The organism is Streptomyces sp. NPDC093109 (assembly GCF_040701725.1).
Classification (GTDB): Bacteria; Actinomycetota; Actinomycetes; order Streptomycetales; family Streptomycetaceae; genus Streptomyces.
On record NZ_JBFBEZ010000003.1, the window covers coordinates 169,543 to 226,054 of the forward strand.

Sequence of the window (56,512 nt, forward strand, 5' to 3'; positions counted from 1 at the left end):
CGGGTCTCCGGCTTCGGCGACGAGGGCGTGGCGCTGGGCGCGCTCCGGCTGGCGCTGGACCATGTCGAGCGCGGTCTGCACCACTCGGGCGAAATCGCCGCCCCGGAAAGCTTTCTGACGGGTGGTCACCTGAAGGGCCGCTGACCGTTCCGTAACCCAATCGAGTCTTGACTTACTTTCCCTGGTCTCCATGATTAGTACAACTTTTCGCCTCGCGGTACATGAGGAGGTCCGGGCATGGGGAAGTCGGCACGGTTCTGTACGGCTCTGCTGGGGGTGGTCCTGTCGCTCTCCGTCTCGGCCTGTGCGGGCGGGGGCGGGTCCGGCGGCAGCGCCGGCGACGGGGAGATCACCCTCTCGTACGCGGTCTGGGACAAGAACCAGAAGGCCGTGATGGAGAAGCTGGGCAAGGAGTTCAGCGCGAGCCACCCGGGGGTGACGGTCAAGGTCCAGCTCACGCCCTGGCTCGACTACTGGTCCAAGCTCAAGACGGTGGTCACCGGCGGCAGCGCGCCGGACGTCTTCTGGATGAACGGCCCCAACTTCCAGCTCTACGCCTCCAACGGGGTGATCCGGCCGCTGGACAAGGAGATCGCCGAGGCCGAGGTCGACCTCAACGTCTATCCGAAGGCCCTGGTCGATCTGTACACCTACGAGAACAAGGTGTACGGGCTGCCGAAGGACATGGACACGATCGGCGTCTGGTACAACAAGAAGCTCTTCGACGCCGCCGGGGTCAAGGCGCCCGCCGACGACTGGACCTGGGACGACTTCCGCACCGCGTCCGCCGCGCTGACGGATCCGGCGAAGGGCGTGTACGGGACCGCCGCCCAGCTGACCAGCTTCCAGGAGTACCAGTACAACACCATTGCCCAGGCGGGCGGTTACGTCATCTCCCCCGACGGCAAGAAGTCCGGGTACGACGACCCGAAGACCATCGAGGGCCTGCGCTTCTGGACCGATCTGATCAAGAAGAAACAGTCGCCCGACCTGAAGACCATGAGCGACACGGCGCCCCTCCAGCTCTTCGAGGCCGGCAAGGTCGCCATGTACTGGGGCGGCTCCTGGAACGCGGGCGAGTTCTCGGCGAACGACTACACGAAGGACAAGGTCGACGTGGCGCCGCTGCCCAAGGGCGAGAAGCGCGCCACGATCATCCACGGCGTGGCCAACGTCGTGTCGGCGAAGACCGCCCACCCCAAGGAGGCCTGGCAGTTCGTCGAGTTCCTCGGCTCCAGGAAGGCCGCCCTCGACCTCGGGAAGAGCGGCCCGCTCCCCGCGCGTGACGGTACGCGGCAGGCGTGGCTGGACACGTATCCGCAGTACCGTCTCCAGACCTTCCTGGACGCGCTCGACTACGCGGTGCCCTTCCCGGTGTCGAAGAACACCGCCGCCTGGAACGAGGCGGAGCTCACCCACCTCACCAAGGCGTGGACGGGCGAACAGCCCGTCGGCGAGGCGTCCGAGGACCTCGCCGCGGCGATGAACGACCTGCTCGCCAAGGAGTAGCCGTGACGCTCACCAGCCGCCCCGGGCCCCCGGTCAGGGACGCCGTCAGCCGCCCCGAGCACGCACCCCGGCCCCGCCCCCGTCCCTCGCGTCTCCGTATCCGCCCCCCGGGCCGTCTGCGCCGGGACCGGGTGACCGAGGCCCTGTGGGGGTACGCGTTCATCGCGCCCGCCGGGCTCGGCCTCGCGGTCTTCTACCTCTGGCCCGTCGTCAGGACCGGCTACTTCTCGCTCACCGAGTGGGGCGCGTTCGGCGGCCACACCTGGACCGGGCTCGACAACTACCGCCGGCTCCTGAGCGATCCCGAGGTCGGCCGGTCGCTGCTCAACACGGTGGAGTACACCGTGCTGGGGCTGGTCTCGATCCCGCTCGCCATCGTCTTCGCCGCGCTCCTCAACCGGGACGGGCTGCGCGGGGCCGGGATCTACCGCACCCTGTTCTTCCTGCCGGTGGTCACCATGCCGGTGGCCGTCGCGATGGTCTGGCGGTGGCTGTACAACGGCGACTACGGGCTGATCAACCACCTCCTGGCGCAGGTCGGCATCGACGGCCCGAACTGGGTCGCCGACCCGGACACGGCGCTCTTCGCCCTGGTCGTGGTGGGGATCTGGAGCAGCCTCGGCTACAACCTGGTGATCTTCCTGGCGGGGATGCAGGCGATCCCGCAGGATTACTACGACGCCGCCGCCATCGACGGCGCGGGCCCGGTCAGGCAGTTCTTCCGGATCACGATCCCGCTGCTGTCGCCCACCGCGTTCTTCGTCTCGGTCATCTCGGTGATCGGCTCGCTCCAGCTCTTCGACCTGGTGTACGTGCTGGCCGGCTCGGGCCAGACCGCCCGGGCCAACCCCGCCTTCCCCCGGCTGGAGACGGTCGTCCAGCTCTTCCACGACCGGGCGTTCGTGACCAATGACCGGGGCTACGGGGCCGCGATCGTGATGATGCTGCTCGTGCTCATCGTCGCCCTGACGGCCCTTCAGTTCAGGCTCCAGAAGAGATGGGTGCACTATGGCTGAGGCCCTTTCGAGCGCCGGGCGGTCCCAGCCTCGGTCCCGTCCCCGTCCCGGCCCCCGTCCCCGCTCCCGGTCGCACCTCGGCGTGCACGCCGTACTGGTCCCCGCCTCCCTGCTGATGGTCGCGCCGTTCGTCTGGCAGCTCATCACCTCGCTGAAGACCCTCTCCAGCGCCACGGCGGTGCCGCCGTCCCTGCTGCCCGAGGGCCGCTGGGAGAACTACCGTCAGGTGTTCCAACTGCTGCCGTTCGGCGACCAGTTCCTCAACACCGCGCTGATGGCGGCGGGCCGTACGGCCGGACAGGTCCTGCTCTGCCCGCTGGCCGCCTACGCCTTCGCCCGGCTCCGATTCCCGGGCCGCGAGGTGCTGTTCGGGCTGTTCCTGTCCGTCATGATGGTGCCGCCGCAGCTCTTCGTCATCCCGCAGTACCAGATCATGGCGTCCCTCGGCTGGCTCAACACCCTCCAGGCGCTGATCGTCCCGGGGATGTTCAGCGCGTTCGGGGTCTTCCTGCTGCGGCAGTTCTTCCTCGGTCTGCCTCCCGAACTGGAGGAGGCGGCCCGTCTCGACGGCGCGGGGCCGCTGCGGATCTACTGGTTCATCATGCTGCCCCTGGCCAGGCCCGGGGTGATCGCGCTCTCCGTCCTCGCACTGCTCTGGTCCTGGAACGATCTTTTCTGGCCACTGGTGGTCAACACCGATCCGGAACAGATGACACTATCGGCGGGCCTGTCTGCCCTCCAGGGGCAGTTCCAGACCGACTACCCGGTGCTGATGGCGGGCTCCCTGCTCGCGTCACTGCCCGTGATCGCCGTCTTCGCGCTCCTCCAGCGCCAGTTCATCCAGGGGATCGCGCACACCGGCGTCAAGGGCTGACCGACGTCTCCGGCGTCCCCCACGTCTCTCCGACGTCCCGACGTTCCCTCCACCGTCAGAAAGGAACCACCGCGATGACCAGACCCACCCGTCGCTCCGCTCTCCTCAAGGGCCTCGCCCTGATGGGGCTGTTGGGCACCCTGCTCGTCGGCGCCCCGCCCGTCTCGGCGCAGGACGCCCAGGACGCCCAGAGTGCGCAGGACACGGGCGCGAGCGCGAACGCCGTCGCCGCGACCGTCACGTACCCGCAGACCACCGACAGCTTCGCCAACCCCGAGCGCGGCTTCTACCGCCACACCAGCAGCTGCGACCAGAGCGACTTCAGCGCGAGCACCCTCCAGGGCTACCGCGTCAACGAGGGCGTCACCGTCGTGATGTGCATCTTCTACCTCTCCGACTTCAAGACCAGCGCCATCAGCCAGACCGCGCTCAGCCGCCTCCAGCGCCAGTTCGACGCCGTACGGACCGCCGGCCTCAAGACCATCGTCCGGTTCGCCTACACGGATTCGACCGACGGCGCCGACGCCACCAAGGACCGGGTCGTCTCCCACCTCGACCAGCTCGCGCCGTATCTGAGCGCCAACAGCGATGTGATCTACCTGGTGCAGGCGGGCTTCGTCGGCGCCTGGGGCGAGGGCTACTACACCCAGAACTTCGGCAACGCGGGCAGCGTCACCACCGCCGACTGGGCCAACCGCAAGGCCGTCGTCGACAAGACCCTCGACGTCCTGCCGTCGACGCGCATGGTGCAGCTGCGCACCCCCAAGTACAAGCGGACGATGTACGGCACGACCGCGCTGCCCGCCTCCCAGGCGTACAACGGCACCGCCGTCGCCCGCGTCGGCCACCACAACGACTGCTTCCTCGCCAGCGCCGACGACTTCGGCACGTACGAGAACCCCGCCGTCGAATACCCCTACCTCGCCACCGAGACCGCCTCGCTCCCCATGGGCGGCGAGACCTGCGCCGTCAACACCCCCCGCACCAGCTGCCCGACCACGCTCTCCGAGCTGAAGATGTTCCACTGGTCGTACATGAACACCGACTACGAGGCGAACGTCGTCAACGGCTGGCGCACCGGCGGCTGTCTGCCCGAGATCACCCGGAACCTCGGCTACCGCTTCGCCCTCCAGAGCGGAACCTTCCCCACCACGGCGAGTCCGGGCGGCCCGCTCGCGGTGAACCTCACCGTCAGGAACGACGGGTACGCGGCGCCGTTCAATCCGCGCGGTCTGGAACTGGTGCTGCGCAACAACGCCACCTCCCAGGTGTACCGGCTGCCGCTGACCGGTGACCCGCGCACCTGGGCCGCCGGCACCACCACCACGATCGACCGGAGTGTGACCCTGCCGGCCGGCCTGCCCACGGGCAGCTACAGCCTGCTGCTGAACCTCCCCGACCCGCAGCTGTCGTCCCGGCCCGAGTACTCCGTCCGGCTGGCCAACCAGGGCACGTGGGAGGCGGCCACCGGCTACAACAACCTCCTCCAGACGGTCACGGTGAGCTGACCCCGGAGCACCGCGGACACCTCCGTCCGGCCCCTCACCTCCGTCCGGCCCCTCACCTCCGTCCGGCCCCTCAGGCCACCGCGTCCAGCCGCAGGTTCCAGCGGCCCGGCGTACCCGTCAGGGTGACGGTCGAGAGGGGCCGGACATCCACGTACCAGTAGGTACGGGGCGGCGCCTTCAGCGCGTAGACCAGGGCCGCCCGGACGACCGCCGGCTCGGCGACCGCGGCGATGGCGGCGATGCCCTCGGCGGGCCGGGTGTCGAGCCAGCCCCCTATCCGGGAGATGAAGGCCAGCAGGGGTTCGCCGCCGTACGGTGCGGCGCGCGGGTCCGCGAGCCACGCGTCGACGGCGGCCGGCTCGCGGGCCGCCACCTCGGCCAGGGTGTGCCCGCGCCAACGGCCCATGTCGCAGTCGCGCAGGGCGGGTTGGAGGAGCGGCGCGAAGCCGAGGGCCTCACCGGTGGCGCGGCTGCGGGGGCTCGGCGAGCAGTAGCGGAGATCGGCGGCGCAGAGCGGGAGCAGCGCGTGCGCGACGAGCTGTGTCTCGTACCAGCCGGCCCGGTCGAGGGGACGGTCGTCCTCGAAGCGTTCGTCGTACAGGTCCGACCCGCGCGCCGCGGCGACCAGAGTGAGCCGAACAGTCATGGCCGCGATCGTGGGGCCGAAAGCACCCCCGGTCAAGGGCCCGCCCCCTGCCCGGAAGTCAGCCGAGCGACCCGAGGGCCTCGTCGCACGCCGTACGCAGCCGCCGTACGCCCTCGGTGATCTCCCCGGCGCCCGCCACCGCCGCGAAGCTCAGCCGCAGATGGGCGGCGGGCGGTTCGGCGCTGAAGTACGGGCGGCCGGGCGCGACGGCGACGCCCGCGCGCAGGGCGGCGGAGACGACCGCCTGCTCGTCGGCGCCGTCCGGCAGCCGCAGCCACAGGTGGTAGCCGCCCACCGGGATGTGCGGCAGGGCCAGCTCGGGCAGCGCGATGCGCAGCGCCGCCGTCATGGCGGTACGGCGGGACCCCAACTCGGCCGACACGGACCGCAGATGGCGGTTCCACGCGGCCGAGCCGACGAGTTCGAGCGCGGCTTCCTGGAACGGGCGCGGCACGAAGAACGTGTCGACGACATGGATGGCGCGCAGCCGCTCCAGCACCGGCCCGCGCGCGGCGAGCGCGCCGACCCGCAGGCTCGGGGAGGTCGCCTTGGTGAGCGAGCAGACGTGAACCACGACGCCGTCCGGGTCGTCGGCGGCCAGCGTCCGGGGCAGCGGGCCCGCGTCCTCGTGCGCCAGGCGCCGTACGAAGTCGTCCTCCACGACGAACGCCCCGGCCTCCCGGGCGATCCGCAGCACCTCGGGCCTGCGGGCCGCCGAGAGCACCGCGCCGGTGGGGTTCTGGAAGAGCGGCTGGCAGACGAACACCTTGGCGCCGGAGGCCCGGAACGCGGCGGCGAGCAGTTCGGGCCTCACCCCGTCGGCGTCCACCGGTACGGGTACGGGCCGCAGCCCGGCGGCGCGGGCGATGGCCAGCATCCCGGGGTACGTGGGCGATTCGACGAGGACGGGCGCGCCGGGCGGGGCGAGCGCGCGCAGCGCGGTGGTCAGCGCGCTCTGGCCGCCCGCCGTGACGAGCACCTCGGCGGCCGTGCAGGTGTCGGCGATCCCCCGGGCGAACCAGTCGCGCAGCTCGGGCAGGCCGTCGATGGGCGGTCTGCCCCAGGCGCCGGGCCGCCGGCCCGCGCGGGCGAGGGCGGCGGCCATCGCCTGTTCCGGCTGGAGGGAGGGGTGCAGATAGCCGCCGTTGAACTCGATGACGCCCGGCGGTGGCGCGGCGAGCGTGATGAGGACGCCGGAGGCGTCCACGGCGCGCGGGACGAGTTCGGCGGCGGTGTCGGCGCTGAGGGTGACCTCCTGCCAGGAGGTGTCGCCGGGCGCGGGCTGGCCGGTCCTGGCGGGCGCGCGGAAGGCTCCGGCCCCGGGCCTGGTGGTGACGAGCCCTTCGGCGGTGAGCCGGGCGAGGGCGCGGGAGACGGTGACCGGGGAGACGCGGTACCGCTCGACGAGGGCCCGGCTGGACGGCAGCTTTCCACCGGGTGAGTAGCGGTTCAGCTCGGCCCGCAGGGATTTCGCCAGATCTGCCACACTGCTACGCTCATGCATGACAGCACAGAATAGCGCTACTACCGCCGATGCGATAGCGGTCACCGCCTCAGGAAGTACCACCGGCAGTACCACCGCAAGCGCCTCCGGCGCTCCCTCCCCCACCGGCTTCTCCCGTGGCACCCTGCTCGCCGCGCTCGGTGTCGTCGCCTTCTCCCTCACCTTCCCGTCCACCGTGTGGGGCCTGGAGAGCTTCGGCCCCTGGTCGTTCGTCGCGGTCCGCAGCGTGCTCGCCGCGCTGATCGCGGGCGGCTTCCTGCTGGCGCTGCGCGTGCCGCTCCCCCACCGCCGCCATCTGGGCGGGCTCCTCGTGGTCGCCGGCGGGGTCGTGGTGGGGTTCCCGCTGCTGACCACGCTGGCGCTGGAGACGTCCACCACCTCGCACGCGGCGGTGGTGGTCGGGCTGCTGCCGCTCACCACGGCCGCGTTCGCCGCCGTCCGTACGGGCCGGCGGCCGTCGCGTACGTTCTGGGTGGCGGCGGGCGCCGGCGCGGCCGTGGTGCTCGCCTTCGCCGTCCAGCAGAGCGGCGGCGCCCTGTCCGCCGGCGATCTGTATCTCTTCGGCGCGCTGCTGGTCTGCGCGGCCGGCTATACGGAGGGCGGCAGGCTGGCCCGGGAGATGCCGGGCTGGCAGGTGATCGGCTGGGCGCTGATCGGCTGTCTGCCGCTCTCCCTGACGGGCGCGGCGGTGGCGCTGTCCTTCGAGCCGGTGCGGCTGACGGCGCACGGGGTGATCGGGCTGCTCTGGGTGGCCGCGGGCTCGACGTTCTTCGGACTGTACGTCTGGTACCGGGGCATGGCCGCGATCGGGATCCCCCGGGCCAGCCAGCTCCAGCTCGCCCAGCCGGTGCTGACCCTGGTCTGGTCCGTACTCCTGCTGGGCGAACACCTCACGCCCGCCGCGCCGCTGGCCGCCGTGGCGGTGCTGGTCTGTATCGCGGTGACCCAGCGGTCGGCGGCCTGAGGCGGCGCACACGGCCGGCCGGGAGTCAGACGCGGCCGGCCGGGATTCAGACGCCCGGCCGCGCCCGCTTCCCGTAGTGGTCCGCCACCACCCGGGTCATGGCACCGATCGGATCGGCGCCGACCTCCTTCGCCGAGAAGAAGCAGTGGCCGCGCACCCCCGCGTACTCCCGGGCGAGGGTGAGGTGCCGGGACAGCTCGGCCGGGTCCTGCCAGGCGGCGGGCTGCGCCGGATCGCCCGCCTTGTAGAGGGCCTCGCCGATGTACAGGTCGACGCCCGTGCCCCGTACGGTCCCGTCCCACCAGCGCAGCAGCTTCGCGTAGTCGCAGGCGGCATAACCGATATTCCAGTACAACTGCGGCACGATGTAGTCGATCCAGCGGTTCCTGATCCATTTCCGGGTGTCGGCGTACAGGTCGTCGTACGTCTGGACGCCGCCCCGGGTGTCCGAGCCGAGCGGGTCGGTGGCGGCGTTGCGCCAGACACCGAACGGGCTGATGCCGAACCGTACGCCCGGCTTGATCTCCTTGATCCGCGCGCCCGTCTCCCGTACCAGCAGATCGATGTTGCCGCGCCGCCAGGCCGCCTTGGAGGCGGAGCCGCCGTGGCGCCGGTACGCGTCGGCGTCGTCGAAGCTCTCCCCGGCGACCGGGTACGGATAGAAGTAGTCGTCCCAGTGCACGGCGTCGATGTCGTACCGCGCGACCGCGTCGAGCATCGCGTCCTGGACGAACTTCCTGACCTCGGGCAGGCCCGGGTTGTAGTACAGCTTCCCGCCGTACGGGACGGTCCACTCCGGGTGGACCCGCGCCGGGTGCGTCGCGATCAGCCGCGTGCGGTCGGTGTGGTTGGCGACGCGGTACGGGTTGAACCAGGCGTGCAGTTCGAGCCCGCGCGCGTGCGCCTCCCGTACGGCCGTGCCCAGCGGGTCCCAGCCGGGGTCCTTGCCCTGGGTGCCGGTGAGGTACTGCGCCCACGGCTCGTACGGCGAGGGCCACAGCGCGTCGGCGGTCGGCCTGACCTGGAGGACGACGGCGTTGAGGCCGCGCTTGACGGCGGTGTCCAGATGCCTGATCAGCTCGGTGCGCTGGGCGGCGGCCGTCAGCCCCGCTCTGGACGGCCAGTCGCGGTTGGTGACGGTCGCGATCCACATGCCGCGCAGCGCGGGCCGCGCGGGTACGGGGCGCGGCCCGCCCGGAGCGCCGGTGGCCGTGGCCTCTGCCGCTGCCGCCGCGAAGGCCGAGTCCCCGGCCGTGAGCAGCGCCGCGACCATCGCGGCCCCGGCCCCGACGAACTCCCTCCTGCCCAGCGGGCTCGCGCCCCCGTGTGTGCCCCGGCTCGTACCGTGTTCCATGTACCTGTCCCTGCCCTTGCCCGGTGGTCGGTCGTCGGTCGGTCGGTCGCTCGCTCGGTCGGCCGCTCAGTCCGAAGAGTTGATGCCCGCCCCGGCGCACCGGCCACACCCGCCGTCGGAGTAACGTCCTGTCCCTGGCGGGCGCCGGAATCACACGGGGGACCTGCCGGGACACGGACCAGCGAAAGGCACGATGTGACCGACACCCTGACCGATATCGCCCGCGTCGGAGTGGTGGGCTGCGGCCAGATGGGCGCAGGCATCGCGGAGGTCGCCGCCCGCAGCGGCCTGGAGGTCAAGGTCGCCGAGACCACCGGCGAGGCACTGGAGATCGGCCGGACCCGGCTGACGAACTCGCTCGCCAAGGCCGCCGAGCGCGGCAAGATCACCGAGGCGGAGCGGGACGCGGCACTCGGCAGGCTCAGCTTCACCACGGACCTCGGGGAGTTCGCCGACCGCGATCTCGTCATCGAGGCCGTGGTCGAGAACGAGCAGATCAAGACGGAGATCTTCCAGGTACTCGATCAGGTGGTGACACGTCCCGACGCGATCCTCGCCTCCAACACCTCCTCGATCCCGCTGGTCAAGCTCGCCGTCGCGACGTCCCGCCCCGACCAGGTCATCGGCATCCACTTCTTCAACCCGGCCCCCGTGCAGCAGCTCGTCGAGCTGATCCCCGCGCTGACCACCTCGGAGGAGACGGTCGAGCGCGCCGCGGCCGTCGTCGAGAAGGTGCTGGGCAAACACGCCATCCGCGCCCAGGACCGCTCGGGCTTCGTGGTGAACGCGCTGCTCATCCCGTATCTGCTGGCCGCGATCCGGATGTACGAGTCGGGCATCGCGAGCCGCGAGGACATCGACAACGGGATGGAGATGGGCTGCGCCCACCCGATGGGCCCGCTGAAACTGGCGGATCTGATCGGTCTTGACACGGTCGCGTCGGTCGCCGACTCGATGTACGCCGAGTACAAGGAGCCGCTGTACGCCGCGTCCCCGCTGCTCCAGCGGATGGTGGACGCGGGCCGGCTCGGCCGCAAGACGGGCGCGGGCTTCTACCCGTACCACTGACCGCTGTTCACACGCCTGCCATGACGAAGGGCCGTCTCCGCCACCGCGGAGCACGGCCCTTCTCGTGTCCGCCCGAACCCGCCGGGGTCACCGTCGGCACTTCCAGCAGGCCCAGGCGAAGCAGGCGAGCAGCGCGGTGACCGCCAGATCACCGATGCCGATCGGCGCGCCGGCCTCCTTGGAGGCGACGCTGCCGACGGCGAGCGCCGCGAAGAGGATGGCGAGCGCGGTCCAGACGCGGGTCACGTCCGCCCCCGCCCGGAGCGGCGTGGGGCGCGCTCGGGGAATTCGTACAGGCCCCGGGCGACCAGCCGGCGCTGCCGCAGGCGCTCCGCGAACGCGGTGCCTCCGAAGATCGCGCCGAGGGCGACGGCGAACCCCACGAAGACGAGCGCCTCCGCGAAGCCGTCGTCCGGCAGCACGGTCACGAGCGAGACGAGAAGGAGTGGGGCCGCGACGGCGAACCCCACGGCCACCGGATGGCGGGCGGCGAAGAGCTGGAACCGGGTAGGGGGCTCCTGGCCCCCCATGAGCCGGTCCACCGTCACCAGGGCTTCTTTCGCCTTGCGTCCGATCGATGCCATGGGGGCGAGAATACCGGCCCCGCGCACCGGAAACACCCTCGGGGCTACCCTCCGTAACACCTCTTCGCACGAGGTGTGCGCGGGGTGCGCGCATATGCCATTCGCACACCTTGATGCCGTGCGCCCAGGGGGAGTTGACTCCCTGGGAAGAGGACACTCCCACCTCGACAGGAGCGGAAACGTGACCCCCGACCCCGACCACTCCCTGCTCGCCGGCAAGTCCGGCCAGGCCGACGCGGCCCACAAGGCCCACACCTACGCCGACTTGCGCCACGGCCTCGATGTCGGCCTGGCGAGGGCCGACGGCAGACTGGCGCTGCTCGCCCAGCGCGGCGACCAGACCGACAAGGATGTGCACGATCTGGCCGCGCGCGTCGCGGCGCTGGAACACGCCCGGTGGCCGCTGCCCGCCGTGGCGTCGCTCTGCGCTCTCGGAGCGCTGGCCACGACGGTCTGGCAGGCCGTCGGCCGCTGACCGCGTCCCGGCCGTGCGGACTTCACCGACCGGCGCCACCGGCCACGGACGCCTACGCCTACGCCTACCCCAGCCGCAGATGATGGAGCATCAGCAGCCCGGCCGTCATATTGGCGGCCGGGATCTCCCCCCGGGCGATCATGTCCGGGATCAGCTTCAGCGGCACCCACTCCCGGCGCGAGGACTCGAAGTCGTCCTCGGGATGGCCGATGTAGGTCGCCTCATCGGTCCAGTAGAGATGGTGCCGGGCATCGCTCAGACCGTTGGACGGCTCGACCGTCAGCAGATGGCGCAGCGGGCCGGGGCGCCACCCGGTCTCCTCCTCCATCTCCCGCGCCGCCGCGGTCTCGATGTCCTCGCCGTCCTCGACGACGCCGGCGGCCAGCTCCCAGCCCCAGCTGTCGGTGATGAAGCGGTGCCGCCAGAGCATCAGCACCTCGTTGGCGGAGTTGACCGCGGTCGCCACGGCGACCGGGCGGAGCCGGATGAGGAAGTGGTCCAGATGGCGGCCGTCGGGGAGTTCGACATCGGCCAGATTGACGCTGAACCAGCGGTTCTCATAGACGGTTTGCTCACTTAGTTTCGTCCACTGCACGTTTCTGCCACCTTCCGACAAGTTGATGGCAATATCGCAGCAGCGAACAGCAGAGACAGGAACGCACGGGGGGCTCACAGAGGGACTCACAGGGCGGCGCGGGCAGCGCGGACGTGGCACGGAGGTGGCGCGGGAGTGGCCCCGCGGCGGGGCCCGGCAGCGGTCTACAGCGGAACGCGCAGCGCCCCCTCGATCAGCTCCGCCGTCTCCTCCGCCACCGCGGAACCGCTGGCCACCAGCTGCTCCCGTACGGCGCGCAGCCGGTCCCGCAGCCGCTGCGACTCCATGCCCCTGGCCCGCTCCGCCATCTCCGCCGCCGTCCGCGCCGCCCGGTCGGGCTCGCCCTGCCGCAGCTCGATATGGCTGAGCATCGCGAGCCGGTGGACCCGCCCCCGGTCGTGCGCCGGGCTGTCCACGGCCGCCGTGGCGTGCGCGCGCGCCGCGGGCAGATCGCCGAGGCTGAGCAGCGCCTCGGCCACCTGCACGTTCACCAGCCCGGGCTGTACGTAACCGGTCTCGTCGGGCTCGCGGCCCGGCCGGATGCGCTCCGCCTCCGACTCCGCGCGCCGGATACAGCCGAGCGCCCCGCCCGCGTCGCCGAGATGCGCGTACGACTTGGCCTGCATCGCGTGCAGATCGGCGGCGAGCGCGGGCGTGATCCGGCTGCCCGCCGTACGCAGCGCGGCCTCCGCGAAGGCGACCGCCTGCCGGTACTCCCCCATGTGCAGCGACTGGTTGACCAGCAGCGCGATGGCGTACGCGCCGAGCCCCCGGTCCCCGCTGGCCTTGGCCAGCCGCAGCGCCTGGTGGAAGTAGCGCTGGGCGAGCCCGTGCGCGTCGGAGTCGTACGCGCAGATGCCGGCCACCGCGACCAGCCCGCCGGTGGCCCGGTGCAGCTGACGGCCCATCGCGTCGGTGTACCCGCCGCGCAGCAGCGGGGCGGCCTCGGCGTTGAGGAAGCGGACGATCCGGGTCCTGGTCGCCACGCCGCCCGCCCGGCGGTACATCAGCTCGTAGTGCGCGCGGGCGGAGCGCAGCAGCTCGATGTCGGCGGGGCCGACCCGGTTGCCGCCGGTGCGGGAGACGTCCGAGTCCTCGGGCGGGTTCTCCCACTCCCAGACGGGCATGACGGCGGGCGTGCCGGTGACCGTGGGGGCGGCCACTATGTGCGGTCGCTGCTGCTCGTCGCTGCGCCACAGCGCGGTGGCCCGCTCCACGAACCCGGCGAGCGGGGTGCCGCCCGGTACGGGCGCCTCGCCGGGCACACCGAGCCCGATGTCGTCGAGGGAGAGCGGCCGGCGCAGCCGGTCGCCGAGCACCGCGCAGATCAGGTCGGGCACCTGGCCGCGGGGCCGCTGGCCCTTCAGCCAGCGCGATACGGCGGTGTGTTCGTACCGCAGGGCGAGGCCTCTGGTACGGCCCGCCTGGTTGACCCGGGCGGCGAGACCGGCATGGGAGATGCCCGCCTCGTCCAGCAGGGAATCGAGCAGTGAATTGGGCTGCATGTGCCCCTCCGATGGCTCGGCCGCACCAGCGTAGTGGAACGGGAAACGCACGGGGTGTGAACGTAATGCCCGGTCCCGTGGCGCGTGCGCCCTGCCGCGGGACGTCCCTGGACGGTTGACTGGCAGCGCCTCACCGAAGAGGAGGAGGCGGGCCGGGCCGTGGCTCCCCCCTCGTACTGTGCGGCGGCCCGCACCCCGCACCGTCCGCCCCGCCGCGACCTGCCCGACACCCCGCCGGCGGGGCGGACGACGCCTCGCTCACGGGCCCGTCCGGCGGTCATTCGTCCAGCGGAAGGAGAAGACCGGCCGGATGGGTCGGTCCGCGGGCCGGTTCGCCGGACTGCGCCGGGACCCGCTCGTGCTCCTCCACCGGGACGCGGTCGTTGCGCAGGGCCAGCAGCGCCGTGTCGTCCCTGACCCGTCCGCCGGTGTGGCGCAGCAGCGCGGAGTGGATCCGGCCCACCACCGCGGCGGGCGGCAGCGGCGGGCGCGCGCCCGACGGCACGATGCGCGCGAGCTCCTCCGCGAGGCGGAAGAAGCGGCCCTCCGTGTCACGCGCGTCCTCCGCGCCGTCGGTGTGCAGGAGGAGTGTCTCGCCGGGCAGCAGCCGCCCGCAGCGCTGCGGCGGAAGGTCGGCGGGCAGCGGCGCGGCGCCCATCGGCGGCAGCGGCTCGCCGGCGGCCAGCCGGGTGACGCACCGGCCGAGCAGATACGGCCACGGGTGGCCGCAGTTGAGCACCCGCACCTCGGCGTCCGGGCCGATCTCCAGCAGCAGTACGGTCACGAACTCCTCGGCCGACAGGCACTCCTGCTCGTGCGCGTCGGCACCGCCGCCGGCCCCGGCCCCCGAGTCGCGCGCCTGGTCGCTGACATGGCGCTGGTGCGCCCGGTCCAGCCGGCGCAGCACCCCGTCGAGCCCGCTCTCGTCGTACGCGGCCTCCCGGAAGCTGCCGAGGACCGCGGCCACCGTGCCGATGACCGGCAGCCCGTGGCCGCGCACATCGCCGATAACGACGCGGACGCCGTACGGGGTGGCCAGGGCCTCGTACAGATCGCCGCCGACATCGGCGCTCCGGGAGACGGAGAGCTGCCGGGCGGCGAGCGCGAACCCGTCCAGCCGGGGCGGCAGCGGCCGGATCAGCGTCTCCTGGGCGGCGCGCGCCACCGCCCGTACCTCGCCCAGCTCACGCGCAGCCCGGCGCCGTACCCGCACCAGGATGTAGGCCATCAGCAGCACGAACGCCACGCAGGTCACGATCCGCGGGAGCAGGTTCTCCCGGGGTGTGGTCGGGCGGGTCAGCTCCCAGGTGATGATCAGTGCGAGCAGCCCGCCGGGCACCGCGCACTCCATGAAGCCCCAGGAGGCGGAGGCCTCTTCGAGCGCCGCCAGCTCCGCCAGCGCTTCCCGTGACTCCCGCTCGTCCTGCTCCTGCCGCTGGTCCCCGGACGTGGTGTCGTCCATGGACGTTCCGTCCGCTGCCCTGGTCCGATACATCCGCCGGCCCCCGCTCCCTGATCCGGCCTGATCCGAGCGGAAGACCCCGAGCCTCTGGGCGTACTCGACCGTCGTGGCCGGATCGATTGTGTCGATCACTGGGGCCCGAACGCGAACCACGCCCGGCTTCCTCACTCGAACGAGTGAGGGGCGCGTCCAGAATCCGGACGCGCCCCTCAAAAACCGCTCAAAAACCGCCGGTCAGGCGCCCCGCAGAACCGCCCCGGTCCGCTCCCCGGCCAGCGCCACCGCCGCGTCGCGCGCGGCCGTGGCCTCGTCGACCGTCAGGGTGCGGTCCGCGGCGCGGAAGCGCAGGGCGTACGCGAGGGACTTGCGGCCCTCGCCGATCTGTTCGCCGGCGAAGACGTCGAACAGCCGCAGGGACTCCAGGAGTTCCCCCGCGCCCTCGTACAGCGCCCGCTCCACCTCGGCGGCCGGCACGTCGGCCGCGACGACCAGCGCGACGTCCTGGGTGGCGACCGGGTAGGTGGAGATACGCGGCGCCTGGAGCGCGCCCGTGGACGCCCGCTCCAGCAGGTCGAGATCGACCTCCATGGCGCAGGTGCGCTCCGGCAGCCCGAGCGCCTTCACGGTGCGCGGGTGCAGCTCCCCGGCGTGGCCGACGAGCGTCTCCTCGCCGTCGGTCACGGCGAAGAGCCCGGCGCAGCGGCCCGGGTGCCACGGCTCGTACCGCGCGGCCCGTACGGTCAGCTCGACCCCGGCCTCGCGGGCGACGGTGCGGGCCGCCTCGACGGCGTCCGCCCAGACCGCCTGACCGCCCTTGCCCCACCAGCCGGCCTGCTCGCGCGCCCCGGCCAGCACGACCGCCGCGTGACGCGGCTGGCGCGGCAGGGCCGCGTCGAGAGCGGCGATCTCCTCGACGGTCGGCCGCCGGTCGACGGGCAGCCGTACGGGGACGGTCTCCTCGCCGGTGGGCCGGAAGACCGAGCCGGTCTCGAAGAGCGCCAGATCGTGCGAGCCGCGGCCGTCGTTGCGGCGCAGCGCGGCGAGCAGGCCGGGCAGCAGCGTGGTGCGCAGCGCCGGCTCCTCGTCGGAGAGCGGGTTGACGAGCGTGACCGTACGGCGGCGCTCGTCGTCGGCGGCGAGACCGAAGGCGTCGAGCACGGCCTCGCCGGTGAACGGGTAGTTCAGCGCCTCGACATAGCCGGCCCCGGCCAGCGCGCGGCCGACCCTGCGGTGCAGCCGCTGACGCTCGGTGAGCCCGCGGCCCGAGGGCGGGGTGGGCAGCGTGGAGGGCAGGTTCTCGTACCCCTCCAGCCGGATGACCTCCTCGGCGAGGTCGTTGGGCGCGCCGAGGTCGGGGCGCCAGGACGGCACGGTGACGACCAGGTCGTCCTGCCCGTACACGTCGCAGCCGATCTGCTGGAGCCGGCGTACGACGGTCTCGCGGCCGTACGCGACCCCGGCGACGCGGTCGGGGTGGTCGGCGGGCATGGCGATGGTGTGCGGCGCGGGCGGCGCGATGACCTCGGTGACGCCGGCCTCGGCGGAGCCGCCCGCGAGCAGCACCAGCAGGTCGACGGTCCGCTGCGCGGCGGCGGCCGTGGCACCGGGGTCGGTGCCGCGCTCGAAGCGCTTGGACGCCTCGGAGGCCAGCTTGTGGCGGCGCGCGGTGCGGGCGATGGAGATCGCGTCGAAGTGCGCGGCCTCGATGACGACCTCGGTGGTGCCGCTGACGGCGCCGGTCTCCGGGTCGGTCGTGGTGTCGGCGATCTCGGTGTGGGCGCCGCCCATCACGCCCGCGAGACCGATCGGCCCGCGGTTGTCGGTGATGACCAGGTCGGCCGCGTCCAGGACGCGCTTGGTGCCGTCGAGCGTGGTGATCTTCTCGCCGTGCTCGGCACGGCGGACCCCGATGGGCCCGTCGAGCCGGGTGCGGTCGTACGCGTGCAGGGGCTGGCCCAGCTCCAGCATCACGTAGTTGGTGATGTCGACGGCGAGCGAGATCGGCCGCATGCCGGCCTTCTGGAGCCGGCGCCGCAGCCAGATCGGGCTGCGGGCCTCGGGGTCGAGGCCGGTGACCGTGCGGGCGGTGAAGCGGTCGCAGCCGCGCGGGTCGGCGATCTTCACCGGGTGGCCGTACGAGTTCGGCGCGGGGACGTCGAGCAGCGCCGGGTCGCTCAGCGGCAGCCCGTACGCGATGGCCGTCTCGCGGGCGACCCCGCGCAGCGACAGGCAGTAGCCGCGGTCGGGGGTGACGGCGATGTCGAGGACCTCGTCGACCAGCTCCAGCAGGGCGATGGCGTCGGTGCCGGCCTCGCACTCGGGCGGCAGCACGATGATGCCGCCGGTGCCGTCGTCGCCCATGCCCAGCTCGTCGCCGGAGCAGATCATGCCGTGGGACGTTCTGCCGTACGTCTTGCGCGCGGCGATCGCGAAGTCGCCGGGCAGCACGGCGCCGGGCAGTACGACGACGACCTTGTCGCCGACGGCGAAGTTGCGCGCGCCGCAGACGATCTCCTGCGGCTCGCCGGTGCCGTTGGCCGTGCCGACGTCGACGGTGCAGAAGCGGATGGGCTTCTTGAAGCCCTCCAGCTCCTCGATGGTGAGGACCTTGCCCACGACGAGCGGGCCCTTGAGGCCGGCGCCGAGCTGCTCGACCGTCTCGACCTCAAGGCCGGCGGAGACGAGCTTGGCCTGCACGTCACGGCCGGTCTCGGTCGCCGGCAGGTCGACGTACTCCCGCAGCCAGGAAAGCGGGACCCGCATCAGATCTCCATCCCGAACGGCCGGGTGAACCGGACGTCACCCTCGACCATGTCTCGCATGTCTTCGACGTTGTGGCGGAACATCAGCATCCGTTCGATGCCGAACCCGAAGGCGAATCCGCTGTACTTCTTGGGGTCGACCCCGCAGGCGGTGAGCACCTTGGGGTTGACCATGCCGCAGCCGCCCAGCTCGATCCAGCCCTCGCTGCCGCAGGTGCGGCAGGGCCGGTCGGGGTTGCCGACGGACTCGCCGCGGCAGACGTAGCAGACCATGTCCATCTCGGCGGACGGCTCGGTGAACGGGAAGAAGTTCGGCCGCAGCCGGGTCTTCATGTCCGGGCCGAAGAGCGCCTGGACCATGTGGTCCAGGGTGCCCTTGAGGTCGGCCATGGTGAGGCCCTCGTCGACCGCGATCAGCTCGATCTGGTGGAAGACCGGGGTGTGGGTCGCGTCCAGCTCGTCGGTGCGGTAGACCCGCCCGGGGCAGACGACGTAGACGGGCAGCTCGCGCGAGAGCAGCGAGCGGGCCTGGACCGGCGAGGTGTGCGTACGGAGCACCACACCGGACTCGTCGCCCGTGGTGCCGTCGGGCCCCTGGACGAAGAAGGTGTCCTGCATCTGCCGGGCCGGGTGGTCAGGGACGAAGTTGAGCGCGTCGAAGTTGAACCACTCGGCCTCGGCCTCGGGGCCCTCGGCGACCTCGTAGCCCATGGCCACGAAGACGTCCGTGACCCGCTCCATGAAGGTGGTCAGCGGGTGGCGGGCGCCGGCCGGGGTCCGGTCGTACGGCAGCGTGACATCCACCGCCTCCTCGACCAGGACCCGGGCGTCGCGCTCGGCCTCCAGCTCGGCCTGGCGGGCGGCGAGCGCCTTGCTGACGGCGCCGCGCGCCTGGCCGACGCGCTTGCCTGCCTCGGCCTTGGCCTGCGGCGGCAGCGCGCCGATCTCCCGGTTGGCGAGGGCGAGCGGCGACGTGCCTCCGGTGTGCGCGGTCTTCGCGTGGGCGAGCGCGTCGAGGTCACCGGCGGCGGCGAAGGCGGCGAGCGCCTCGTCCCGCATGCGCTCGATCTCTTCCGGTTTCAGTGCCTCGACCTCGACCGGGTCGTACGACTTGTTCGGTGCGGACATCTCTTCCCGTACTTCCGATTGGCTGGCGAAACGACCCTGCTCGATCACTGGGGGCGCGAAGGTGCCAAAGGTCGAGTCTAAAGGCCGTACGAAGGTGACGGAGCCCGTGGTGCCCGCCCGGGCCGCTATATGAGATGGGCGGGGGTGCCGACGGGCAGGACAAAGCGGAACTCGGCACCGCCGCCGGGCGCGCGCCCGACCGTGATCGTCCCGTTGTGCGCCTCGACGATGCCTTTGACGATGTACAGCCCCAGCCCGGTGCCGCCGCGCTTGCTGCCCCGCCAGAAGCGGGTGAAGACGCGGTTCATGGACTCCTCCGGAATACCGGGCCCCTCGTCGCACACGGTGACGGCCGTCCCCTTCTCTGTCCCGGCCGCGTGCTGGACCTCCGCGGCCGCCACATCGATAGTGACGGTTCCCTCGCCGTGGCGCACCGCGTTTTCCAGCAGGTTGCCCAGCACCTGGTCGATCTTGTCGGGGTCGGCCCACAGATCGGGCAGCGGCTGCTGGATACGGACGAGGAACCGGTCGGGCGACTGGCCTGAGGCGGTGTGCGACTGGACGTGGCGGGCGACGGCCTGGCCGATGTCGACGGGCTGCCGGCGCAGCTCAAGCCGTCCGGAGTCGATGCGGGAGATGTCGAGCAGCTCGGTGATCAGCCGGGTGACCCGGTTCGCGTCGGCGTCGACCGTCTCCAGCATCAGCCGCTTCTGGTCGTCGGTGAACCGCTCCCACTTGGCGAGCAGGGTGGCGGTGAACCCCTTGACGGAGGTCAGCGGGGAGCGCAGTTCGTGGGCGACGGTCGCGATCAGCTCGGCGTGGCTGAGTTCGGTACGGCGGCGCGCCTCGGTGCCCCGTACGCAGATGACCAGCCGGCGCACGGGCCCGGTGGGGCGCTCGCGCACGTACCGGGCGGAGACGAGCACCTCACGGCCGCCGGGCAGCAGCAGATTGCGCTCGGGCTGGCCGACCCGGGTGGCGAGACCGCCGTACGGGTCGGTCAGCGTCCACCAGCGGCGGCCCTTGAGGTCCTCCAGCGGCAGCGCGTGCTCCAGCGGGTGGCCGAGGGCGTCGGAGGGCGGTATGGCGGTGATCCGGGCGGCGGCGGTGTTGAAGCAGACGACCCGGCCGGTCTCGTCGGCGATGATCAGCCCGTCGGGGAGGTCGTCGGGGTCGATACCGCACGGGGCGGCCCCCGGTCCGCCGTCCTCCGGTCCACGGAGTAAGGCGCTCCGGGCCGCGGCGGATCCGCTCGCACCGACAGTCATGCCCGCACCCCACCTCTTCCGCATCGCTCAGTGGGTCCCCGAAAGCGCAACATTACTCGTCGCCCTGGCCGGAACGGACCCCCTCAGCACGTACCGCGGACGCGCTGGGCGCGTGCTGAGGCGTAGAGACATACGGCCGCGGCGGTCGCCAGGTTCAGGCTCTCGGCCTTTCCGTGGATCGGCACCCGTACGACGGCGTCCGCGAGGGCGCGCGTCTCGGCGGGCAGGCCCCACGCCTCGTTGCCGAAGACCCAGGCGGTGGGCCCGCCCATGGTGTCCGCGTCCAGCTCGTCGTCCAGGTCGTGGTCGCCCGCGCCGTCGGCGGCCAGGATCCGTACGCCCGCCTCCCGCAGCCCCCGGACGGCCTGCTCGACGGGGACGCCGACGACCACCGGCAGATGGAAGAGCGAACCGGCCGACGCCCGTACGGACTTCGGGTTGTACAGGTCGACGGAGGCGTCGGTGAGGACGACGGCGTCGGCGCCCGCAGCGTCGGCACAGCGCAGGACCGTTCCCGCGTTCCCGGGGTCGCGTACGTGCGCGAGGACGGCGACGAGCCGGGGCCGGGCCCGCAGGACGGACTCGAACGGCGAGTCGAGGAAGCGGCAGACGCCCAGCAGCCCCTGCGGGGTGACGGTCCCGGAGAGGTCGGCGAGCACCTCGTCGGGCGCGAGCTGTACCCGGGCGCCGATGGCCCGCGCCGCGTCGATCAGCTCCGCGTACCGCTCGGCGGCCTCGGCGGTGGTGAACAGCTCGGTGAGGGTGGGCGCCCCGTCCTCGCCGCGGTGGGCCACCGCCTCCCGTACGGCCTGGGGGCCCTCGGCGATGAACCGGCGCTCCTTGACGCGGAAGGCGCGCTTGGCGAGCCGCCGGGCGGCCGTGACACGCGCGGAGCGCGGGGAGATCAGCTCGGGGGTGCCCATCGGCGGCGTACTCACTTCTCGTGGCGGGGTACGGGTGGAACGCGCCGGACCCGCAGGCGCGATGCCTACGGGTCCGGCGGAAGAGCAGGTGCTGCCCGAAAGGGGATCAGGCGGCGGCCTTCGGAGCGTTGACGTCGCTCGGAAGGGCCTTCTGGGCGACCTCGACCAGCGCGGCGAACGCGTTGGCGTCGTTGACGGCCAGCTCGGCGAGGATCTTGCGGTCGACCTCGACGTTGGCGGCCTTCAGACCCTGGATGAAGCGGTTGTAGGTGATGCCGTTGGCGCGGGCGGCGGCGTTGATCCGCTGGATCCACAGCTGACGGAAGTCGCCCTTGCGCTTCTTGCGGTCGTTGTAGTTGTAAACGAGGGAGTGGGTGACCTGCTCCTTCGCCTTCCGGTACAGGCGCGAACGCTGGCCGCGGTAACCGCTGGCCGCTTCGAGGATTGCCCGGCGCTTCTTGTGGGCGTTGACTGCCCGCTTGACGCGTGCCACGTGTTGACTCCTTGTAGCGGGGTCGTGGGTGGACTCACACGACCCGAAAACGAATAGGTCCCGGTGCTGACAGCCGTCGCCCCCGGTCACCCGGGGGCAGCGGCGTCACTTGCCGAGAAGCTTCTTGATCTTCTTGGCGTCGCCGGGGGCCATCTCGGCGTTGCCGGTGAGACGGCGCGTCACCCGTGACGACTTGTGCTCAAGCAGGTGGCGCTTGCCGGCCCGCTCGCGCAGCACCTTGCCCGAGCCGGTGATCTTGAAGCGCTTGCTGGCACCGCTGTGCGTCTTGTTCTTCGGCATGGCGCCGCTCTCTCCTCGTCAGTGGCGCTCCCTGCCGGCCGGTTTCCCGACCGGCGCACGGGAGCGTCAGATCTTCTGGTATGTGGTTCCCGACGGAACCGGGGACTGCCTGGACGGCACCCTCGCGGCTCACGCCTCGGACGAAGCCTCGGCGGGGGCCGCCTGGGTGTCGTCCGCCGCGTCCGCCGACTCCTCGGTCGCGTAACCCTGACGCTCGGCCTTGCGGGCGGCCTGCGCCTCGCGGGCCTCGGCCATGGCCTCGGTCTTCTTCTTGTGCGGGCCCAGAACCATGATCATGTTCCGGCCGTCCTGCTTCGGGTTCGACTCGATGAAGCCGAGTTCCTCGACGTCCGAAGCGAGCCGCTGGAGCAGTCGGAAGCCCAGCTCGGGGCGGGACTGCTCACGACCACGGAACATGATCGTGATCTTGACCTTGTCACCCTGCTTGAGGAACCGGACGACGTGACCCTTCTTGGTGTCATAGTCGTGCGGGTCGATCTTCGGCCGGAGCTTCATTTCCTTGATGACCGTGTGCGCCTGGTTCTTGCGCGCCTCACGAGCCTTCATGGCCGACTCGTACTTGAACTTCCCGTAGTCCATGAGCTTGCACACGGGCGGACGGGCTGTCGCCGCGACCTCGACCAGGTCCAGGTCGTACTCCTGTGCGAGCTCCAGGGCCTTGGCGAGCGGGACAATGCCCACCTGCTCGCCACTGGGACCGACAAGTCGCACTTCGGGAACGCGAATCCGGTCGTTGATGCGGGGCTCGGCGCTGATGGATCCTCCTCGGTAGCACCACACGACTGTCTGGCAGACAGCCGCGTAACGTCTTGTGTACAGACCAACCGCGGCGGAACATCAAAAATGCCCCGGACGGCACACAGGCAGCAGCTCCTTGAATACCGGAGCACCGCCGTGCATGAGCCACGGGGCGCGCATCGGGCAGTTCCATCGTCCGTACGGAACGATGGGCACCACCTGACCGGTGACCCGCCGCCCGGTAAGGGCAGCCAGGTGGGAGATCGGAGCCTCCACTTGTGGGCCGGGCACACACGTGTCCGGCCGGTCGTCACTCCAGGTTAGCAGCTCCCCGGGGCACGCGCTAACCGGCTGTGCGCCTATCGTGTGACCCATGAGCGACACGACGACACCCGAAGCAACCCCCGGCTATGACGCCATGGCCCGCGACATCGCGGAGGTCCCCGCCGTCGAGGTGATCGTCACCGTCGCGGTGAACCTGATGAGCGCGGCGGCCGTGAAGCTCGGCCTGACCGACGAGGGCGACGTACACAAGGACCTCGACGAGGCGCGCAAGCTGATCCACGCGCTGGCCGGCCTCATGGACGGCAGCACCACGGAGATCAGCTCCTTCCACGCCGCGCCGCTGCGCGACGGCCTCAAGTCCCTCCAGCTGGCGTTCCGCGAGGCGTCCGTGGTCCCCGACGAGCCGGGCCAGGGCCCGGGCGAGAAGTACACGGGCCCGGTCTACGGCTGACGTACGAACAGGGGCTCGCCCGGCGGCGTGGCCTCGGCCGGCAGCAGCGCCAGGTCGAGCCCGCGCACCAGGCGGGCCCTCAGCACGTCGTCCGCCGCGAGCGCCCGCGCGACCCGCCGGGCCGCCTCCGCCGGCGGCTCGGCCGGGTCCAGTACGAGCGCGAGGATGCCGTCCGCGCTCCCGGGCCCGAGATACGCCCGCCGCACCGCACCCTCACCGGCCACCACCGCCCGCACCGCCTCCGTCACGGCGGGATCCGCCAGCGGCGCGGCACTGGTCCGCCCCTCGGCGAGCGCCAGCAGCGCGGCCCCGGTGAGCTGATACGTCACGGGCCCGGCCAGATCCAGCACCACGGTGTCCGCCTTCTCGTGCGCGGCGGCCTGCAACGCCTGCCCCAGCGGTACGGCGACGGGCCTGGCCGCCGGATCCCAGCGCTTCAGCGCGTCGACCGACGTAAACGCCGGCAACGCCCGCCGGTCCCCCGCGCGCAGCGTGGGCACGGCCATGTCGCTCGTCTTCTCCCGCCGCAGCCCGTTCGCGTCCTCCTCCACCTCCCCGAGCACGGCAACGATGGGCACCAACAGCCGCGCCCCCGTCAACGCCACCAGCACCCGCTCCTCCGCCCCCCGGTCCACGGCCCAGGCGGCGAGCGCCTCGGCGAGAGCGGGATCGGCGGTGCCGTCATCATCGGAGAATCCGGATTCCGGAATGTTCTTCAGCACGGTTTGACCCTACCGGGCGGGGATGTTGTCCTCGGGCTGAGCCCAGTGGGCGTGTGCGGGTGGCGGCCGGGGGCCGAGGAGGTCTTGGGCGGGCCCGGGTGGTGCGGTGCGGGTTGTCGCCGGGTTCCCCTCCGGGGGCGGGTCGCCTCCCGGCGAGGGGCCGTGGTCCGTCCTGGGCTCGGCCCCGTTCGTACGTGCGGGTGCTGGCCGGGTGCGGGTCTGTTCGGGCTGGGCCCGGTGGGTACGTGCGGGTTGTTGCCGGGTGCCCCTCCGGGGGCACGCGCCCGGACTGCACGGGCCGCCTCCCGGCGGGGGGCCGTGGTCCGTCTTGGGCGGGGCCCGGTGGTGAGGTGCGGGTTGTTGCCGGGGTCCCCTCCGGGGGCACGCGCCCGGACTGCACGATTTACGCCGCGTGCGGGCCGGACCGTATGCGCGGGTCTCGCTCAGCGGCACAAATCGCGCTTTACGTCCGGACACATACCCCCTGCGGTGCCCCCTTCCCCGCCCGCACAGACCCACCCGCCCCAGCCCGGGACGGTTTGTTTGCGCGCGAGCCGACCACCGACCGGAGGGGGCCGGGGTCGCAGGAGGTGACGTCCCCGGATGTAGAGCGTGATTTGTGCCGCTGAACGCACCCGCAGTCGACCGATATGCCGCACGCGGCGTAAATCATGCATCCGGGGATGCGCCTCCGGAGTGCCCCGGCCCCCGGCACCGGAACCAACCAGCCGCACCCCGCACCGCACCGCCAAGCCCACGGTCCCTCGCCGGGAGGTGACCCCGTCCCGGCACCCGGCACGGACACCACCGGCCGCACCGCACCCGCCCGCCCCACGGCCCCTAGCCGGGAGGCAAAACGCGACGGGCGCCGCCGCGCCACAGCAGCACCGCCCCCGCCAGCAGCACCGCCCCCACCCCACCCGCCGTAGGCGCCAGCCAAGCCGCAGGCTCCGGGTCGGGGCGGGCCACGTCGGGGCCGGCGCCGAAGTACCGCTTGCGGTAAGTCGCGGAACCGGCCGCACCGGCGGCACCGGTCTCCGCACCCGCGGCGGCAGCCGAAGCAAGCGCGGACGCAGGGTCCACAAACCCGTACCCGCGAGAATCATCGCGCCCCTCCTTCGGCGCGTCCCGTGCCGTGTCGGCCAGGAGCTGCTTGATCTGGGCCGGCGTCAGGTCGGGGTGGGCCGAGCGGATGAGCGCCACCGCGCCCGAGACGAACGCGGCGGCCGCGCTCGTCCCCCAGCCCTCGTAGTAGCGATGGTCGGGGTCGGCGATGACGACGTCGACGCCGGGCGCGCTGACCGTGGCGTACCAGCGGCGGGTGGAGAACGCCGCGTGGGTGCCGTAGCGGTCGACGGCCGTGACGGCGATCACGCCGGGGTAGGCCGCCGGGTACGAGATGTGGTCGCCCTTCTCGCCGCCGTTGCCGGCGGAGGCGACGACGACGGCGCCCTTGGCGAGGGCGTACTGGACGGCTTCGTCCTCGCCGGCCTCGGGGTGGGCGGACTCGCTGTCGTCGCCGAGGGAGAGGTTGATGACGTCGGCGCCGTGGTCGGCGGCCCAGCGGATGCCCTCGGCGAGCGCTCCGCCCTTGGAGGAGCGGGCCTTGGCCCGTTCGGGGTCGGTGCCTTCGAGGATGACCCGTACGGGCAGGATCTTGGCCTCGGGCGCGATGCCGAGAACCCCGTCGGACCGGTCGAAGCCGTGGCCGTGGCCCGCGATGATCCCGGCCATGGCGGTGCCGTGCCGGGCCCAGGACCGGTCGCCGCGTACCGCGCCGAAGCCGATGAGGTCCTTGCCGGGCAGTACCTGGCCTTCGAGGTCGGGGTGGTTGTCGTCGACTCCGGTGTCGAGGACCGCGACGGTGACGCCGGTGCCCTGCGCGCTGCGCCACGCCTCGTCGGTGTGCATGGCGTCCAGCGCCCACTGCCGGTCCCGGATCGCGTCGGCGTGCGCCGGGACTGCGGGGACGAGGACGAAGGCCGCGGCGGCGAGGACGGCGGCGGCGCGCCGGTACCGGCGGCCGGTGGTGGGGGTCACTGTGGCCTCCGGGGTTCCGTCGCGCGGGCGCTGACGGCCTCGCGCAGTCCTCGTTCGATGCGGTCGGCGATGCCCTTGGCCTCGTGGCCGAGGCCGGACTGCGCGGGCGCGGTGGTGGCGCCGGGGACCATCGCCGCAGCCGCGGGCTGGGGCGTGGTGACCTTCCGGCCGTCGGTGAAGCCGGAGACGCCGTACACGACGACGGGGGCGTCGGTGAGGACGTTCACGGTCCAGCTGGCGCGCTGCGCGTCGCCGAACTTGGCGGCGGTGGTGCCTTTGACGGCGAAGGCGCGGGGTATCAGGTCGGCGCGGTCGCCGAGTTTCTCCTCGCGGAAGCGGGCCCGCAGGGCGCTCATCGCGGCGGCGTCGGCCTGGGTGAAGACGAGCCCGACGGTGGTGACGCTGCTGGCGGTGGCGTCCACGTAGGTGGCGCGGAGCACCCGTTCGCAGCCGACCGGGCCGACCGCCTTGACGAGCAGCGGGTCGAGGGCGGCGGCGCAGCCGCTGTCGGGGGCGACGCCGACCCTGGTCCAGTCGCGGGCGGCGTTGCCGGGGCCCGCGCCGTCGCCCTTGAGAGTGCGGGGGAAGAGGGTGTCGACGGGGACGCTGTGCCAGAGGGCGCGGGCCGTGGTGAAGCTGTCCTCGTCGGCGGGTTCCGCGGCGGAGTCGCCGGTGAGCCAGCTGCCGGTGACGGCGCCGCCGATCAGTCCGAGCCCGAGCACCCCGCAGACGAGCGCGGCGGCGGTACGGCCGGGGTGGCGCGCGGGGACGGGCACGAGCCGCGCGTGCTCGTCGAGGGGCGGCGCGGGCGCCGGCGCGGGCCAGGCGCACCCGGGAGGCGGCGGCGCGAGCGGCGGGGCGAGCGGCGGTGCGAACGTCGGTACGGGCGGCACGGCGGGCGCCACGCCCGGAGCCTCCACCGCGCCGGTCCGCGCCGCCGGGGCCGCCGGAGCCTGGGGCGGGACGGACGGCGCGGCGGGTGGCGGGACGGACGGCGGCGCGGGTGGCGCGTACGGCGGCGCCGGAGGCATGGCGGCGGTGGCGCCCTCCTGGCCGCCGCGGCGTTCCCCGGCAGGCGGCGGCCCGTACGCGGGTCTGCGGCCCGTGGTGACGGGCGGCGGGCCGAACGCGGTGCGCGGACGCGGCGGGACAGTGGCGCTGCGGGGGCCGGCCGGCGGCTGCGGGGCCGCGGCGGCCGGTTTGCGCGCGGGCGCGGACGCGGGCGCGGGTACGACGGGTGAGGCGGGCGCGGGGGGCTGCGCGGGGAGCGTCGCGCGTGGGCCGGTGGCCGGGGGGTTCGCGGGCCGGGGAGGTACGGCGGCGCGTGGTGCTTCGGTACTCATCCGCCCCCCTGTGCCGCTGCCTTGACCGGTCGGTCCACCGCATGACCGATCACCTTACGGAGCAGGCCCGTTCGACGCGGCGTGTGCGTCACTCTACGGGCTGGAGAGGGCCCGGCGGGAACGACCGCGAAGGCCGGGGTGATCTGCCCAGATCATCCCCTACCCGTGCGGCGGTCATGTCTGGCAAGCTGCGGGCCATGAATCCGCGTGCCAGTGACCGGGCCCGGTACGACCGGGCCACCGCCCATCTCGACGCGCCGGTCGCGATCGTCGATCTCGACGCGTTCGACGCCAACGCCGACGACCTGGTGCGGCGGGCGGGGGGCAAGCCGATCCGGGTGGCGAGCAAGTCCGTGCGCTGTCTGACGCTGCTGGAGCGCGTGCTGGCCAGGGACGGGTTCGCGGGGATCATGTCCTTCACGCTGGCCGAGTCGCTGTGGCTGGCCCGCGCCGGGTTCGGCGATGTGCTGCTGGCCTATCCGTCGGCCGACCGGGCGGCGTACGCGGAGCTGACGGCGGATCCCAAGCTCGCCGCCGCCGTGACGGTGATGGTCGACGATCCGGCGCAGCTCGACCTGATCGACGCGGCGCGCGACGGTGGCCGGGAGGAGGTCAGGGTCTGTCTGGAACTGGACACGTCCTTGCGACTGCTCGGCGGGCGGATCAGGTTCGGCGCGCTGCGCTCCCCGCTGCGCGAGCCGGCCCAACTGGCCGACCTGGCCAGGTCGGTCGCCCGCCGCCCGGGGTTCCGGCTGGTCGGGCTGATGGCGTACGAGGGTCATATCGCCGGGGTCGGGGACACCCTGGTGGGGCGCCCGCTGCGGTCGCGGGCGATCCGGCTCATGCAGTCCACCGCCCGGCGGGAGCTGGCGGAGCGGCGTGCGGCGGTGGTCCGCGCGGTGCGGGCCGTCACGCCGGATCTCGAGTTCGTCAACGGGGGCGGGACGGGCAGCGTCCAGCACACGGCGGCGGAGGACGCGGTGACGGAGATCGCCGCGGGCTCGGGGCTGTACGTACCGCGGCTCTTCGACAACTACACGTCGTTCACGGGCCGTCCGGCGGCGCTCTTCGCCCAGCCCGTGGTGCGCCGGCCGGGGGTCGGGGTGGTGACGGTGCTCGGCGGCGGCTATCCGGCGTCGGGGGCGGCCGGCTGCGACCGGCTGCCCGTGCCGTATCTGCCGCAGGGGCTGTGCTACGACGCGCAGGAGGGCCCCGGCGAGGTGCAGACCCCGCTGCTGGGCTCGCCGGCGGACGATCTGCTGATCGGTGACAAGGTGTGGTTCCGGCACGCGAAGGCCGGTGAGCTGTGCGAGCGGTTCGACACGCTCCAGCTGGTCGAGGGCGACCGGGTGGTGGCGTCCGTGCCGACGTACCGGGGCGAGGGCCGTACGTTCCTCTGAGGCCCTGCCCCGGTCGCGGTCGGGCTATGCCTATACGGGGGTGACGTACGCGCCCGCGATGCCGCCGTCGACGAGGAAGTCGGTGGCGTTCACGAACGACGAGTCGTCGCTCGCGAGGAACGCGACGGCCGCCGCGATCTCCTCGGCGGCGGCGAAGCGGCCCACCGGGATGTGCACCAGACGGCGCGCGGCGCGCTCCGGGTCCTTGGCGAACAGCTCCTGGAGCAGCGGGGTGTTGACGGGGCCCGGGCAGAGCGCGTTGACGCGGATGCCCTCGCGGGCGAACTGCACGCCCAGCTCACGGGACATCGCGAGGACGCCGCCCTTGGAGGCGGTGTAGGAGATCTGCGAGGTCGCCGCGCCCATGCGGGCCACGAAGGAGGCGGTGTTGATGATGGAGCCCCGGCCCTGGCGCCGCATGTAGGGGATCGCGGCCTTGCAGCAGAGGTAGACGGAGGTGAGGTTGACCTCCTGGACCCGCCGCCAGGCGTCGAGTCCGGTGGTGAGGATCGAGTCGTCGTCGGGGGGCGAGATGCCGGCGTTGTTGAAGGCGATGTCGACGCTGCCGTAGGTCTCGAACGCGGTCTTGAACAGCGCGTCGACCTGGTCGGCGTCGGTGACGTCGACCTTGACGAAGGTCCCGCCGACCTCGTCGGCGGCGGCCTTGCCCGCGGTCTCGTCGATGTCGCCGCAGACGATGTGCGCGCCCTCGGAGGCGAGCCGGCGCGCGGTGGCGAGGCCGATGCCGCTGCCGGCACCGGTGATGACCGCCGTACGGCCCACGAGCCGGCGGCAGACGATGTCGTTCTCAGGAGCGGTCATGGGTTTCAGGCCTCCGTGCTGATGAAGACGTTCTTGGTTTCGGTGAAAGCGGTGAGGGCGTCCGGGCCGAGTTCGCGGCCGAGTCCGGACTGTTTGTAGCCGCCGAACGGGGTGCCGTAGCGGACGGCGCTGTGCGAGTTGACGGAGAGGTTCCCGGCGGCGACGGCGCGCGAGACGCGCAGCGCGCGGCCCACGTCCCGGGTCCACAGGGAGCCGGCGAGGCCGTACGGGGTGGCGTTGGCCAGCCGGACGGCGTCCTCCTCGTCGTCGAAGGGCAGGACGACGGCTACGGGCCCGAAGACCTCCTCGGTGGCGACCGGGGAGTCGGCCGCCGCGTCGGTGAGGACGGTCGGGGGGAACCAGAAGCCGGGTCCGTCGGGCGCGGTGCCCCGGATGGCCGGCGCCGAGCCGGGGACGTAGGACCGTACGCGGTCGAGCTGGAGCGCCGAGATGAGCGGGCCCATCTGGGTCTTCTCGTCGGCGGGGTCGCCGACGACGACGGACTCCACGGCGGTGGCGAGCAGTTCCAGGAACCGGTCGTGGACCTCGCGCTGGACGAGGATGCGGGTACGGGCGCAGCAGTCCTGGCCGGCGTTGTCGAGGAAGGCCATCGGGGCCCCGGCGGCGGCCTGTTCGAGGTCGGAGTCGGCGAAGACGATGTTGGGGCTCTTGCCGCCGAGTTCGAGGGTCACGCGCTTGAGGAGGGCGCTGCTCTTGGCCATGATCTGTTTGCCGACGCGGGTGGAGCCGGTGAAGACGATCTTGGCGACGCCGGGGTGTTCGACGAGGGCGTCGCCCGCGACGGCGCCGGCGCCCGGCAGGACCTGGAAGAGGTGCTCGGGGAGCCCGGCGTCGAGGGCGAGTTCGGCGAGCCGGAGCGCGGTGAGCGGGGTGGTCTCGGCGGGCTTGAGGAGGACGGCGTTGCCGGCCGCGAGCGCGGGCGCGGTGGCCCAGGCGGCGACCGGCATGGGGAAGTTCCAGGGGGCGATCACCCCGATGACGCCGAGCGGTTCGAGGAGGGTGATGTCGAGTCCGCCGGCGACCGGGATCTGCCGGCCGGTGAGCCGTTCCACTCCGCCGGCGGCGTAGTCCAGGAGGTCGCGTACGTTGCCCGCCTCCCAGCGGGCGTTGCCGATGGTGTGGCCGGCCTCGGTGACCTCCGTCCTGGCCAGTTCCTCGATGTGCTCGTCGACGACGACGGCGAACCGGCGCAGTGTCCTGGCCCGGTCGGCGGGGGCGAGGGCGGCCCACCGGCGCTGGGCAGCGGCGGCCCGCCGTACCGCGGTGTCGACCTCGGCGCGGGTGGTCGCCGGGACGGTGGCGACGGTCTCCCCCGTGGCCGGGTTGAGCACCAGGTGTTCGGCGGCGTGTTGTTCCTGCACGTCGTTCCTCACAGACGTTCGAAGGAGCGGCGGAGCTCCCAGTCGGTCACCGCGGCGTCGAATGCCTCCACCTCGACGCGCGCCATGTTGCGGTAGTGCGCCACCACCTCGTCGCCGAAGGCGGCGCGGGCGATGGGGCTGTTCTCCCAGAGCGCGGCGGCCTCGTGGAGGGTGGTGGGGACCTGCTCGTAGCCGGCGCTGTAGGCGTTGCCGGCGCACTCCTCGGGGAGTTCGAGCTGGTGCTCGATGCCGTACAGCCCGGCGGCGATCAGGCCGGCGACGGCGAGGTGCGGGTTGACGTCCCCGCCGGGCAGCCGGTTCTCGAAGCGCATGGACCGGCCGTGGCCGACGACCCGCAGCGAGCAGGTGCGGTTGTCGTAGCCCCAGGCGACGGCGGTGGGGGCGAAGGAGCCCGGCTGGAAGCGTTTGTACGAGTTGATGGTGGGCGCGTAGAGCAGGGAGAAGTCACGGAGGGCGGCGAGCTGGCCGGCGAGGAAGTGGCGCATCACGGTTGACATGCCGCCGGGCCCGTCACCGGCCATGACGTTGGTGCCGGTCGCGTCCTGGAGCGAGAGGTGGATATGACAGGAGTTGCCCTCGCGCTCGTTGAACTTGGCCATGAAGGTGAGCGAGACGCCCTCCTGCGAGGCGATCTCCTTGGCGCCCGTCTTGTAGATGGCGTGCTGGTCGCAGGTGACGAGGGCCTCGTCGTACTTGAAGGCGATCTCGTGCTGGCCGGGGTTGCACTCGCCCTTGGCGGACTCGACGGTCAGTCCTGCGGTGGCCATCTCGTTGCGGATCCGGCGCAGCAGGGGTTCGACGCGTCCGGTGCCTAGGACGGAGTAGTCGACGTTGTACTGGTTGGCGGGGGTCAGACCGCGGTAGTGGCTGTCCCAGGCCTGCTCGTAGGTGTCCTTGAAGACGATGAACTCCAGCTCCGTGCCGACGTGCGCGGTGAAGCCGTGTTCGGCGAGGCGGGCCAGCTGGCGGCGGAGGATCTGCCGGGGCGCGGCGACCACGGGCGAGCCGTCGTGCCAGGCGAGGTCGGCGACGAGCATCGCCGTGCCCTCGTTCCAGGGGACGCGGCGCAGGGTGGAGAGGTCGGGGCGCATCGCGAAGTCGCCGTAGCCGCGGTCCCAGGAGGACATCTCGTAGCCGTCGACGGTGTTCATGTCGGTGTCGACGGCGAGCAGGTAGTTGCAGCCCTCGGTGCCGTTCTCCAGGACGTCGTCGAGGAAGAACGGTGCGGCGAACCGCTTGCCCTGGAGCCGGCCCTGCATGTCGGGGAAGGCGAGGACGACGGTGTCGATCTCGCCGCTCTCGACGAGGACACGTAGCTCCTCGACGCTGAGCGGGGGTGTGCGGTCTGCCACGGGGTTGCTCCTCCTTCGGTCAGCCGGAAGCCATAAGGTATGCCCGTAGACCATTGATTGGGAAGGGGAAACGGCGACGTGGCGAAGAAGAGCGAGCCGGCGGACCCGGCACAAGCGGATCGTCTGACTCCGGTCCTGCGGCCCGTCCGGGCGGGCAACGGCTTCGAGGAGGCGCTGGAGCAGATCCTCCGGATCGTCCGGCTCGGGCTGGTCGCGAGCGGCGAACGTCTCCCCGCCGAGCGGGAGTTGGCGGACCGGCTGCGGATCAGCCGGGTGACCCTGCGCGAGGTGCTCAAGGTCCTCCAGGACCAGGGGCTGCTGGAGAGCCGGCGCGGCAGATACGGCGGGACGTTCGTCCGGCCGCGGCCGGACGCGGCGGCCCCGGGCGCCGAGGAGGAGCTGCGGCGCCGGGGGGCGCGCGTGGACATCGAGGACGTACTGCGCTTCCGCGAGGTGCTGGAGGTCGGCGCCGCGGGGCTGTGCGCGGCGGAGGGGCTGTCCGGGGAGCGGGCACGGCGGCTGCGCTCGGCACTGGCCGCGACGCGCGACGCGCCGCTGGCGGAGTACCGGCGGCTGGACACGCTGCTGCATCTCACCCTCGCCGAGCTGGCCGGCTCCGCGACCCTGACCGAGCAGTACGCGGCCGTCCGGGCGTCGGTGAACGACCTGCTGGACTGCATCCCGCTGCTCGTACGGAATCTGGAGCACTCGCAGCAGCAGCACACGGCACTGGTCGAGGCGGTGCTGGACGGCGACGCGGACGGCGCGCGCGAGATCGCCCGCGAGCACTGCGGCGGTACGGCGGCGCTGCTGCGCGGCTTCCTCACCTGAGCGGCGCGGGGCCGGCCGGCGGAGCCGCTCCCGGCCTTTCCCGATCCGTAACAACCGTTTAACGCGCGGGCCTTGCGCGCGGCCATCGGGAAGGTAAAGGTATGGCCTCACACCTTTACCCCGAGTACCCCGAGGCAGGAGCTGCTCATGTCCGACGGCACCGACGCGCTCACCCCACCGGCCCCCGCGGCCGACGGCGCCGAGCAGCGCGACACCGACTACCTGAAACGCCGGGCACTGCGGCGCGGCAGCGCGGGCTGGCTGCTGCTCACCGGCCTCGGTGTCGCCTATGTCGTCTCCGGGGACTTCTCGGGCTGGAACATCGGCCTCTCCGAGGGCGGTTTCGGCGGTCTCGCGATCGCCATGGTGCTGATGGGGGTGATGTACGCCTGTCTGGTCTTCTCGCTCGCCGAACTCTCCGCCATCCTGCCCACGGCGGGCGGCGGTTACGGCTTCGCCCGGCGAGCGCTCGGCACCTGGGGCGGATTTCTCACCGGCACGGCGATCCTCATCGAGTACATCCTGGCGCCGGCCGCGATCTCCATCTTCATCGGCGAGTACGTCGAGTCCCTCCATCTCTTCGGGCTGACCGCCGGCTGGCCGGTCTACCTGGCCTGCTTCGTGATCTTCATCGGCATCCATCTCTGGGGTGTCGGCGAGGCGCTGCGCTTCAGCCTGGTGGTGACGGCCGTCGCGGTGGCGGCGCTGCTGATCTTCGCGGCCGGCGCGTTCACCGAGTTCGACGCGAGCGGGCTCAACGACATCCCGGCCGACCCGGACGCGTTCGGCTCGAACTCCTGGCTGCCGTTCGGGGTGCTGGGCATCTGGGCGGCCTTCCCCTTCGGTATGTGGTTCTTCCTCGGCGTGGAAGGCGTACCGCTGGCGGCCGAGGAGGCCAAGGACCCGGTGCGCTCCATGCCGAAGGCGCTCTCCATCTCCATGGGCGTACTCGTCCTGCTCGCGCTGATCACCTTCTTCGCGGCGACGGGGGCGCGCGGCTCGGCAGCCGTTCAGGAGGCGGGGAACCCGCTGGTGGTGGCGCTCCAGGGGGACGGTGAGCCGACCCCGCTGAGCCGGTTCGTGAACTACGCCGGGCTGGCCGGTCTGGTCGCATCGTTCTTCTCCCTCATCTACGCCGGCTCCCGGCAGCTGTTCGCGCTCTCCCGCGCGGGCTATCTCCCCCGGTTCCTCTCCCTCACCAGCTCCCGCAAAGCCCCCTATCTGGGTCTGCTCATCCCCGGCGCGATCGGTTTCGCGCTGGCGGCGGCCACCGGGGACGGCGGCCGGATGCTGAACGTCGCGGTGTTCGGCGCGACCATCTCGTACTCCCTGATGGCCCTCTCGCACCTCGTCCTGCGCCGCCGCGAACCGGACCTCCCCCGCCCGTACCGCACCCCCGGCGGAAAGCTCACCTCCGGCGTGGCCTTCGTCCTGGCGCTGTCCGCGCTGGTAGCGACGTTCCTCGTCGACAAGGAAGCCGCGTTCATCGCGCTGGGGGTCTACGCCGTCGCCCTCGCCTACTTCACCTTCTACAGTCGGCACCGGCTGGTGGCCGCCGCGCCCGAGGAGGAGTTCGCGGCCCTGGCCGCGGCGGAGGCCGAACTCGAACGGGACCGCTGAGCGCGGTCCTGGTTCCACACGCACGAAGGAGTACGAGATCCATGAAGCCGCTCATCGGCGTCAGCACGTATCTGGAGGCTTCCGCCGCCTGGGGCACCTGGGAGCTGCCCGCGGCGCTCCTGCCCGCCGGCTACCACCGGCTCGTCCAGCGGGCCGGCGGCCTGGCCGCGCTGCTCCCGCCGGACGGCGACCCTGACGCCGCCGCGGCGGTGGTGGCGCGGCTCGACGGGCTGGTCATCGCGGGCGGCCCCGACGTCGATCCCGTACGGTACGGAGCCACCCGCGACCCCCGCACCGGCCCACCGGCCCACGAGCGGGACGCCTGGGAACTGGCCCTGATCCACGCGGCCCTCGCCTCCGGGACCCCACTGCTGGGAATCTGCCGCGGCATGCAGCTGCTCAACGTCGCGCTGGGCGGAACGCTGGTCCAGCACATCGACGGCCACACCTCCGGCACCGCCGGCCGCTTCGGCGAGCACCCCGTGAAACCGGTACCCGGCACGCTCTACGGCGACCTGATCCCCACGGAGCTCACCGTCCCCACCCACCACCACCAGCACGTGGACCGCCTCGGCACGGGCCTGACGGCCTCGGCGTACGCGGCGGACGGCACGGTCGAGGCGGTGGAACTGCCGGGACCGGGCTTTGTGCTGGGGGTGCAGTGGCACCCGGAAATGGGCGAGGACCTGCGGGTGATGTCGGCGCTTGTCGCCTCCCGGCGAGGGGCCGTGGGCTAACCGGTGTCACCTCCCGGCCAGGGCGGGCCCGGCGGGGGCCGGGGTCCGTCACAGGCTCAGCCCGGCGGGTGGCGGCCGGGGGCCGGGGTCCGTCCTGGGCTGGGCCCGGTGGGTACCTGCGGGTTGTTGCCGGGGTCCCCTCCGGGGGCACATGCCCGGACTGCACGATTTACGCCGCGTGACGGGCCGGACCACACCCGCGGGTCTCGCTCAGCGGCACAAATCGCGCTTTACGTCCGGACACATACCCCCTGCGGTGCCCCCTTCACCACCCGTCACAGACCCACCGGGCTCGGCCCGGAACGTTTGCGCGCGAGCCGACCACGACCGGAGGGGGCCGGGGTCGCAGGAGGTGACGTCCCCGGATGTAGAGCGTGATTTGTGCCGCTGCACGCGCCCGCAGTCGACCGACGAAGCCGCACGCGGCGTTGGGGGTCCGGGGGTGTCCCCCGGGAAAACACAGCATGCATCCGGGGATGCGCCTCCGGAGTGCCCCGGCCCCCGGCACTTGGCCACACCGGCCGCACCCCGCACCCGCACCCGCACCCGCACCGCCAAGCCCACGGCCCCTCGCCGGGAGGCAACCCCGCCCCGGCCCCCGGCACGGGACCAACCGGCCGTACCCGGGTACCACCGCAGCCCCACGGCCCCCTAGCCGGGAGGCGACACCGTAAGGGACAGCAAGTCGCGCGCCGGCCCCGCCGGCCGGCTCCCCGTCGGCCAGACCGCGCGCAAGTCGCGGCGGAGCCGCATGCCCGCCACCGGCACGCTGACCAGGCGGTGCGCGGCGAGTTCGTCGACCACCGCCAGTTCGCTCAGCACGCACGGACCGGCTCCGCTCACCGCCGCCGCCTTCAGCGCGGTCGTGGAGGCCAGTTCGAGCAGGGGTTCGGCGAGGCCGCCGTACGGGGTGAGCCCTGCGTCCAGTACCTGCCGGGTGCCGGAGCCGGGTTCGCGCAGGATGAGGGGCGTACGGGCCAGCTCCGCCGGGTCGAGAGGGGTGCGGCGGCGGGCCCAGGGGTGGCTTGGCGCGGTGACCACGAGCAGCCGGTCGTGGCCGATGACGGCCGAGTCGAGGCCCTCGGGCGTGGCCAGGCCCTCCACGAAGCCGAGGTCCGCCTCGTGGGCGAGGAGGCGCTCGGCGACCGCGACGGAGTTGCCCGCGTGCAGCGAGACGGCGGTGTCGGGCCGCTCCCGGCGCAGGGCTATCAGCCAGCGCGGCAGCAGGTACTCGGCGATCGTCATGCTGGCGGCGACCCGCAGCCGGGAGTCGCGGCGGCCCCGCAGCGCCTGCGCTCCCGCGTCGAACGCCTCGGCGGCCTCCACGACCCGCCGGGCCCAGTCGGTGACCAGCGTCCCGGCGTCGGTGAGCCGGGATCCGCGCGGCGACCGGTCCACCAGCGCCACCCCGAGCTGCCGTTCCATGGAGCGGATCCGGCTGCTCGCGGCGGGCTGGCTGATGCCGGTCTCGCGGGCGGCCCGGCCGAGGCTGCCGAGCCGGGCGACGGCGAGGAGCAGTTCGAGCGCGCCGAGGTCGGGCACCCGGTGGGAGAGCGGAACGGCGGGCACGGGATCTGTCATAACCCCAGCTTATGACCCCATCGGCAGAAAGGGGCTGGTAGGGGCCCTGCGGCACCCGCAGGGTGGGGGGCATGCTCACGACTCCCGCGCTGCGGCACTTCGGGCCCCACTGGTACGCGCCGGTGATGGGTACGGCCGTCGTCGCGACCGCGGGTGCCGCGCTGGGGTCGGGGCCGCGTCCGGTGTACGTCGCGATGTGGGCGCTGTCGGCGGTGCTGCTCGCGCTCGTCCTGACCGCCCGGGCCGGTCACTGGCGCCACCACCGCGACCAGGCCCGCGCCCATCTCCTCGATCCGGCGGTGGCGCCGTTCTACGGGTGCCTGGCGATGGCGCTGCTCGCCGTCGGCACGGCCACGATCACCGTGGGCCGGGATGCGCTGGGCGAGCGGGCGGCGGTCGCCGTGGACGCGGTGCTCTTCGGCGCGGGGACGCTGCTGGGGCTCGTGGTGGCGGTGACGGTCCCGTATCTGATGGCCGTACGCCACCGGCCGGCGGTGGCGGACGTGTCGCCGGTCTGGCTGCTGCCGCTGGTGGCGCCCATGGTCTCCGCGGCGGCGGCGCCGCTCCTGGTGCCGTATCTGCCGGCCGGCCAGTGGCGGGCGGCGCTGCTGTTCGGCGGGTACGGGATGTTCGGGCTGAGTCTGTTCGCCACGCTGGCGCTGCTGCCGCTGATCCTGGCCCGGCTGCTGCTGCACGGTCCGCCGCCGCTCGCGCTGACTCCGGCGCTCTTTCTGGTGCTCGGCCCGCTGGGGCAGTCGGCGACGGCGCTCCATCAACTGGCGGGCGCCGCCGTGGGCGCGCCGTACGCGGATGCGCTCGCCGCGCTCGCCGTGGCGTACGGGGTGCCGGTGCTGGGGTTCGCGCTGTTCTGGCTGGCGCTGGCGGCGGCGCTGGTGGTCGGGGCCGTCCGGCGCGGGATGCGGTTCTCGATGACGTGGTGGGCGTTCACGTTCCCGGTGGGTACGTGTGTGACGGGCGCGGCGGGGCTGGGGCGGCGGACGGGGCTGGTGGCGCTGGAGTGGCTGGCGGTGGCGCTCTTCGCGGTGCTGGTGGCGACCTGGGCGGTGGCGGCGTGGGGCACCCTGCGCGGGCTGCTCCACGGCGCGCTCCCGGCGGCGACCGGAGGCGGGGCGGAAGCCGGGGCCGGGGCCGGGGTCAAGGCGCCGCCCCGGCCGGCCTCGGCCCGTACCGCCTGAGGGACCTACTGGCGGCGGGGGTCGACCGTCGCGTCGATGTGTTCGGCGACGGCGACGACCAGGATGCGGGTGCCCGGCTCGGTGGCGCGCCAGCGGTGCCGTACCCCGCCGGAGAGGTAGAGCGTGTCGCCGCGCTCCAGCCGGTACGCGCGGCCCTCGGCCTCGACCTCGGCGGCGCCGTCGGCGATGTACATGATCTCGTCGTTGCGGTGCTGGTACTCCCGGCCGGTGTCCTGCTCGCCGGTGAACTCCTTGGCGTGGAGCTGGTGCCCGCCGCGTACCACCCGGCGCACTCCCGGTCCCGCGGGGGCGTCCTGGGCCCGTACGACATCGACCGTACGCGCCGAGTCGGCGGCGGCGTGCAGCTGGGCGGGGGTCGTCTCCAGGGCGTCCGCGACCCGCTCCAGGGACCGGGTGCTCGGCCTGGCGCGTTCGTTCTCGATCTGGCTGAGGAAGGGCACGGAAAGGCCGCTGCGGGCGGCGACCACCGCCAGCGTCATCCCCAGGGACCTGCGCCGCCTGCGGACGGCCGCGCCCACCCTGAGCGCTTCCTTGTCGTCCATGACTGGCTCCCTCCCGACCGGATCGTCATCCTCTCAGAGTTGACGCCCGCACAAGAGCTGTCCTCCATGATGCGCGCGGCCACGGCGGAAGGGAAACACGCCGAAGGGGCGGGCTTCGCCAGCTCGGGCGAGGCCCGCCCCCGGGATCGGGCGGAAGCTCCCTTTACAGCGGGGCCATCGTGTCCACCATGCCGGGGTTCTCCCCCATCCAGGTCTTGACGGCGGCTTCCTCGTGCCCGGCGCCGGCCTTCTGGATCGCGTTCTCCAGGCTGCCGAGCTGCTGCTCGGTGAGCTTGAAGTCCTTGAACCACTCGGTCAGCCGCGGGTAGTTCGCCGGGAAGTCCTTGTGCGCGACCGTGGTGAGCCGGTCCCCGTCGCCGAAGGCCTTCCGCGGGTCCTCCAGCTTGGTCAGCTCGTACTCGCTGTAGGCCCAGTGCGGGGTCCAGAGCGCGACCGCGATCGGCTCCTTCTTGGCGTACGCGCGCTTCAGCTCGGCGAGCATGGCCGGTGTGGAGCTGTCCACGATCTTGAACTCGCCGCCGAGTCCGTAGCCGGGCAGGATGTCCTCCTTGAGGACGTCCATCATCGCGGCGCCGGGCTCGATCCCGACGATCCGGCCGTTGAACTCGTCGCCGCGCCCCTTGAGGTCGGCGAGCGACTTCACCCCTTTGACGTACGAGGGGACGGCCACCTCACGGGTGGTCGGCCCGTACCAGGAGCCGAGCTGCGTCAGGTCGTTCTTGTACTTGTCCCAGTAGGCCTTCTGGGCGTTGGGCAGCCAGCCGTCGAACTGGACATCGACCTGGCCGCGTGCCATCGCGGTGTACATCGGGCCGAGTTCGAACTGCTTGAGGTTGACCTTGTAGCCGCGCTCCTCCAGGACGGCCTTCCACAGATAGGTGGCGGCGATGTCCTCCTCCCAGGGGAACCAGCCGATCTCCACCGCGCGCTGCCGCTCGTCCTTGCCGCCGGCGGCCGTGCCGGACGACGCGGACTTGGCGGAGGCGCCGTCACCGACCGGGGTCCACCGGTCGGCGACGCCGGGGTTCTCCTTGAGCCAGGCGCGCACGGCGCTCTGCTCCTCGCCCTTCCCGGCCGCCTGGATGCCGGCTTCGAGGCTGGTGAGCTGCTTCTCGGTCATCTTGAAGTTCTTGATCCACTCGGCGACCCGGGGGTTGTCCTTGGTGAAGCCCTTGCGCGCCAGGGTGTGGACGCCGTCGCTCTCCGCGCCGAACGCCTTCTTCGGGTCGGCGAGCTTGGTCAGGTCGTACGTGTCGTACGCCCAGTGCGGCGACCAGAGCACGACCGCGACGGGCTCCTTCTTGGCGTACGCGCGCTTCAGCTCGGCGAGCATGCCGGTGGTGGAGCCGTCGACGAGCTTGTACTCGCTGTCGAGGCCGTACGCCTTGAGGACCTTGTCCTTGAGGAGGCCCATCTCGCCGGCGCTGGGCTCGATGCCGATGATGCGGCCCTTGAAGGTGGAGCTCTTGCCCTTGAGGTCGGCGAGGGAGGTGATGCCCTTCACGTACGAAGGGACGGCGATCTCCAGGGAGGTCTCGTCGTACCAGGACCCCATGTCCTCCAGGTCGTCCTTGTACTTGGCCCAGTAGGAGGCGTGCGTGACCGGCAGCCAGGAGTCGGTCTGGAGGTCGATCTGCCCGCCGGCCTGGCCGGTGTAGAGCGCGCCTGCCTCGTACTGCTTGGCGTCGACCTCGTACCCGCGCCGCTCCAGCAACTCCTTCCAGAGGAAGGTGGAGGCGATGCCCTCGTCCCAGGGGATGTACCCCATGCTGATCTTCTGGCCCTTGCCGACGTTGTCGGCGTCGGCGGTGGTGTCCGAGGAGGAGGAGCCGCCGAAGAGGCCGATGCCGCCCGCGACGAGCGCGAGGACGAGCACCCCGGCGAGCGCGACGACGGGCTGCGGACGGTGGTTCCAGAGCTTCGCGCCGCCCGCCAGTTCCCGGGCCTTGGCCAGGGCGCGGCGGCCGACCGGGGAGACCTGGAGGCTGAGCGCGCCGGTGACACGGTCCAGGTACACGGCCAGGATGACGACGGAGAGTCCCGCCTCGAAGCCGAGGCCGATGTCGATGTTGCCCAGCGCGCGGTAGACGGCGCCGCCGAGGCCGCCGCCGCCGACCATGCCGGCGATGACCACCATGGACAGGCCCAGCATGATGACCTGGTTGATCCCGGCCATGATCGTCTGGAGGGCCAGCGGCAGCTGGACGCGGAGCAGGGTGTTGCGGGGTGTGGTGCCGAACGCCTCCGCGGCCTCGACCAGTTCGCCGTCGACCTGCCGGATGCCAAGCTCGGTCATCCGGACACCGGGCGGCAGGGCGAAGATGATCGTGGCGATGATGCCGGGCACCACGCCGACGCCGAAGAAGACGACGCCGGGGATCAGATAGACCATGGCGGGCATGGTCTGCATCAGGTCGAGCACCGGCCTGATCACGGAGCTGACGGTCTTGGAGCGCGCCGCCCAGATGCCCAAGGGCAGCGCGACGGCCAGCACGATGATCGTCGCGACGAGCACCAGCGAGAGCGTCTCCATCGCCTCGTCCCACAGCTCGACGGAGTCGATGAGGGCGAAGCCGACGAAGGCGAGCGCGCCGGCGGACAGGCTCCGCAGCCACCAGGCGAGTACGGCGAGGATGCCCGCGAGGAGCAGCGGCTGCGGGGCGGAGAGCACGGCGTTGATGCCGTCGTACATGCCGGAGACGATCGAGCCGACGGCGTCGAAGAGCCAGGAGAGATGGTTCTGGAGGAAGTCGACGACGTTGTTGACCCAGTCGCCGAGGGGGAGCCTAGGCACGAGCGACCGCCTTGTCCTGCTTGCCCTGCGCGGCCGGCGCGGCGGCCGGGGCGTCGGCGGGTTTCATCGGTTCGCCGAGGACGGCGAGGAGCCGGGCGCGCGGGACGACGCCGAGGAGTCCGCCCTCGTCGTCGACGACGGCGACCGCGACCCCGCTGGTGGAGCAGGGCGTGAAGAGGTCGATGATCGGCGTGGACTCGGGTACGGCGGCGGGCGCGGCGTCGATGACGTCCTGGGCGGTACGGAGTTCCTTGCCGCCCTCCGTACGGGTGCCGATGACGGTGTCGGGGTCGGCCATGATCGCGCCGGCGGTGAGCACCCGGGAGCGGTCGACGTCCTGGGTGAAGGAGGCGACGTAGTCGTTGGCCGGGGTGACGAGGATGTCCTCGGCGGTGCCCAGCTGGACGATCGCGCCGTCGCGCATGACCGCGATCCGGTCGCCGAGGCGCATGGCCTCGTTGAGGTCGTGGGTGATGAACACGATGGTCTTCTTGAGCCGCTTCTGGAGCTGGAGCAGCTGGTCCTGCATGTCGCGGCGGATCAGCGGGTCGAGCGCGCTGAAGGACTCGTCCATCAGCAGCAGGTCGGCGTCGGTGGCGAGCGCGCGGGCGAGCCCGACGCGCTGCTGCATGCCGCCGGACAGCTCGTCCGGCCAGGATGCCTCCCAGCCGCCCAGGCCGGTGAGCTCCAGGGCCTCGGCGGCGCGCCGGTCGCGCTCCTCGCGGGGCACTCCCTGTACTTCGAGTCCGTATCCGGCGTTCTCCAGCACACTGCGGTGCGGGAAGAGCGCGAAGTGCTGGAAGACCATGCTGATCTTGGTGGAACGGACATGGCGCAGGTCCTGCGGGCTCAGGGCCGTGAGGTCCTGGCCGTCGAAGAGGACCTGGCCGGCGGTCGGCTCCAGCAGTCCGTTGAGCATGCGCAGCAACGTGGACTTGCCGGACCCGGAGAGGCCCATCACCACGAAGATCTGGCCGGGCTCGACCGTGAACGAGGCGTCGATCACCGCGGCGGTCGTACCGTCGGCGCGCAGCTCGTCACGGTTGGTGCCGTTCTTGAGCTTCGTCACTGCTTCGTCGGGTCGTCTGCCGAATACCTTGTACAGGTGTTCGGCTTGCAGCCTGGACACATACACCTCACGCGTTGAACGGATACGGCCCGCAACCCCCGCGGGCGGGCCGTGGGGTGGACGGATTCGGCCCGCTGACCGGCGGCATGCTCGAAACGCAACCGGGTTCACCCCGAGGCCGCGCCTGCCCCCGCTTACCCGGACCAAACAATTGAGTGACCTGGATCACGGGCTTGCGCGGTCAAATGGCTCAGAAGTGCCTTTCCGCCACGGACCGGTGACTGTGCGTGACGATGGCGGCGGTCGGCGGCTGTCAGTGGCACGGGGCATCATCGGGGGTGTGACGCCACGCCTGATGCTCCTCGACAGCGCTTCCCTCTACTACCGGGCCTACTTCGGGGTCCCCGACTCCGTCAGGGCCCCGGACGGCACCCCGGTCAACGCGGTGCGCGGTCTGCTCGACTTCATCGCCCGACTGGTCCAGGACCACCGCCCCGACGAGCTGGTCGCCTGCATGGACGCCGACTGGCGCCCGGCCTGGCGGGTGGAGCTGATCCCCTCGTACAAGGCCCATCGCGTGGCGCTGGAGCACGCGGAGGGGCCGGACGAGGAGGAGACCCCGGACACCCTGGCGCCGCAGGTCCCGGTCATCGAGGCCGTGCTCGACGCGCTGGGCATCGCCCGGATCGGCGTCGCGGGGTACGAGGCGGACGATGTGATCGGCACGCTCGCCGGGCGCGCGAAGGGCCCGGTGGACATCGTCACCGGCGACCGCGACCTCTACCAGCTGATCGACGACGCCCGGGGGGTGCGCGTGCTGTACCCGCTCAAGGGTGTCGGCACGCTCCAGATCACGGACGAGGCGGTGCTGCGCGAGAAGTACGCGGTCGACGGCGCCGGTTACGTCGATCTGGCCCTGCTCCGCGGCGACCCGAGCGACGGCCTGCCGGGCGTGCCGGGCGTCGGCGAGAAGACCGCGGCCAAGCTGCTCGACGCCCATGGCGATCTGGCCGGGATCATGGCGGCGGTGGACGATCCGCGCTCCAAGCTGACCCCGGCGCTGCGGGGGCGGCTCGACGGCGCCCGGGAGTATCTGGCGGTCGCCCCCACGGTGGTCCGGGTGGCCACGGACGTACCGCTGCCGGAGTTCGATCCCGTCCTGCCCGCCGCGCCGCGCGACCCGGCCATGGTCGACGCGCTCGCCACCCGCTGGGGGCTGGGCGGCGCCGTCCGTCGTTTGCTCGCCGTCCTCCAGCACTGAGTGTTAACTTAGGCATACCTAAGCTCTATGCCAGTCAAGGGAGACCGCCATGGCGGAACAGCCGGCCCGCACGTCACCGACCGTCCACGAGGGGCAGGTCCTGCGCACCGAGTGGATCACCCCGCACATGGTCCGCGTCGTCCTGGGCGGCGCCGGGCTGGCCAGTGTCGACGCCGGTGAGTTCAGCGACCCCTACGTGAAGGTCCTCTTCAACGCCGAGGGCGTGACCTACCCGGAGCCGTTCGACATCGACCGGATCCGCGCCGAGTTCCCGCGCGAGCAGTGGCCCGCCAACCGCACGTACACGGTGCGCGGCTGGGACCCGGCCGCGCTGGAGCTGGCCATCGACTTCGTGGTGCACGGTGACGAGGGACTGGCGGGCCCCTGGGCGGCGCGCGCCCAGGTGGGCGAGACGGTGCGGCTCCTGGGCCCCGGCGGAGGCTACGTACCGGACCCGGCGGCCGACTGGCATCTGCTCGTCGGTGACGAGAGCGCGCTGCCGGCCATCGCCTCCTCGCTGGAGCGGATGCCGGCCGGCGCCGTCGTCCACGCCTTCGTGGAGATCTCGGGCCCCGACGAGGAGCAGAAGATCGCCGCGCCGGACGGCGCCGACGTCACCTGGCTGCACCGCGGGGACCGCCCGGTGGGCGAGGCGCTGGTCGCCGCCGTCCGCGCCCTGGACTTCCCCGCCGGGGACGTCCAGGCGTTCGTCCACGGCGAGGCCGGTTTCGTGAAGGAGCTCCGCCGCCATCTGCGCCTGGAACGCGAGGTGCCGCGCGAGCGGCTGTCGATCTCGGGCTACTGGCGGCTCGGCCAGAACGACGAGTCGTGGCGGGCCGTCAAGCGCGAGTGGAACGAGCAGGTCGAACGGGAGCAGGAGACCCGCTGACCATGAAGCTGTCCGATGTGACCATGCTCGTCGGCGTTCTGGCAGCGGGCGGGGCGGTCGCCCTGCTGCTCGGAGGCGGTTTGCCGAGTCAGGCCGTGCTCGTGTCGGCCGCCGGTGGCGGCGGCGCGTACGTGGGCACCAGAATCAAGAACCGGAAGAACCGCGCGGAGTAGACCTGGGCCGGGCCGACCGGCCGCAGACCGCGGTGACCAATCCCCCGGAGCGTCCGCTCCGAATCCCCGGTGACGTATGTCAGAACCGTGGAGGAAGCCGCGTGAAAGAAGCCGTACAGATCGGCGGCCCCGCTTCGGCGGGACCCGACCTACAGGAATTGCTGGTCCACGTGGCCAGGGGCGACCAGGACGCCTTCTCCCGCGTGTACGACCAGGTCTGCGGCCCCGTCCTGGGCCTGGTGCGTTCCGTCCTGCGCGACCCGGCCCAGTCGGAGGAGGTCGCGCAGGAGGTGCTCCTGGAGGTCTGGCGTACCGCGACCCGCTTCCAGCCCAGCCGCGGCAGCGCCATGACATGGGTGCTGACACTCGCCCACCGGCGGGCTGTGGACCGGGTCCGCTCGGCCCAGGCGTCCAGCGACCGGGAGCACCGGGCCGCGCTGCTGGACCGTACACCGGCCTACGACGAGGTCACCGAGCAGGTCGAGGCCAGTCTCGAACGCGAGCAGGTGCGCCGCTGCCTGCGCACCCTCACCGAACTCCAGCGCCAGTCCGTGAATCTGGCGTACTACCAGGGACTCGCCTACCGGGAAGTGGCGGAGCTGCTGTCGGTCCCGCTGGGTACGGTCAAAACACGCCTGCGCGACGGACTGATCCGGCTGCGCGACTGCTTGGGGGTGACCGGATGACCACCGCCGATCTGCACACGCTGACCGGTGCGTACGCGCTGCACGCGCTGGCGCCGCGCGAGCGTGCCGAGTTCGAACACCATCTGGACGTGTGCGAGGCCTGCGCCCAGGAGGTACGGGAGCTGGCCGCCACGGCCGCGCGACTCGGCCGCGCCGTGGCCGTGACGCCACCGCCCGAATTCAAGGAGCAGGTGCTCCGCCGGATCGCCACCGAACGGCAGGTCCCGCCGAAGGTGGCGCCGCAGCCGCGTACCGGCGGCGGCGCGGCACGCGGGCGCGCGCTCTCCCGCTTCGCGCTCGCCGCCTGCCTGGCCGGCGCCGTCGGCTTCGGCGGCATCGCGGTGTGGCAGCACCAGGAGGCGCGTGACGCGCGCGCGCACGTCCGGGCGGAGCAGCGGCGGTCCGTGGAGCTGGCCAAGGTGCTGGCCGCACCGGACGCCAAGGCCGTCGCCGGAAAGCTGACGGACGGCGCGACCGGCACCGTCGTGGTCTCCCGGAGCCGGGACAGGGCCGCGTTCATCGCGACCGGAATGCCGAAACCGCCCCGCGGCAAGGTCTACGAGCTCTGGTACAACGACGGCGGCACGATGCGCGCCGCCGGACTGCTGGACCCGGACTCGGGGTCCGCCTCGATATTGATGGACGGCTCGCTCAAGAACGCGTCCGGCATGGGCATCACGGTGGAGCCGGCCGGCGGGTCCGAGCAGCCGACCTCCGAGCCGCTGGCCCTGATGGACTTCCCCGTAGCCTGAAAAGACCGCCTGAAAAGGGGAAGTCCCATCCGGGAGGACGGGACTTCCCCCACTTCCTGCTCAGCGCGTGCGCCTCGGCGGCAGCGGGAAGAAACCGCTGGTCCGCTCGGTGTACGCGGCGAAGCCCGGCCGGTCCGCCATGTGCCGCTCCAGCAGCCGCTTCCCGCTCCCGCCGATCAGCAGGAAGCTCATCACCAGGGGTGCGACGACGGTCGCGGCGGCCACCGACCGGTCTCCGCCGTCGCAGACGATCAGGAACAGCCCCCACCAGACGCAGAAGTCACCGAAGTAGTTGGGGTGGCGGGTCCAGGCCCACAGCCCCCGGTCCATCACCCGTCCCCGGTTCGCGGGATCCGCCGTGAACCGGGCCAGCTGCCCGTCCCCGACCGCCTCGAAGAAGAGACCGACCGCCCAGAGCGCACAGCCCGCGTACGCCACGGGCCCGAGCGGGCCCGGCAGATACATCGCCGCCTGGACGGGCAGGGAGACCAGCACCACCAGGGCGCCCTGGAGCAGATAGACCTTGCGCAGGGCGTAGCGGGCGGGACTGCCGGGCGCCTTGGCCAGCATCGCCGCGTACCGCGCGTCCTCGCCGTGTCCACGCCCGCGCAGCGCGATGTGGCCGGCCAGCCGCAGCCCCCACACCGTGGTCAGTACGGTCACCAGCAGCCGCCGCGCGTCGTCGCCCGTCTCTCCGCCCGAGACCGCGTACGAGACGAGGGCGACCGCGGCGAAGGCGAGGCCCCAGGCGATGTCGACGATCCGGTGCAGCCCCTTGACGAGCGCGATCGCGAACGTGGTCAGCATGACCGCGAACGCGGCAGCGGCGGCAGCGCCGGCCCCCAGGCCGAACGCCGCCCATGGACAGCCGCTCACCGGGCGTCCTTCCCAGCCGCGGGCCGGGCGAGCACCAGTTGCTGTACGTCGAGATAGCCGGAGCGGAAACCCGCTTCCGAGTAGGCCAGATAGAAGGTCCACAGGCGGCGGAAGACCTCGTCGAAGCCGAGCGCGCCGACCTCGTCGGCCCGCTCGGTGAAGCACTCGCGCCACAGCCGCAGTGTCTCGGCGTAGTGAGGTCCGTACCCGTCGCGGTCGGCGACGCGCAGCGTGGTGTGCTCCGCGGTGAGCTGCTCGATCACCTCGACGGACGGCAGGAATCCGCCGGGGAAGACGTACTTCTGGATCCAGGTGTGGGTGTCGCGGGAGGCGAGCATCCGGTCGTGCGGCATGGTGATCGCCTGGAGGGCGACTCGGCCGCCGGGCGCCAGCAGCCGGTCCAGCGTGGTGAAGTACTCGGGCCAGAACTCGGCGCCGACGGCCTCGATCATCTCGACGCTGACAACGGCGTCGAAGACGCCCGTCACCCGCCGGTAGTCGCACAGCTCGACGCTGACGCGGTCCGCGAAGCCCGCCGCGGCGATCCGCTCGCGCGCCAGGTCGCGCTGCTCGTGGGAGAGGGTGACCGTACGGACGCGGGCGCCGCGCGCCGCGGCGCGGAGGGCCAGTTCTCCCCAGCCGGTGCCGATCTCCAGCAGCTCGGTGCCGGGGCCGACGTCCGCCAGGTCAAGCAGCCGGTCGATCTTGCGGTGCTGGGCGGCGGCGAGCAGCGACCGGTCGGCGGGGAAACCGCGGAAGAGACCCGAGGAGTACGAGAGGGTCTTGTCGAGGAAGAGCGCGAACAGCTCGTTGGAGAGGTCGTAGTGGCGGCTGATGTTGTCCCGCGAGCCCTCGGGGGTGTTGCGCTGCGCGGCGGGCTGCTTCGGCGCCCAGAGCGCGCGCAGCCGCTGGAGCGGCTCGGGGATCAGGGTCGCGGCCCGTTCGGCGAGCACGGTCAGTACGCCGACGAGGTCGCGGGCCTCCCACTCGCCTGCCATGTAGGACTCACCGAAGCCGATGAGCCCGTCCGTGCCGATCCGGCGGAAGAACGCCTTCGGGTCGCGCACTTCGAGCAGCGGGCCGCCACGCCCGAGGACCTCACCGGCGCCGCGGGCTTCGTCGCCGTGGCAGAGCCGTACGCGCAGGGGCAGCCGCCCCAGCGCCTGCCGTACGACCCGTTCGGCGACGGCGGTCCGGAGCCAGGAGGCGGCGGGCTGCCGGGCCACGTCGGGCCAGAGCGTCGCGTCGACGACGACGGAGCAGGTGGTGGTGGCGGCGGTGGCGGTGGCGGGCAACGGGTTGGCGGACACCGGGGACAGCGGCGGGAACAGGCTCACTTCACACCCTCCTGGGGGCTGTGGTGGGGACGGGGACGCACGGGCAGCCGGCGCAGGAAGAGCCGGATCCCGTGCAGTCGGATGCCGGCGGAGACAACGGCGGTGGACCAGGGGTGGCGCAGGGCCGTGCGCAGCAGGTTCCGGGCGGTGGCGGGGCGGCGTTCGCCCCGTACGGTCGCGGTGAACGGACCGCCCCGCGGCCGGTCAAGACGGACCGTCAGATCGAGGCGCGCGCCCGGTTCCGGCAGCCGCATGGTGTACGCGCCGTCGACCGGGAAGAACGGCGAGACGTAGAACTCCTTGTCCACCGTGGTCGGTCCGGTGCCGTCGCCGCCGGGCCGCAGCAGATAGCAGTGCCGCTCGCCGTAGGTGTTGTGGACCTCGGCGACCACGCACAGCGGCGTGCCGTCGGGTCCGTGGCACCAGTACAGCGTCAGCGGGTTGAAGACATGTCCGAACACCCGGGCGTGCGCGAGCATCGTGACCCGGCCGCCCGTCGGATCGATCCCGTGGGTGGCGAGGAACGCGTCGAGCCCGGCACGGATGGTCGGGCGCGTACCGCCGAAGTGGTCGCGGGCGTCGAAGCGGGCGAGCGGGCGCAGCGGCGGGGGCAGCCGGGGCGGCCGGTCGGGGTCGATCAGCCACATGTAGGTGCGGTGGCGCAGGGTGTAGCGGGTGGGCGTGGTCCTGACGTGGCCGATCAGGCAGGTGTAGAGCGCCGGAACGGTGGCCGTGCGGTGCGCCGGGCCGGTCGCGGTGCCGGTCGCCGGGCCGGTCACCACGTCACCCCCAGCGCCGCCGCCGCGTCGACGCCCGAGCGGCAGCCGTCCTCGTGGAATCCCCAGCCGTGGTACGCCCCCGCGTAGGCGGTGACGGGTCCGGCGAGCGTGGGCAGCAGCCGCTGGGCGGCGACGGACTCGGGGGTGTAGACGGGGTGTTCGTAGACCATGCGGGCGAGGACCCGGTCCTGGTCCACGCGGTCGGCGCCGTTGAGGGTGACGACATAGGTCTCGGGGGCGTCGAGGCGCTGGAGCCGGTTCATGTCGTAGCTGACGCGGACTCCGCCGGAGCCGGCGTCGCACGACGGCATGGCGAAGTTCCAGGAGGCGCGGGCGCGCCGGGCGCGCGGCAGCACGCCGGTGTCGGTGTGGAGCTGGGTGGGGTTGCGGGAGTAGCGGAACGCGCCGAGGACGCGCCGCTCGTCGTCCGTGGGGTCGGCGAGCAGCCGTAGCGCCTGGTCGGGGTGGACGGCGATGACCACGGAGTCGTAGTGCGCGACGGCGCCGTCCTCGGTGCCGATCTCGACCCCGCCGGAGTGGCGCCGGACGGACCGTACGGGAGTGGCGGTACGGACGGCGTCCACATGCTTGGCCACGCGCTCGACGTAAGCGCGCGAGCCGCCGGTGACGGTCCGCCAGACCGGCGATCCCTTGACCGAGAGCAGTCCGTGATGGGCCATGAAGCGGAAGAGATAGCGGGCGGGGTAGCGCATCGCCGTCCCGGCGTCGCAGGACCAGACCGCCGAGACGACCGGTGCCATGAAGTGCGAGACGAAGTACGGGGAGAAGCCGCCCGCGGCGAGGAACTCCCCCAGCGTCGGCCCGGATCCGCCACGCCCGGCCTCCCCGCCCTCCCCGCCGTCCCCACTCTCCGCCTCCGCCTCCGCCAGTAGCGCGCGGGCCCGCCGGTGGAAGACCGGCACCTCGGTGAGCAGCCGCAGATAGCGGGGGCTGAGCGCGTTGCGCGGCCGGGCGAAGAGACCGCCGAGGCCGCGCGCGCCCGCGTATTCGAGGCCGCAGCCGTCGCACCGTACGGACATGCTCATCTCCGACTCCTGGGTGGCGACGCCCAGTTCCCCGAAGAGCCGCAGCAGATGCGGATAGGTCCGGCCGTTGTGCACGATGAAGCCGGAGTCGACGTGGTGCACCCGGCCGTCGGCCGAGGGCACGTCGTGGGTGTGCGCGTGACCGCCGAGCCGTTCACCGGCCTCGTACAGCGTCACCCCGTGCGCCCGCCCGAGCACATACGCGGCGGTCAGACCCGCCACTCCCCCGCCCACCACTGCCGTACGCGGACGTTCGCCGCTCATGACCGCTCCCTCGCGTCCAGTCCCGGGGGCGTCACCCCCTTCACGGTGTTCATTCGGGCCGGCGGGGGCGAGGGATTGGTGTGCGGTGCGATCTTTCTGCGACTTTCCCGGCGCAGTACTTTTTTTCATTCGTTCGGGTTCCCGACCAATCCGCCTGGCATCCCGCACCGAATGGCCGGTGTGAGCGAAGATCCGAAAGTGCCGGTAACCGAGGAGAGTCAGCGCGGCCCCACGGCGCGCCTGGTGCGCGGTGCTCTGGCCGCGCTCAGCGGCCTGATCGCGGGGTTCACGGCGCTGGCGGTCGCGGAGCTGGTGTCGGCGGCCGTACGGCCCGAAGCGAGTCCCGTCACGGCGGTCGGCGGAGCGGTCATCGACCTGACCCCGCCCGCCCTGAAGGACTTCGCCGTACGGAACTTCGGCACCAACGACAAGCTGGTGCTCCAGCTCGGCATCCTGGCCCTCCTGGCGCTCTTCGCCATGGCGGTCGGAGTGGTCGCGCTGCGGCACCGACTGGTGGGCTCGGCGGCGGTGCTGGTCTTCGGCGCGATCGGGGCGGTGGCGGCGGTGAGCCGTCCGGACGGCGGTCTCCTCGACGCCGTGCCCTCGGTGGTGGGCGCCCTGGTGGCCGGGGCGGTGCTTTATCTCCTGGTCACCAGGCTCACACTCCGCCCGCTCCGTCCGTACCGGGCGGCCACGGGTACGGACGGAGCCACCGTCCCGGACGCGGGCGGCGGGAGCGGCTTCGACCGGCGCGGCTTCGTCATCGCCGCGACGACGGCGGTGGCGGCGTCGGCCGGAGCGGGTGTCCTGGGGCAGCGGCTCAACGCGTCGGGGGCGGCCGGCGCCGTCGCGTCCCGCGCGAAGACCGTACTGCCCACGCCCGCCTCACCGGCCCGTCCGGTGCCGGCGGGCGCGGACCTCAAGGTCCGCGGGCTGTCCTCCTTCACGACGTCCAACAAGGACTTCTACCGGGTGGACACGGCGCTCGTCGTGCCCAGGATCGATGCCACCTCCTGGCGGCTGAGGATCCACGGCAAGGGCGTCGCCCGGCCGCTGACGCTGAGTTTCGACGATCTGCTCCGCCGGGAGCTGATCGAGCGGGACATCACCCTGACCTGCGTGTCCAACGAGGTCGGCGGTCCGTACGTGGGCAACGCCCGCTGGATCGGCGTCCGGCTGGCCGATCTGCTGCGCGAGGCGGGCGTCAGGCCGCCCTCGAAGGGCGGTCCCGCCGACCAGCTCCTGGCCCGCTCGGTCGACGGAATGACCATCGGCTCACCGGTCGAGACGGTCATGGACGGCCGCGACGCGCTGCTGGCGCTGGGGATGAACGGGGAGCCGCTCCCCTTCGACCACGGCTTCCCGGTACGGATGGTGGTCCCGGGGCTGTACGGCTATGTCTCGGCCTGCAAGTGGCTCCAGGACCTCGAACTCACCACGTTCGCCGACTACGACGCGTACTGGGTGAAGCGGAGCTGGTCCCAGCGGGCTCCCATCAAGACGGAGTCTCGGATCGACACCCCGCGCCCGTTCGCCTCCCCCAGGGCCGGCACCGTCCCGGTCGCGGGGGTGGCATGGGCGCAGCACCGCGGGATCGCCCGGGTCGAGGTACGGGTCGACGGCGGACCGTGGCACACCGCGCGGCTGGCGGCCCAGGACACCACGGACACCTGGCGCCAGTGGGTCTGGGAATGGCCCGCCACCAGCGGCAACCACACCCTGGAGGTCCGGGCCACCGACCAGGACGGCTACACCCAGACCGACAAGCGGGTCGGCACCGTGCCCAACGGCGCCACCGGCTGGCACTCGGTCGTGGTCGCGGTGAGCTGATCGCCGGTCACGCGACCCGCGACCATCGGTCGCCGCCTCCGTAACACCACGTCACACCGCCCCCTCGCCTCGGCACCGCCTTGCCCGAGGGAGCTCGGCCTTGCCCGAGCGAGCTCCACAAAGCACCACATAAGCGCGCGGAACGCTCCGCGCACACCTTCCCAAGGAGATACGCCATGAACGCCACCCGCTTCCAGCGCACCGCCCTCGCCGCCCTCGGTGTCGTCGTCCTGCCGCTCGCTCTCACGGCCTGCGGCGGCGACAGCAAGGACACCAAGAGCAGCGGCGACTCGTCGAGCGCCGCCGCCGAGGAGACCACCGGCACGGACACCGGCTCGGCGGACGACGCGGCCGGCACGGGCGACAAGCCGTTCGGTACGGCCTGCGCCTCGGTACCGCAGACCGGCGCGGGCTCCTTCGACGGCATGTCGAAGGACCCGGTCGCGACCGCCGCGTCCAACAACCCCGACCTCTCCACCCTGGTGACCGCGGTGAAGAAGGCCGGTCTGGTGGACACCCTCAACAACGCCGAGAACATCACGGTCTTCGCGCCGACCAACGAGGCCTTCGCCAAGATCCCGAAGGCCGACCTGGACAAGGTCCTGGCCGACAAGGCGACCCTGACGAAGATCCTCACCTACCACGTCGTGGGCGAGAAGCTGACCCCGAAGGCGCTGGAGGACGGCACCTTCCCGACCCTGGAGAAGAGCGCCCTCAGCACCAAGGGCTCGGGCGAGTCGTACACCGTCAACGACACCGCGAAGGTCGTCTGCGGCAATGTCCCCACCGCCAACGCGACCGTCTACATCATCGACACCGTCCTGATGCCCAAAATGTGACGCGGTGAGGAAATGTGCCCCGTCCGGACACGGGCGTGTGATGCCGGTGAAACAGCCTCTCCTTAATTTCTGTCAATCGACAGGAATCGGAGACAGGGGCTGTCATGACCGCCACCGCACCCACGGACGTACGGCACGGACCGACCGAACCCGGCGGGGACGGGACCGGCCAGGGCGATTCCGTCGCCCTGGCCGGATTCGGCTACCGGCAGGAACTGCACCGCAGCATGGGGCGGTACGCGTCCTTCGCCGCGGGCTTCTCCTTCATATCCGTCCTCACGACGGTCTTCCAGTTCTTCGCCTTCGGCTTCTCGTTCGGCGGCGCGGCCTTCTTCTGGACCTGGCCGGCCGTGCTCGTCGGACAGCTGCTCGTCGCCGCCTGCTTCGCCGAACTGGCCGCCCGTTACCCGCTGTCCGGCGCGATCTACCAGTGGTCGACCCGGCTGTCGACGCCCGCCTTCGGCTGGTTCGCCGGCTGGATCATGGTGATCGGCCAGATGGTCGTGGTGGCCGCCGCCGCCCTCGCGCTCCAGGTCGTCCTGCCCGCCATCTGGAGCGGATTCCAGCTGGTCGGCGGCGATCCGGCGCCGACCTCCGTGAGCGGCGCGGCCAACGCGGCGGTGCTCGCCGTCATCCTGCTGGCGCTGACGACGGCGGTGAACCTCGTCGACAACCGGGTGATGTCCCTCATCAACCGGGTCGGGGTGACCGCCGAGATCATCGGCGCGGTCCTGATCGTCGTGCTGCTGTTCACGCACGCCGAACGCGGTCCTGGCGTCACCCTCCACACCGGAGGCCAGGGCGGCGCCATCGGCGCGCTGCTCGTGGGCTCGTTCACCGCCGCGTACGTCCTGATCGGCTTCGACAGCGCGGGCGAGCTGAGCGAGGAGACCCGCTCCCCCCGCCGCACCGCGCCCCGTACGATCCTGCTCGCCCTCACGGCGGCCGGGGTGCTCGGCGGGCTGCTGCTGCTCGGCGGCATCCTCGCCGCGCCGAGCCTCACCGACGGCAGGCTCGGCACCGACGGGCTCTCGTACGTGCTGACCAGCACGCTCGGCGACGGCGTCGGCCGGCTGCTGCTCGCCGATGTGGCGCTGGCCATCGCCGTGGCGACGCTCGCCATCCAGACGTCCGGCTCGCGCATGCTGTTCTCGATGGCGCGGGACGGGGTGCTGCCCGCCGCGCGCCCGCTGGCGAAGGTCTCGCCGCGTACGGGGATGCCGACCGGGCCCGCGCTGGTGGTCGGCGTGGTCGCGGCGGCGCTCTGCCTGCTCAACCTCGCGTCCCCGGAGGCGTTCCTGGCCATCGGTACGACCTGCATCGCGATGCTCTACCTCGCGTACGCCATGGTCACGGGCCCGATGCTGATCGGCAGGCTGCGCGGCACGTACTCGGCGCGGGCGGGCGAGGAGGAGACGGACGAGGCCGGTCGGCCGCTGTTCTCCCTGGGCCGCTGGGGCCTGCCCGTCAACGCGCTGGCCTGCGTGTACGGCCTGGCGATGGCCGTCAATCTGGCCTGGCCCCGGGCGGCGGTGTACGACCCGGCGGGCGGCCACTGGTACTTCCAGTGGTTCACCGTGCTCTTCCTGCTGGTCACCGTGGGGCTCGGGGCCCTGTGGCGGGTGCTGCGGACACGGCGGTAGCCACGCGGACATCCCGGGCCCGTGGCTTGCCTGTGATGGGCGGTATCCGCGTCGTACGGTGACGTCCGTGGCGGAGGAGGCGCGGGAGGCACCCGGGGCGGACGAGGCGGACGGGGCGGGCAGCGACGGTACGGACGGCACCGGCGGCCGGGAGTCCGGGCCGCCGCCGTCCCCCGTGCGCGCGCGCCGCCGGCCGTGGTGGATCCTCTCCGCCGTGGTGATCGCCGCGGCCGTCGCCGTCGCCGTGAGCCGGCGCGACGAACTGGCCTCGGCCCTCCGTCTGCTCTCCGCCGTCCGGCCGGCCCGGCTCGGCCCTGTCGCCGTCTGCGAGGCGGCGTCCCTGACCTGCCTGGCGGCGCTGCAGTGGCGGTTGCTGCGCATGGGCGGGGCGCGCTTGCGTTTCGGCCTGTTCGGGGGCATGGTCCTGGCGGCCAACGCCGTGGCAGGCGCGCTGCCAGGCGGTGCGGCCTTCGCCGCCGGGTGGCTGTTCGGGCAGCTGCGGCGGCGGGGCGTGCCGGGCGTGCTCGCCGGGTCGGCCCTCGCCGTATCGGGTCTGCTGTCGGCTCTCGCCCTCTTCTCGCTGCTGGTGGCCGGGGTGCTGACGGGCGGTTCGGCGGGGCCCGCGGGTCTGCGTTCCGCCGTGCTCTGGCCGACGGCCGTTCTCCTCGTACTCGCGGCCGGAGCCGTCGCCCTGTCCCGGTTGGCGCCGGTACGGCGGCGGGCGTGGCGGCTCTGGCGGCGCCTCGGGGTCCGCTCCCGCCGGATGTGGCACATCGAGGACGGCCTGTCGCGGCTCGCCCGGGACGTGCGGGCCCGGCGGCGGGGCCGGCTCCCGTGGCTGACGCCGTTCGCGCTCGCGCTGGCGAACTGGGTCCTCGACGCGGCCTGCCTCCTCGCCTGCGCCTGGGCGCTGGGCATCGGGATTCCGTGGCGGGGCATCCTCGTCGCCTACTGCCTCACTCAGCTGACGGGAGCGCTGCGGCTCACCCCGGGCGGACTGGGTGTCGTCGAGGCCAGTCTGACCACGCTTCTCGTGCTCTACGGTCTCCGCGCCGACCAGGCGATCGCGCTCACCCTGCTGTACCGGATCGCGAGTTACTGGGCCCTTCAGCCGATCGGCTGGGCGAGCTGGCTCGGCATCACGGCCGCCTCACGGCTCCGGGAGAAGGCGGCCGAGAACAACCGCTCGCGGTAAGGCGTACGGGGCAAC

52 protein-coding genes (1 of these 52 cut by a window edge) are annotated in these 56,512 nt (G+C 72.4%); 23 read left to right on the forward strand and 29 right to left on the reverse strand.

The features are described 5' to 3' along the window. From AB0389_RS05105 to AB0389_RS05125, 5 genes are all read left to right on the forward strand, one after another. Window positions 1-144, forward strand: partial view of an ROK family transcriptional regulator gene (locus AB0389_RS05105; protein WP_366393926.1) — the end only. The gene continues 1,110 nt to the left of window position 1, outside the view; only the last 144 of its 1,254 coding nucleotides appear in the window; the start codon falls outside the window, past its left edge; its stop codon occupies window positions 142-144. A gap of 93 nt (window positions 145-237) precedes the next feature. After that, on the forward strand, window positions 238-1,509 hold the full coding sequence (locus AB0389_RS05110) for a sugar ABC transporter substrate-binding protein (protein ID WP_366393927.1): 1,272 nt from the start codon (window positions 238-240) through the stop codon (window positions 1,507-1,509). 2 nt (window positions 1,510-1,511) lie between these two features. After that, window positions 1,512-2,525: a sugar ABC transporter permease gene (locus AB0389_RS05115; RefSeq protein ID WP_366393928.1), complete on the forward strand. Its 1,014-nt coding sequence runs from the start codon at window positions 1,512-1,514 to the stop codon at window positions 2,523-2,525. Between the two features lie 82 nt (window positions 2,526-2,607). After that, a complete protein-coding gene (locus AB0389_RS05120) occupies window positions 2,608-3,399 on the forward strand; it encodes a carbohydrate ABC transporter permease (RefSeq protein WP_366393929.1) in 792 nt (263 codons plus the stop codon). Window positions 3,400-3,473: 74 nt separating this feature from the next. Next, on the forward strand, window positions 3,474-4,907 hold the full coding sequence (locus tag AB0389_RS05125; protein ID WP_366393930.1) for a DUF4832 domain-containing protein: 1,434 nt from the start codon (window positions 3,474-3,476) through the stop codon (window positions 4,905-4,907). A gap of 70 nt (window positions 4,908-4,977) precedes the next feature. Here the strand turns inward: AB0389_RS05125 and AB0389_RS05130 are convergent, their stop codons facing one another. Together AB0389_RS05130 and AB0389_RS05135 are read right to left on the reverse strand one after the other, a co-directional pair. Beyond that, entirely contained in the window at window positions 4,978-5,553 is a 576-nt protein-coding gene (locus AB0389_RS05130; RefSeq protein WP_366393931.1) for a phosphoglycerate mutase family protein, read from the reverse strand. A gap of 58 nt (window positions 5,554-5,611) precedes the next feature. Further along, window positions 5,612-7,057, reverse strand: coding sequence for a PLP-dependent aminotransferase family protein (locus AB0389_RS05135; protein ID WP_366393932.1), 1,446 nt, complete (start codon window positions 7,055-7,057; stop codon window positions 5,612-5,614). Between AB0389_RS05135 and AB0389_RS05140 the strand changes: the two genes are divergently transcribed. Then, complete coding sequence (locus AB0389_RS05140; protein WP_366393933.1) at window positions 7,056-8,021, forward strand: DMT family transporter; 966 nt, start codon at window positions 7,056-7,058, stop codon at window positions 8,019-8,021. The genes AB0389_RS05135 and AB0389_RS05140 overlap by 2 nt on opposite strands. Before the next feature lie 46 nt (window positions 8,022-8,067). Here the strand turns inward: AB0389_RS05140 and AB0389_RS05145 are convergent, their stop codons facing one another. Next, window positions 8,068-9,375, reverse strand: coding sequence for a family 10 glycosylhydrolase (locus AB0389_RS05145; protein WP_366393934.1), 1,308 nt, complete (start codon window positions 9,373-9,375; stop codon window positions 8,068-8,070). Window positions 9,376-9,582: 207 nt separating this feature from the next. On the opposite strand from AB0389_RS05145, the gene AB0389_RS05150 reads away from it, so the two are divergent. Further along, a complete protein-coding gene (locus AB0389_RS05150) occupies window positions 9,583-10,443 on the forward strand; it encodes a 3-hydroxybutyryl-CoA dehydrogenase (protein WP_366394083.1) in 861 nt (286 codons plus the stop codon). Between the two features lie 87 nt (window positions 10,444-10,530). Here AB0389_RS05150 and AB0389_RS05155 read toward each other — a convergent pair whose 3' ends face one another. Together AB0389_RS05155 and AB0389_RS05160 are read right to left on the reverse strand one after the other, a co-directional pair. Further along, on the reverse strand, window positions 10,531-10,689 hold the full coding sequence (locus AB0389_RS05155) for a hypothetical protein (RefSeq protein WP_366393935.1): 159 nt from the start codon (window positions 10,687-10,689) through the stop codon (window positions 10,531-10,533). Next, window positions 10,686-11,027: a hypothetical protein gene (locus AB0389_RS05160; protein WP_366393936.1), complete on the reverse strand. Its 342-nt coding sequence runs from the start codon at window positions 11,025-11,027 to the stop codon at window positions 10,686-10,688. Before AB0389_RS05160 ends, AB0389_RS05155 begins: the two co-directional genes overlap by 4 nt. Before the next feature lie 205 nt (window positions 11,028-11,232). Here AB0389_RS05160 and AB0389_RS05165 point away from each other — a divergent pair, with 205 nt between their 5' ends. Next, entirely contained in the window at window positions 11,233-11,502 is a 270-nt protein-coding gene (locus tag AB0389_RS05165) for a hypothetical protein (protein ID WP_366394084.1), read from the forward strand. A gap of 64 nt (window positions 11,503-11,566) precedes the next feature. On the opposite strand, the gene AB0389_RS05170 is transcribed toward AB0389_RS05165, so the two are convergent. The 10 genes from AB0389_RS05170 to infC form a co-directional block, all read right to left on the reverse strand. Further along, window positions 11,567-12,097, reverse strand: coding sequence for an NUDIX hydrolase (locus tag AB0389_RS05170; RefSeq protein WP_366393937.1), 531 nt, complete (start codon window positions 12,095-12,097; stop codon window positions 11,567-11,569). A gap of 164 nt (window positions 12,098-12,261) precedes the next feature. Then, the gene (locus AB0389_RS05175; protein ID WP_366393938.1) at window positions 12,262-13,602 is read right to left on the reverse strand and encodes a transcriptional regulator; all 1,341 of its coding nucleotides are present in this window, start codon (window positions 13,600-13,602) and stop codon (window positions 12,262-12,264) included. Window positions 13,603-13,879: 277 nt separating this feature from the next. Further along, complete coding sequence (locus AB0389_RS05180) at window positions 13,880-15,064, reverse strand: PP2C family protein-serine/threonine phosphatase (protein ID WP_366393939.1); 1,185 nt, start codon at window positions 15,062-15,064, stop codon at window positions 13,880-13,882. 234 nt (window positions 15,065-15,298) lie between these two features. Next, on the reverse strand, window positions 15,299-17,827 hold the full coding sequence (gene pheT, locus AB0389_RS05185; RefSeq protein WP_366393940.1) for a phenylalanine--tRNA ligase subunit beta: 2,529 nt from the start codon (window positions 17,825-17,827) through the stop codon (window positions 15,299-15,301). Next, window positions 17,827-18,954 (reverse strand): phenylalanine--tRNA ligase subunit alpha, encoded by a 1,128-nt coding sequence (gene pheS / locus AB0389_RS05190; RefSeq protein ID WP_366393941.1) that lies wholly within the window; start codon window positions 18,952-18,954, stop codon window positions 17,827-17,829. The genes pheT and pheS overlap by 1 nt, the downstream gene beginning before the upstream one ends. 125 nt (window positions 18,955-19,079) lie before the next feature. After that, the gene (locus AB0389_RS05195; RefSeq protein WP_366393942.1) at window positions 19,080-20,222 is read right to left on the reverse strand and encodes an ATP-binding protein; all 1,143 of its coding nucleotides are present in this window, start codon (window positions 20,220-20,222) and stop codon (window positions 19,080-19,082) included. Window positions 20,223-20,305: 83 nt separating this feature from the next. Further along, on the reverse strand, window positions 20,306-21,145 hold the full coding sequence (locus AB0389_RS05200) for an RNA methyltransferase (protein WP_366394085.1): 840 nt from the start codon (window positions 21,143-21,145) through the stop codon (window positions 20,306-20,308). A gap of 106 nt (window positions 21,146-21,251) precedes the next feature. After that, window positions 21,252-21,638 (reverse strand): 50S ribosomal protein L20, encoded by a 387-nt coding sequence (gene rplT, locus AB0389_RS05205; RefSeq protein ID WP_114626556.1) that lies wholly within the window; start codon window positions 21,636-21,638, stop codon window positions 21,252-21,254. Window positions 21,639-21,743: 105 nt separating this feature from the next. After that, entirely contained in the window at window positions 21,744-21,938 is a 195-nt protein-coding gene (gene rpmI / locus AB0389_RS05210; protein ID WP_030418114.1) for a 50S ribosomal protein L35, read from the reverse strand. A gap of 129 nt (window positions 21,939-22,067) precedes the next feature. Beyond that, a complete protein-coding gene (gene infC / locus AB0389_RS05215) occupies window positions 22,068-22,739 on the reverse strand; it encodes a translation initiation factor IF-3 (protein ID WP_366393943.1) in 672 nt (223 codons plus the stop codon). A gap of 331 nt (window positions 22,740-23,070) precedes the next feature. Here infC and AB0389_RS05220 point away from each other — a divergent pair, with 331 nt between their 5' ends. Next, entirely contained in the window at window positions 23,071-23,433 is a 363-nt protein-coding gene (locus AB0389_RS05220; protein WP_366393944.1) for a DUF1844 domain-containing protein, read from the forward strand. Here the strand turns inward: AB0389_RS05220 and AB0389_RS05225 are convergent. From AB0389_RS05225 to AB0389_RS05235, 3 genes are all read right to left on the reverse strand, one after another. Further along, on the reverse strand, window positions 23,424-24,155 hold the full coding sequence (locus tag AB0389_RS05225) for an SseB family protein (protein ID WP_366393945.1): 732 nt from the start codon (window positions 24,153-24,155) through the stop codon (window positions 23,424-23,426). The two genes, AB0389_RS05220 and AB0389_RS05225, sit on opposite strands and share 10 nt — an antisense overlap. 840 nt (window positions 24,156-24,995) lie before the next feature. Next, window positions 24,996-26,195: a type VII secretion-associated serine protease mycosin gene (gene mycP / locus AB0389_RS05230; RefSeq protein ID WP_366393946.1), complete on the reverse strand. Its 1,200-nt coding sequence runs from the start codon at window positions 26,193-26,195 to the stop codon at window positions 24,996-24,998. Then, a complete protein-coding gene (locus AB0389_RS05235) occupies window positions 26,192-27,538 on the reverse strand; it encodes a hypothetical protein (protein ID WP_366393947.1) in 1,347 nt (448 codons plus the stop codon). The genes mycP and AB0389_RS05235 overlap by 4 nt, the downstream gene beginning before the upstream one ends. 197 nt (window positions 27,539-27,735) lie before the next feature. On the opposite strand from AB0389_RS05235, the gene AB0389_RS05240 reads away from it, so the two are divergent. Beyond that, window positions 27,736-28,938 (forward strand): amino acid deaminase/aldolase, encoded by a 1,203-nt coding sequence (locus AB0389_RS05240; protein WP_366393948.1) that lies wholly within the window; start codon window positions 27,736-27,738, stop codon window positions 28,936-28,938. A gap of 30 nt (window positions 28,939-28,968) precedes the next feature. Here the strand turns inward: AB0389_RS05240 and AB0389_RS05245 are convergent, their stop codons facing one another. The 3 genes from AB0389_RS05245 to AB0389_RS05255 are packed head-to-tail and all read right to left on the reverse strand — an operon-like array spanning window position 28,969 to window position 32,515. Then, window positions 28,969-29,760, reverse strand: coding sequence for a 3-oxoacyl-ACP reductase (locus AB0389_RS05245; RefSeq protein ID WP_366393949.1), 792 nt, complete (start codon window positions 29,758-29,760; stop codon window positions 28,969-28,971). A gap of 5 nt (window positions 29,761-29,765) precedes the next feature. Continuing rightward, on the reverse strand, window positions 29,766-31,142 hold the full coding sequence (locus AB0389_RS05250; protein WP_366393950.1) for an aldehyde dehydrogenase family protein: 1,377 nt from the start codon (window positions 31,140-31,142) through the stop codon (window positions 29,766-29,768). An 8-nt stretch (window positions 31,143-31,150) separates the two neighbouring features. After that, a complete protein-coding gene (locus AB0389_RS05255; protein WP_366393951.1) occupies window positions 31,151-32,515 on the reverse strand; it encodes a glutamine synthetase family protein in 1,365 nt (454 codons plus the stop codon). Between the two features lie 78 nt (window positions 32,516-32,593). Between AB0389_RS05255 and AB0389_RS05260 the strand changes: the two genes are divergently transcribed. The 3 genes from AB0389_RS05260 to AB0389_RS05270 all read left to right on the forward strand — a co-directional run bounded on the left by AB0389_RS05260 (window position 32,594) and on the right by AB0389_RS05270 (window position 35,703). Beyond that, window positions 32,594-33,346, forward strand: a complete 753-nt coding sequence (locus AB0389_RS05260; protein ID WP_366393952.1) for an FCD domain-containing protein — start codon at window positions 32,594-32,596, stop codon at window positions 33,344-33,346. Between the two features lie 147 nt (window positions 33,347-33,493). Continuing rightward, complete coding sequence (gene eat, locus AB0389_RS05265; RefSeq protein ID WP_366393953.1) at window positions 33,494-34,966, forward strand: ethanolamine permease; 1,473 nt, start codon at window positions 33,494-33,496, stop codon at window positions 34,964-34,966. 41 nt (window positions 34,967-35,007) lie between these two features. Then, entirely contained in the window at window positions 35,008-35,703 is a 696-nt protein-coding gene (locus AB0389_RS05270) for a gamma-glutamyl-gamma-aminobutyrate hydrolase family protein (protein ID WP_366393954.1), read from the forward strand. A gap of 651 nt (window positions 35,704-36,354) precedes the next feature. Here the strand turns inward: AB0389_RS05270 and AB0389_RS05275 are convergent. Continuing rightward, window positions 36,355-37,284, reverse strand: a complete 930-nt coding sequence (locus AB0389_RS05275; RefSeq protein ID WP_366393955.1) for a LysR family transcriptional regulator — start codon at window positions 37,282-37,284, stop codon at window positions 36,355-36,357. Between the two features lie 71 nt (window positions 37,285-37,355). Here AB0389_RS05275 and AB0389_RS05280 point away from each other — a divergent pair, with 71 nt between their 5' ends. After that, a complete protein-coding gene (locus AB0389_RS05280; protein WP_366393956.1) occupies window positions 37,356-38,480 on the forward strand; it encodes a C4-dicarboxylate ABC transporter in 1,125 nt (374 codons plus the stop codon). 5 nt (window positions 38,481-38,485) lie between these two features. Here the strand turns inward: AB0389_RS05280 and AB0389_RS05285 are convergent, their stop codons facing one another. The 3 genes from AB0389_RS05285 to AB0389_RS05295 form a co-directional block, all read right to left on the reverse strand. Next, entirely contained in the window at window positions 38,486-39,043 is a 558-nt protein-coding gene (locus tag AB0389_RS05285; RefSeq protein ID WP_366393957.1) for a helix-turn-helix domain-containing protein, read from the reverse strand. A gap of 163 nt (window positions 39,044-39,206) precedes the next feature. Further along, window positions 39,207-41,858, reverse strand: coding sequence for an ABC transporter permease/substrate binding protein (locus tag AB0389_RS05290; protein ID WP_366393958.1), 2,652 nt, complete (start codon window positions 41,856-41,858; stop codon window positions 39,207-39,209). Continuing rightward, window positions 41,851-42,987, reverse strand: a complete 1,137-nt coding sequence (locus AB0389_RS05295) for a glycine betaine/L-proline ABC transporter ATP-binding protein (protein ID WP_366393959.1) — start codon at window positions 42,985-42,987, stop codon at window positions 41,851-41,853. The genes AB0389_RS05290 and AB0389_RS05295 overlap by 8 nt, the downstream gene beginning before the upstream one ends. A 295-nt stretch (window positions 42,988-43,282) precedes the next feature. On the opposite strand from AB0389_RS05295, the gene AB0389_RS05300 reads away from it, so the two are divergent. From AB0389_RS05300 to AB0389_RS05320, 5 genes are all read left to right on the forward strand, one after another. Beyond that, window positions 43,283-44,188 carry a 5'-3' exonuclease gene (locus AB0389_RS05300; protein ID WP_366394086.1) on the forward strand — a complete coding sequence of 302 codons (906 nt, stop codon included), beginning with the start codon at window positions 43,283-43,285 and terminating at the stop codon, window positions 44,186-44,188. Window positions 44,189-44,237: 49 nt separating this feature from the next. Then, the gene (locus AB0389_RS05305) at window positions 44,238-45,077 is read left to right on the forward strand and encodes a siderophore-interacting protein (RefSeq protein WP_366393960.1); all 840 of its coding nucleotides are present in this window, start codon (window positions 44,238-44,240) and stop codon (window positions 45,075-45,077) included. Between the two features lie 2 nt (window positions 45,078-45,079). Beyond that, window positions 45,080-45,250, forward strand: a complete 171-nt coding sequence (locus AB0389_RS05310; protein WP_366393961.1) for a hypothetical protein — start codon at window positions 45,080-45,082, stop codon at window positions 45,248-45,250. 101 nt (window positions 45,251-45,351) lie between these two features. Continuing rightward, window positions 45,352-45,936, forward strand: a complete 585-nt coding sequence (locus AB0389_RS05315) for a sigma-70 family RNA polymerase sigma factor (RefSeq protein ID WP_366393962.1) — start codon at window positions 45,352-45,354, stop codon at window positions 45,934-45,936. After that, the gene (locus tag AB0389_RS05320) at window positions 45,933-46,688 is read left to right on the forward strand and encodes an anti-sigma factor (protein ID WP_366393963.1); all 756 of its coding nucleotides are present in this window, start codon (window positions 45,933-45,935) and stop codon (window positions 46,686-46,688) included. Before AB0389_RS05315 ends, AB0389_RS05320 begins: the two co-directional genes overlap by 4 nt. 60 nt (window positions 46,689-46,748) lie before the next feature. Here AB0389_RS05320 and AB0389_RS05325 read toward each other — a convergent pair whose 3' ends face one another. Genes AB0389_RS05325 through AB0389_RS05340 form a run of 4 tightly spaced genes read right to left on the reverse strand, consistent with a single transcriptional unit; the run spans window position 46,749 to window position 50,990 of the window. Further along, window positions 46,749-47,564, reverse strand: coding sequence for a DUF1295 domain-containing protein (locus AB0389_RS05325; protein ID WP_366393964.1), 816 nt, complete (start codon window positions 47,562-47,564; stop codon window positions 46,749-46,751). Next, window positions 47,561-48,859 carry a cyclopropane-fatty-acyl-phospholipid synthase family protein gene (locus tag AB0389_RS05330; RefSeq protein ID WP_366394087.1) on the reverse strand — a complete coding sequence of 433 codons (1,299 nt, stop codon included), beginning with the start codon at window positions 48,857-48,859 and terminating at the stop codon, window positions 47,561-47,563. The genes AB0389_RS05325 and AB0389_RS05330 overlap by 4 nt, the downstream gene beginning before the upstream one ends. Window positions 48,860-48,897: 38 nt before the next feature. Next, window positions 48,898-49,680 (reverse strand): DUF1365 domain-containing protein, encoded by a 783-nt coding sequence (locus AB0389_RS05335; RefSeq protein WP_366393965.1) that lies wholly within the window; start codon window positions 49,678-49,680, stop codon window positions 48,898-48,900. After that, entirely contained in the window at window positions 49,677-50,990 is a 1,314-nt protein-coding gene (locus AB0389_RS05340) for an FAD-dependent oxidoreductase (protein ID WP_366393966.1), read from the reverse strand. Before AB0389_RS05340 ends, AB0389_RS05335 begins: the two co-directional genes overlap by 4 nt. 243 nt (window positions 50,991-51,233) lie before the next feature. Between AB0389_RS05340 and AB0389_RS05345 the strand changes: the two genes are divergently transcribed. The 4 genes from AB0389_RS05345 to AB0389_RS05360 all read left to right on the forward strand — a co-directional run bounded on the left by AB0389_RS05345 (window position 51,234) and on the right by AB0389_RS05360 (window position 56,497). Then, on the forward strand, window positions 51,234-52,820 hold the full coding sequence (locus tag AB0389_RS05345; RefSeq protein ID WP_366394088.1) for a sulfite oxidase: 1,587 nt from the start codon (window positions 51,234-51,236) through the stop codon (window positions 52,818-52,820). 176 nt (window positions 52,821-52,996) lie between these two features. Then, entirely contained in the window at window positions 52,997-53,659 is a 663-nt protein-coding gene (locus tag AB0389_RS05350; protein WP_366393967.1) for a fasciclin domain-containing protein, read from the forward strand. 104 nt (window positions 53,660-53,763) lie between these two features. Then, entirely contained in the window at window positions 53,764-55,302 is a 1,539-nt protein-coding gene (locus tag AB0389_RS05355) for an amino acid permease (protein ID WP_366393968.1), read from the forward strand. A gap of 67 nt (window positions 55,303-55,369) precedes the next feature. Then, window positions 55,370-56,497 carry a lysylphosphatidylglycerol synthase transmembrane domain-containing protein gene (locus AB0389_RS05360; RefSeq protein WP_366393969.1) on the forward strand — a complete coding sequence of 376 codons (1,128 nt, stop codon included), beginning with the start codon at window positions 55,370-55,372 and terminating at the stop codon, window positions 56,495-56,497. Window positions 56,498-56,512: the final 15 nt, after the last annotated feature.

Bases quoted from the DNA above. Each gene is read 5' to 3' on its own strand.
- AB0389_RS05175 (WP_366393938.1), bottom strand. From the start codon at position 13,602: ATGCAGCCCAATTCACTGCTCGATTCCCTGCTGGACGAGGCGGGCATC.
- AB0389_RS05160 (WP_366393936.1), bottom strand. From the start codon at position 11,027: ATGGCATCGATCGGACGCAAGGCGAAAGAAGCCCTGGTGACGGTGGAC.
- AB0389_RS05270 (WP_366393954.1), top strand. From the start codon at position 35,008: ATGAAGCCGCTCATCGGCGTCAGCACGTATCTGGAGGCTTCCGCCGCC.
- AB0389_RS05145 (WP_366393934.1), bottom strand. From the start codon at position 9,375: ATGGAACACGGTACGAGCCGGGGCACACACGGGGGCGCGAGCCCGCTG.
- AB0389_RS05235 (WP_366393947.1), bottom strand. From the start codon at position 27,538: ATGAGTACCGAAGCACCACGCGCCGCCGTACCTCCCCGGCCCGCGAAC.
- AB0389_RS05300 (WP_366394086.1), top strand. From the start codon at position 43,283: ATGCTCCTCGACAGCGCTTCCCTCTACTACCGGGCCTACTTCGGGGTC.
- AB0389_RS05355 (WP_366393968.1), top strand. From the start codon at position 53,764: ATGACCGCCACCGCACCCACGGACGTACGGCACGGACCGACCGAACCC.
- AB0389_RS05195 (WP_366393942.1), bottom strand. From the start codon at position 20,222: ATGACTGTCGGTGCGAGCGGATCCGCCGCGGCCCGGAGCGCCTTACTC.
- pheT (WP_366393940.1), bottom strand. From the start codon at position 17,827: ATGCGGGTCCCGCTTTCCTGGCTGCGGGAGTACGTCGACCTGCCGGCG.
- AB0389_RS05310 (WP_366393961.1), top strand. From the start codon at position 45,080: ATGAAGCTGTCCGATGTGACCATGCTCGTCGGCGTTCTGGCAGCGGGC.
- AB0389_RS05125 (WP_366393930.1), top strand. From the start codon at position 3,474: ATGACCAGACCCACCCGTCGCTCCGCTCTCCTCAAGGGCCTCGCCCTG.
- AB0389_RS05275 (WP_366393955.1), bottom strand. From the start codon at position 37,284: ATGACAGATCCCGTGCCCGCCGTTCCGCTCTCCCACCGGGTGCCCGAC.
- AB0389_RS05280 (WP_366393956.1), top strand. From the start codon at position 37,356: ATGCTCACGACTCCCGCGCTGCGGCACTTCGGGCCCCACTGGTACGCG.
- AB0389_RS05340 (WP_366393966.1), bottom strand. From the start codon at position 50,990: ATGAGCGGCGAACGTCCGCGTACGGCAGTGGTGGGCGGGGGAGTGGCG.
- rpmI (WP_030418114.1), bottom strand. From the start codon at position 21,938: ATGCCGAAGAACAAGACGCACAGCGGTGCCAGCAAGCGCTTCAAGATC.
- AB0389_RS05135 (WP_366393932.1), bottom strand. From the start codon at position 7,057: ATGCATGAGCGTAGCAGTGTGGCAGATCTGGCGAAATCCCTGCGGGCC.
- pheS (WP_366393941.1), bottom strand. From the start codon at position 18,954: ATGTCCGCACCGAACAAGTCGTACGACCCGGTCGAGGTCGAGGCACTG.
- AB0389_RS05180 (WP_366393939.1), bottom strand. From the start codon at position 15,064: ATGGACGACACCACGTCCGGGGACCAGCGGCAGGAGCAGGACGAGCGG.
- AB0389_RS05350 (WP_366393967.1), top strand. From the start codon at position 52,997: ATGAACGCCACCCGCTTCCAGCGCACCGCCCTCGCCGCCCTCGGTGTC.
- AB0389_RS05305 (WP_366393960.1), top strand. From the start codon at position 44,238: ATGGCGGAACAGCCGGCCCGCACGTCACCGACCGTCCACGAGGGGCAG.
- eat (WP_366393953.1), top strand. From the start codon at position 33,494: ATGTCCGACGGCACCGACGCGCTCACCCCACCGGCCCCCGCGGCCGAC.
- AB0389_RS05130 (WP_366393931.1), bottom strand. From the start codon at position 5,553: ATGACTGTTCGGCTCACTCTGGTCGCCGCGGCGCGCGGGTCGGACCTG.
- AB0389_RS05220 (WP_366393944.1), top strand. From the start codon at position 23,071: ATGAGCGACACGACGACACCCGAAGCAACCCCCGGCTATGACGCCATG.
- AB0389_RS05240 (WP_366393948.1), top strand. From the start codon at position 27,736: ATGAATCCGCGTGCCAGTGACCGGGCCCGGTACGACCGGGCCACCGCC.
- AB0389_RS05110 (WP_366393927.1), top strand. From the start codon at position 238: ATGGGGAAGTCGGCACGGTTCTGTACGGCTCTGCTGGGGGTGGTCCTG.
- AB0389_RS05245 (WP_366393949.1), bottom strand. From the start codon at position 29,760: ATGACCGCTCCTGAGAACGACATCGTCTGCCGCCGGCTCGTGGGCCGT.
- AB0389_RS05285 (WP_366393957.1), bottom strand. From the start codon at position 39,043: ATGGACGACAAGGAAGCGCTCAGGGTGGGCGCGGCCGTCCGCAGGCGG.
- AB0389_RS05140 (WP_366393933.1), top strand. From the start codon at position 7,056: ATGACAGCACAGAATAGCGCTACTACCGCCGATGCGATAGCGGTCACC.
- AB0389_RS05200 (WP_366394085.1), bottom strand. From the start codon at position 21,145: ATGGGCACCCCCGAGCTGATCTCCCCGCGCTCCGCGCGTGTCACGGCC.
- AB0389_RS05320 (WP_366393963.1), top strand. From the start codon at position 45,933: ATGACCACCGCCGATCTGCACACGCTGACCGGTGCGTACGCGCTGCAC.